The sequence below is a fragment of the Coriobacteriia bacterium genome (genome assembly GCA_014859305.1).
GTDB lineage: Bacteria > Actinomycetota > Coriobacteriia > Anaerosomatales > Kmv31 > Kmv31.
On record JACUUM010000019.1, the window covers coordinates 1 to 40,512 of the forward strand.

Genomic DNA, 40,512 nt, shown 5'->3' on the forward strand with positions numbered 1-40,512 from the left:
GGGGGGAGTCGAACCATACGATCCGGCTCCCCTCGGCTCGTGCGCCTTCCGAGGTGCGGACGCCGTTCCCGGCCAGAGGCTCCTCGAGCAGGATGCCTCCGTGCTCCGACGCATCGAGGATCCGCGCGTGCCGCGCGAGTTCGGCGGTCTCACCGGTCGTGCGCGACCAGAACCGGACGCTGCCGTGCTCCTCGCCTCCCTGCTCGCTCACGACGAAGAGCACTCCTGCGGGGAGGGAGAAGGCAGGGCCGAACCCGTGGCGCGCAGGCGCGGAGGCGATCTTCACGGGTCGTCCTCCCTCGATGATATACAGGTCCTGGTCGACCGGGTCGACCCGAGGATCGGAGCGGGCGACGGAGAAGAGCGGCGGTCCGCTGGCCTCCGCGGACCCCAGCCCGGACACCGCGCCCTTGGTGGGAACGGGGCGTGCCTCGCCGGAACGCAGGTCCCGCTCCCATAGCGCGTCCTCGTCACCGTCCCCGGAAGCGATGTAGTACGCCCGGCCGTCGGTCACGGCGACCACGTCGCCGATGTCGCAGGCCAGTGACGTGACCTCGCCGGTCTCGGCGGAGAACGACATCAGTTCCAGGCGGCCGTCGCGGATGCGCTCGTACAGGACCTCGGAGAGCTCCCCGACGGGGCGCAACAGCAGCGACCAGTCGATCTCACCCCCCGCTGCGAACAGCCGTCTGGGTCCGCTGCCGTCCAGCCTGGCGGAGAACACCTCGTTGTCGCCGGTCGAGTACACCACCGTCCAGTCGGCGTAGCGTTCCGGCACCTCGCCCGCGCCGGTCCCCCGTCCGCTCCCGTCGCCTCCGGCACCCCCTCGCGTCGCGCAGGACGCCTGCAGCAACAGCGCCGAGGCCGCGACGGCCAGCAGGAGCCCGGCGCGGAACACGCTTCTCCCTCTCATCGTCCACCCCTCATCCCAGGGCCCTTCACCAGTTACGGTAGCGCCGCGTCTCGTAGCCGTAGTCGCTCAGCCACTTGGCGGTACGCGTCCATGCGACCACCCGGTCCTTGCTGCTGGACGTGGTCGACTCCCACACGGCTGAGTCCTTCGTGCTCGTGAAGTAGCGGAAGGCGATCGCGTGGCTGCCCGGCCGCAGGTAGAGGTCCGCGCACTTCATGCTGGTCCTGGAGATGGGGTAGGAGAAGTTCTTGAGCGTGGTGGTGCTCTGCTTCGTCCCGAGCCCCCATAGCCGGGAGACGAAGCCCGAGCAGTCCACGCCGGCGGTGCAGGAGCGCTTGCTCGTGCCCGAGGTGTTCACGTCGCCGGCGTCCTTGCCGTCCTTCATCGCCCGGTTGAACGTGGTCGGCAGGTCGAAGCCGCCCCAGCAGTACGGGACCGAGGAGTATGTCTTGCCCGGCGCCGTGATGTAGGCCGGCCGGTGGTCGCCGCAGGAGCGCGTGTAGTTCGCGGAGCTGCAGTACCATCTGTCGCCGACGTAGGCCCACGCACGGTCGTTAGCGTCGAGGCGCGTCCAGATGGCGAACGCCGGTTCGGGCAGCAGTCTCTCCCCGGCCGTGCGCCACGCCCTGCTCAACCACCCGGCGGCGTACACCCGCGACGCGTCCGCGTGCTCCGAGCCCGCGTCCGCGCCGGCCCGGTCCACGTCGACGGCGCACCGGTCCGCCGGAGCCGCCGCCTCCGTGCCGGCGTCGGGCGCCGGCTCCTCGGCAAGCCGCTCGATCGTGACGCGCTCCGCGCCAGGCACCAGGCAGAACACCTCACCCGCCGCGCTGACGCGCACCCCGTGGACCGGGTGCGTCGCGAAGCGCTCGGCGGGGAGCCGGAAGACGCCGCATGGAGCGTCGCCGTCGAACGCCTGGACGTACGAAGCCGACCACGAGCCGTCCTCGGCGATCTCGTCGACGAGCACGTACTCCACGCCGTCGGCGTCGGTGTCCAGCGGCTTCAGTCTGCCGAGGACCCCCTCGGTCCTCACCTGCAGACGGCGCGTCCTGCGCCCGCGCTCGAACACGCGCACGACGCCGGCGTGGTCGCCTTCCCAGTCGACGGAGACGAGCCGTGCGCCCGCCCGGCGGGTGCGGAGGCCGAACGCCGGGGCGTCCGACGCTGCGACGTCCACGCGGCTGCCGCTGCGCACGAGCGGCGGTCTGCGGGCAGGGACCGCGCGTCCGCGCTCCAGGAGCGGGACGTGCCAGCTGCCGTCGAGCTCGAGGTAGACGTCGTCGCCGACGCCGGGGTGGTCCTGTACGGCGATCCCGGTGACCGCCTGGGCGGAGTACTCGTCCGGCACCTCCCAGGACTCCTCCGGCTCGCCGTCGAGGCCGAGCCTGACGACGAGGGCGGGCTGCGCGGCGACGTCCATCAGGTACAGCGCCTCCTCCGTCACCGCGATGTCCTCGGGCGCGACGAGCGGCGACGGCACGGGAAGCTCGCCCGTGAGAGCGCCGTCGGCACCCAGCGTCACGACCTTGCCGTTGACCCCGTCCACGATCCAGAAGGCGCCGTCGGGCGCGACCGCGAACGCGGACACCCCCCAGGCCTCCTCCGGACCCTCCTCGACGCCGAGCCGCCCCGGGCCCGACCCCACCGGCAGTCCCGCGACCACCCGCGGCGCGGGCCCCTCCGCTCGGGGGCCGTTCTCCGCGGCGGCCGCCGGTGCGAGCGCCTGCGCGGCGACGTACACGCCGAGCAGCGCCACCGCCCATCGCATCCTGCGTGTCGGGCTCCCATCCATGCGCGTGCCCCTCTCTCTCCGGTTCGTCCGACCGCTCCCGCAGGCGGGCGGCGTGGCTCGCCCGCTCGGACGGCCGCGACCCGGGGAGGCGCGCGGCCGGAGAGCATACGGCGGCAGCGTAGGGTAGAGGTCTGACCGTCGTCTTAACGGGATCTGACCACGCGGAACAGCCGCGCGCGTCCGCGCCGGTCCTCGGCATACAATGGGCGCATGAGCACACGACCCCCTCTCACGCTGGACCTGCCGGCCGACACGCCCGCCGGGACGCGCGAGCACCTCGCCAACGTCGCGCGCAACCTGCAGCTGCTGGCCGACCTCGGTTACGGCACGGTCTCGCTCGCGCTGGCCGAGGATGAGGCCGGAGCACGGGGTGGAGGCGAAGGCGGCGTGGAGGCGGGCGGCGCGCTTCGCGTGCTGGCCGAGGCGCGCCCGATGACGGCCGTCCCGGCGGTGGCGACCAGCCGAGTGGGCCGCCGGCTGACGGCCGACGACGAGCCGGAGGCGTTCGAGGCGCTGGCCGCGGCCGGGCCGGTGATCGGCGTCCGCCGCCGCACCACGCGCGGCATGAGGTACGCGACCGAGGCCTACCCCGTCGGCGACCCGCCCTACGCCGTCGTCCTGCGCGACCTCACCGAGCAGGTCGTCGAGGCGCCGGGCAAGATGGAGCGCGTGTTCATGGACGCGGCCGAGGTGCTCCTCGGCGTGCTGCGGGACGGGCCGCTGCGCGACCTCGCCAACGGCGAGCCGTTCATCACCCACCGGGTGGCGGGGGACGGCGTGCTCACGCTCGACGAGCGGGGGCAGGTGCGCTACGCGAGCCCGAACGCGGTCAACATCATGCGCCTCGCGGGGGTGGACGGACCGGTGACGGGGCTGTCCGCCGAGGGGCTGCCGGGCGGCGCGCAGGCCGTCGCCCCCGTCCTCGGCTCCGGGGGCGCGCTCGCCACCGAGGTCGCAACGGCCGCCCGCGTGCTCAGTTACCGCACCCTGGCGCTGCCGCGTGGCGCGCTCGTGCTGGTCGAGGACGTCACGGAGGCCAAGCGGCGCGAGGCCGAGATCAAGGTCAAGGAGGCGACCATCCGCGAGGTGCACCACCGCGTGAAGAACAACCTGCAGACGATCGCGTCGCTCCTGCGCATCCAGGCGCGCCGCTCCGGCAGCGACGAGGCGTCGCGGGCCTTGCGAGAGGCGGTCGAGCGCGTGAGCTCGATGGCGGTGGTGCACGAGATGCTCGCGGGGTCCACCGAGGAGCGCGTGGACTTCGCGGACGCGGCGCGCACCGTGGTCGACATGGTCGGGCGAGGCCTCTCAGGCACGGCGGAGGACGTCCGCGTCGCCGTGGAGGGCTCCTCGGGCAAGGTGCCGGCGGCCGTGGCGACCTCGCTCGCGCTGGTCACGGCCGAGCTCGTGCACAACGCGATCGAGCACGGCCTGGCGGGCACGAGCGGCGAGGTGACGGTTTCGATGCGTCGCCTGCCCGCCGAGTTGCACCTCGTGGTGCGCGACACCGGCCGCGGCCTTCCCGAGGGCTTCGACATCGCCTCGGCGTCCAACCTCGGGCTGGCGATCGTGCGCACCGTGGTGGAGGACGACCTGCGCGGCACGCTGTCCTTCGGTCGCGGCCGCGGCACGACCGTCACCATCCGCGTCCCCGTCGACGAGGGCGAGAGGGAGGGCGCGTGAGGATACTGATCGCCGAGGACGAGGCGCTCATCCGCATGGACCTGCGCGAGATGCTAGAGGAGGAGGGCCACGAGGTGGTCGGCGAGGCGCGCGACGGCGCCGAGGCCGTCGCGCTGGCCTGCGATCTCGCCCCCGACGCCGTGTTCATGGACGTGAAGATGCCCGGCACCGACGGCCTCGACGCGGCCCGGGCGATCGGGGAGCGCTGTCCGGCAGCGGTGGTGATGGTCACAGCCTTCTCGCAGGCGGAGGTGGTGCGCTCGGCCGCGGAGGCCGGTGCCATGGCCTACGTCGTCAAGCCTTTCGAGAAGAAGGACGTCATCCCGGCGCTGCACGTCGCCGTCTCGCGCTTCGCCGAGGCACGCGAGCTCGAGGAGCAGGTCTCCGACCTGGCCGAGCGGCTCGAGACGCGCAAGGCGCTCGACCGGGCCAAGGGCGTGCTGATGGAGCGCGGTCTGAGCGAGCCCGAGGCGTTCCGGCGCCTCCGGCGGCTGGCGATGGACAAGCGACTCACGCTGCGGCAGGTCGCCGAGGCGGTCCTGCTCGCCTCGGAGGCCGAGGAGGGATAGCGGCCGGTCCCCGGCGGCTCTCGATCAGGCCGCCGCACGGCCTTCGCCGGCCGCTCTTCGGCCGCTCGTCGGCGATAACGGCGACTCGCGCGGTGGTAAGTACTCCCTACCGTTCGCGACCCCCGTTCGCCGAGAGGAGACGCGCTTGCCCGTGCTGCGGGGTTACGACCGTTTCGGCGGAAGGCACGGCGAGTCCGCCTCCGTCGCCAACGTGCTGCGGTATCTCGGGGTGACCGCGCCGCACACCGGCGAGCCCTACACCGAGGAGATGCTCTTCGGCCTGGGCGGCGGGTTGGGCTTCGCGTACTGGGTGTTCGACTACGAGCACTTGCCCAACCCCATGCTCGGCGTGGGCTTCCGCCGCTTCGGCTGGGAAGGGTTCGACACGGCGTTCGTCGAGGACATGTGCTCGCGCGCCGGAGCGGCTGCCGAGACGCGCGAGACCTCCAGCCGCGCCAAGGCCGACCGCGAGCTCGGCCAGGCGCTCGAGGAGGGGAGGCCGCCGGTCGTGACGGCGGACTGGGGGATGCTGCCGTGCAGCCCGGTGCCGATGGACCTCGAGTACGTTCCGCACGTGGTGGCCGTCGTCGGGGTCGACGACGCCGACGTCGTGCTGGACGACCTGGGGCCGACCCCGTGCCGGGTGCCGCGCCGGGAGTTCGCCGCGGCGCGGGCGGCGGTGCGCTCGACGCACCACCGCGTCAGGCTGATCTCGCGGGGCGAGCCCCCGCACAACCCCGCGGAGGCGATCCAGGACGCGCTCGCCGACTGCGCGGCGAGCCTGCTGGAACCGCTGCGGCCCAATGCCGGTCTGCCCGCCCTGCTCAAGTGGTCGCGCATGATGTCCAGCCGGGTGGAGACCAAGGCCTGGCGGAAGGTGTTCGACACCCCCGCCCGACTGTCGGCCGCCCTGTGTTGGACGCACCGATGGATCGAGCTGGGCACCGGTGGCGGAGCTTTCCGGCCGATGTACGCGGACTTCCTCGAGGAGGCATCCGCCGTGATGGGCGAGCGGGCCGTGCTCGAGCTCGCGGCCACCTACCGGGGCCTCGGCCAGCGCTGGAGCGCCCTGGGTATCGACGCGCTCGCGCTCTCCGGCGAGCCGGAGGAGGCCCTGGGTGAGCTCGACGCGTTCGCCGACCGGCTCGCCCAGATGCACGCCGACGAATCGGCCGCGGCCCACGCCGTGCGCGAGGCGGCGGGTGAGCGCGCCGTCGTGCGCGGGGCATAGGCGGGCGACGGACGCACAGTCACGGGACCGGAGGTCGCGGGACCGGGAGGTCCGCCCCTCAGAAGTCGACCCCCACGCCGGGGTGGCACAGCAGGCAGATGTGGTCCATGCCGAAGCCGCGCTCGAAGTACGGGACGCGGAGCATGTGGTTGTTGCGGCTGCCGTGGGGATTGTGGCAGGTCGAGCTGCAGGTGAGGGGCTTGTTGGAGTACTCGTCCCACGCTGAGGGGCGGGTGGGGTGGCTCACCAGACCGTCCACCGGCGCCTCGTAGGTGGCGCCGTTCCGGGGATGGCAGCGGATGCAGAGCTCGGGGTTGAAGTCGGTCAGCAGCGGCGACGCGTCCGAGCCGTGAGGCACGTGGCACCCCGCGCAGCGCTGGTCCCGGTGCGAGGACTCTCGGAACACCGTCGCATCCACCTCGTCGTGGCACCGGAGGCAGAAGTCGTCGCCCTCCCCCCGGACCAGCCGCTGGAACCGGCCGGCATGCGCCTGGTGACACCGTGTACAGGGGAAGCGGGCGCTCACCGGATGCCGGCTGGTCCGCTGGAACTCGGCGCGCACCCCGCCGTGGCACCGGTAGCACAGCGGCGGTTGGGCGGCGCGAAGCAGCGGCCCGGCGTCCGAGCCGTGCGGCGTGTGGCAGCGTGAGGCGCACGAGTCGTCGGCGAAGGGGGTGTGGCGCACGGGGAGCGTAAGCTCGCCGAGCGTGCCGGGGTGGCAGCGGAAGCACAGGCTGCGCTGCGCGACGGGCAGCAGCGCGGGCTCGGTCGCGGCATGAGCACGGTGGCAGTTCGCGCAGGTCATCCTGTTCCCGACGGGGTGCCTGCTCTGCAGCGCGAACTCCTCCGAGACGCCGGGGTGACAGCGGTAGCACAGCGGCGGCGGCGCGTCGGCCAGGAGCGGGACGGCGTCCGAGCCGTGCGGCACGTGGCAGGACCTCGCGCAGTCGTCGGTCACGAACGCCCGGTGCCGGACCGGCAGCCCCAGCTCCGCCAGGGTCGAGGGGTGGCAGCCGAAGCACAGGGCGCGGTGCGCCCTCGGGAGGAGGCCGCTGAAGCGGCTCGCGTGCGGGTCGTGGCAGTCGGCACAGCTGACCGCGACGCCGAGGGGGTGCCGGCTCGTCGAGGCGAACTCGAGCCGCACCCCGTCGTGGCACCGGTAGCAGAGAGCCGGGGCGCGCTCCGCGAGCAGCCGTCTCACCTCGGCCGCATGCGGGCGGTGGCACCGGGTGCATCGCACCGCGAAGGGTTCGTGCCGGACCGGGGCCGCGTCCTCGGCGGCGATGCCGGTGTGGCAGCGGAAGCACAGCGAGCGCTCCTCGGCGGTCAGCATGCCGGCGTGCACGGAGGCATGCGGCTCGTGGCAGCTGCGGGTGCACGGGTCGGAGCCGAAGGGGCGATGGCGCACCCGCAGGCCCGTCTCCGCTCGCGTCTCCCCGTGACAGCGGAAGCAGAACTCCGGTTGCGCCACGGGCAGCAGTCCGCTCGCCGGCGCGGCGTGGGCCCTGTGACAGTCGGGGCAGGAGATCCGCTCGCCGACCGGATGGCGTACCGGCAGCTCGAAGTCCTCGGAGACGCCGGGGTGACAGCGGTAGCACAGCGGGGGGGGCGCCTCGGCGAGCAGGGGCCCGGCGTCCGAGCCGTGCGGCACGTGGCAGGAGGTCGCGCAGTCGTCGGTCACGAACACGTCGTGCAGCACCGGCGATCCGAGCTCGGCGAACGTCGCCGGATGACAGCCGAAGCACAGCGAGCGGTGCTGGACCGGCAGCAGGCCGTCGAAGCCGCTCGCGTGGGGCTCGTGGCAATCCGGGCAGGTCACGCTCGTGCCCAACGGGTGCCGGCTCTCCGAGGCGAACTCCAGCCGCACCCCGTCGTGGCATCCGTAGCACAGCTGCGGGGTGCGATCCACGAGCAGGGGACGGAAGTCGGCCGCGTGCGGGCGATGGCAACCGGCGCAGCCCGAGACGAAGGGGTCGTGCCGCACCGCCGAGCCGTCGAGGCGGGCCACCTCCTCGTGGCACCCCAGGCACAGCCGGCGCTGCTCGGTGGCGAGCATGCCGGCGAAGGCCGAGGCGTGGGGCTCGTGGCAGCGGGTGCAGGGGCCCTCCCCGAAGGGCTGGTGCACCTGCCGCGAGGCCAGGTCGGCCGCGACGTGATGGCACGACACGCACAGGGTGCGCTCGTCGGCCCTGAGCAGCACCCGGTTCGGGGAGGAGTGCGGGCGGTGGCACGAGGTGCAACCGCCCTCCTCGAACGGCGGGTGCTTGACGGACAGCGCGAGCCGAGGGGCCTGGTCGGGGTGGCACGACCAGCACAGCAGTTCGGAGGAGACGCGGAGGCCACCCTCTCGGTAGGTCACTGTCGACGTCGACTCCGAGGGCGGCGGCGCGGCCTCGTCGGGGACCAGCGGCGGACCGGAGAGCACGTACCACACGATCTGCAGCCGCACGCGCTGCAGCCAGGACCGCAGACGCTCCCACGCGCCGAAGTCGCCGGGTGTCGAGCGCAGTACCCCCATGGCCGCGTGCGGGCGGTGGCACGAGCCGCAATGCTCCTCGGCGAAGGGCGCGTGCAGCACGTCGTCGGAGAAGTCGGCGAGAACCTCCGGGTGACAGCGCAGGCACTCGATGTTCCGGCGCAGGAAGGCGCTCTCCTGGGGGGACCGCACGATGAGGACGTAGAGCACGAGCACCGCGAGGACGACGAGGCCGACGAGGGCGCCTAGGGCCCTGCGACGCCGGCGTGCGCTGTCCTCCCCGTTCACAGGACCCCCCCTCGTCCCTCCCGCGTCGAGAAGGGTCTTTACCCAATCACCGGAAGGGTCCGGGCTCGAGCGCCCCCCGCGCCGGACGGGAGGTCACCGAAGGGCGCCGATGTAGCCCGGGTCGGGCTTCTCGCTCTGGGTGAGCACGTGCCCGATGCGCTGCTCGGGCGTGCGCGCGAAGACCTGGCGGACGCGCCGCTCGTCGGCCGTGTGGCGCACCTCCACCTCCACGCTGTCCTCGCGGATGCGGATGAGGTTGTAGGACGGCTGGGTCACGCCGCGCGTGCGCCAGGAGGTGGCCGTGCCGCTGGTGACGGCCAGCATCCCCGCAATCGGCCACACGTGCGGCACGTGCTTGTGCCCCGCGAGCACGAGGTCCACCCCCGCCTCCATCAGGATCTCCAGGATGTCGCCCGCGTCCCACGCGATGTTGCGCTCGCGCCCCGTCCCGGGCACGGGCACGAGGTGATGGTGTACGACGAAGACCTTGTACGCGTCGTCGCCCGCGAACTGCTCCCGGAGCCATCCGTAACGGTCTCGGCCGATCTCGCCTTCGTTCAGGTCCGGCTTGCTCGAGTCCGCGCAGACCACGCGCATGCGCGTCGGGCCGGGGTCACCGCCGGCCGGGAAGGGGAAGTCGCGGGAGTAGAACTTCTGGCCGAAGATGCGGTCGAAGAACACGTAGCCGACGTTGCGGCTGTCGTGGTTGCCGGGGATGACCACCTTCTCGGTGCATTCGACGCGGTCGATGTAGCTCTTGGCGAGCTCGAACTGGTCGGGGTAGCCCTTCTCGGTGAGGTCGCCGGGGCAGGCGACCAGGTCGGGGCAGTCGCGGTTCAGGTCGTGGATGAGCCGCTCCATGAGGCCCGCGTCGAACCGGCCGTCCCCGCAGTGGATGTCCGAGAACTGCCCGATGGTGCACACGCCGTCGGTCGTCACGGCCGTCACCTCCGAGGGTCGCCGCCGACCCCGCCTAGGTTCCCTGTAAGGGCGTTCCTCCAACACCCGGCGGAACGACGACCGCCTCGCCGCGCGTTTCGGGCGTGTCTCCCGCGCGTGAACCCGCCCCTTCCCGGGTACGTTCTCCCGTGCTAAACTCGGTATCCGAGCGGCACGCCGTCGTGCCGCGACACACGTGAGCAACGGCGCTCGCATCCGGACCCGACAGGGGCCGGCGGCGGGCGTTTCCGTTCGGTCGCCCGCCGGACGCACCGATCCCGGAGGCGACATGAACGATCTCGCGGTCTTCTGGGGCTGCACCATACCGGCGCGCTTCCCCTTCATCGAGAAGTCGACGCGGCTCGTCCTCGGCGACATGGGCGTACGCGTGCGCGAGCTCGAGGGCCATACCTGCTGCCCCGAGGGCGTGCTGGTCAAGCCGAGCAGCGAGCGCGCGTTCTACACGGCCGCGGCCCGGAACCTCGCGATCGTCGAGAAGGCGGGCCTGGACGTGGTGACGCCGTGCAACGGGTGCTACTCCACCTTCAAGGAGGTCTCCAGCCACCTCATCACCCACTGGCGCGAGCGTGACGCGATCAACGACCGCTTGTCGGCGGAGGACCTTCGCTACGACGGGCGCCTGAAGGTGACCCACTTCGCCGAGTGGCTGACCGACGGGATCGGGACCGGCGTGGTCGCCTCGAGGATCACCCGCCCGCTGTGGGGCCTGCGCATCGCGGTACACCACGGCTGCCACCTGCTGCGCCCCCAGCCCGCCGTGCGCTGGGACGACCCGCTGCACCCCCGGAAGGTCGAGGAGCTCGTCACCGCGCTGGGCGCCCGGGTGGTGGACTACCCGACCAGGATGCAGTGCTGCGGCGGCGCGCTGGACCGCATGGGCGAGCGGGAGAGCTCGCTGGCTTTCGCCCGCCGCAAGCTCACCGACGTCCAGCGCGAGGAGGCCGACGCGCTGGTGGTCGTCTGCCCGAGCTGCTTCCAGCAGTTCGACCTGAACCAGGCGGCCCTGCAGCGCGCCAAGGAGGACGTGAACGTCCCGGTCCTCTACCTCTCCGAGCTCGTCGCGCTCTCGATGGGGCACGAGCCCGAGGAGCTGGGGCTGGACATGCATCGCGTGTCGGTTGAGCCCTTCCTCGAGAAGTGGGGTGACCGCCAGGCCGACAGGGTGCGCCTCGAGGCCTTCTTCGACGTGTCGCTGCTCGGCAGGTGCTACGCCTGCCAGGCGTGCAAGGACGACTGCCCGGTCTGCAAGGTCGACCCCTCCTTCCAGCCTACCGAGATCGTCGGAGACCTCGTGCGGGGTCACCTCGACGACGTGATCGCCGGCGGCGGGCTCTGGAAGTGCCTCGAGTGCTACACGTGCCAGGAGCTGTGCCACTCCAGGATCGGCATGGCCGGGACGTTCCGCAAGCTCAAGGAGCTCGCGATGAGCGCGGGCAGCGGACCCGACCCGGTCTCGGCGGCCTACAGGCAGTTCCTCGAGGCCGGCGTGCTGGGCAAGCCCAAGGAGTCCGCCCGAAGGAAGCTCGGGCTCGACCCGCTCCCGCCGACCGGCGGCGACGCGGTGGCCCGCCTGCTGTCGAACGAGCCGGAGGAAGAGCGATGAGCGAGACGACCGGGCCGTTGCTGAACGAGGAGGGCCGGCCGCGCTACCGCGAGGAGGCGTCCTTCAAGATCCATGGCGGTTGCGGGCTGATGGGCATCTGCGACACCTCGGGTGAGCTGATGGGCGGTGAGGTCGCACTGCGCTCCATCGCGGTGCAGCACGACCGGGGCAACGGCCTGGGCGGCGGGTTCGCCGGTTACGGCATCTACCCCGAGTTCCCCGAGCACTTCTGCTTCCACATGATGTACCACGACGTCCGGGGCAAGGAGGACGCCGAGGCCGCCTTCGACCGGTACTTCCTCGTCGACCTCGCCGAACCGATGCCCACGCGCGCGACGAAGGGCGTCACGGACGCGCCGCTGCTGTGGCGCTACTTCCTGACCCCCGACCCGCACAAGCTCGAGGCCTCCGAGATGAGCCCGGAGGACTTCGTCGTGCACACCGTCATGCTCATCAACTCGTCGGTGGACGGGGCGTTCGTAGCCTCCTCGGGCAAGAACATGGGCGCGTTCAAGGGCGTGGGCTTCCCCGAGGAGATCGGGCACTTCTTCCGTCTCGACGAGTACGCCGGCCACACCTGGGTCGGCCACAACCGGTTCCCGACGAACACGCCGGGCTGGTGGGGCGGCGCGCACCCCTTCACGCTGCTGGACTGGTCGATCGTCCACAACGGGGAGATCTCCAGCTACGGCATCAACAGCCGCTACCTCGAGCAGTTCGGCTACAAGTGCACGCTCGGCACCGACACCGAGGTCGCGGCGTACCTCTTCGACCTCATGCTGCGCCGCCACAAGCTGCCGCTCGGCCTGGCCTGCAAGGCGCTGGCCAGCCCGTTGTGGAGCGAGATCGACAGGATGCCGGCCGAGGAACGCGAGGTCATGCGCTCGCTGCGCGCAGTGTACGGCTCGGGCATGCTGAACGGACCCTTCGCGATCGTGCTGGGCTTCAACGGCGGCATGGTCGCCCTCAACGACCGCATCAAGCTCCGTCCGCTCGTCGCGGCCAAGGCCGGCCCCGTGGTGATGGTGGCCTCCGAGGAGAGCGCGATCCGCGCCGTGCTGGACGGTCCCGACGAGGTCTGGGCGCCGAAGGCCGGCGAGCCGGTCGTCGCCCGCGTAGCGGGGATGGACTGGCCGATCCACGGCGACCTGCACCTCTCCGCCGACGAGATCTCCTGCGCCGTGACCGGCATGGAGGGATCGTGCGAGACCGTGGAGGTGGTCTAGGTGCCGAGCACCTTCATCCAGCCGGAGTTCAAGGTCAAGATCGACTACGACAAGTGCCACAAGTGCGGGCGCTGCGTGCAGCAGTGCGGCTGGGGCGTCTACTCGTTCAACGAGCGCCCGATCCCCGACGACTCCAAGTGCCGGGCGTGCCACCGCTGCGTGACGTACTGCCCGGCGCACTGCATCACCGTCGCCAAGAGCGAGCTGGCCTTCCGTGACAGCGACAACTGGTCGCCGGCTCTTCGGAAGTCCGTGTGGCGCCAGGCCGAGACGGGCGGCGTCCTGCTGACCGGCATGGGCAACGACAAGCCCTACACGAAGATCTTCGACCACCTCGTGCTGGACGCGTGCCAGGTGACGAACCCGTCCATCGACCCGCTCCGCGAACCCATGGAGCTGAGGACGTACCTCGGCCGCAAGCCGGACTCCGTGCGGGTCGAGACCGACGGCGAGGGCGGGCTCAAGCTCGCCGAGGGCGGCGGGATGTGCAACAACATCGAGCTCGCCGTCCCGATCGTCTTCTCGCCGATGAGCTACGGTTCGGTCTCGCTCAACGTGCACAAGTCGCTGGCGATGGCGGCTGGCAGACTCGGCATCCTGATGAACACCGGCGAGGGCGGGCTGCACGCCGACCTGTATCCGTACGCGGAGAACGTCATCGTGCAGGTGGCGTCGGGGCGGTTCGGCGTCGACCCCGAGTACCTGGATCGCGGGGCGGCCATGGAGATCAAGATCGGCCAGGGCGCCAAGCCCGGCATCGGCGGGCACCTGCCCGGCGAGAAGATCGACAGGGAGGTCTCCTCCACGCGCATGATCCCGCAGGGCTCCGACGCGATCTCGCCCGCGCCGCACCACGACATCTACTCCATCGAGGACCTTCGGCAGCTCATCTACGCCCTCAAGGAGGCGACCGGATACAAGCCCGTGGGCGTGAAGATCGCGGCCGTGCACAACGTGGCGGCCATCGCCAGCGGCATCGTGCACGCCGGCGCCGACTACGTCTACCTCGACGGTTTCCGTGGCGGCACCGGCGCGGCGCCGGCCGTCATCCGGGACCACATCGGCATCCCCGTCGAGGTCGCCGTCGCGGTCGTCGACCAGCGCCTGCGCGACGAGGGGATCCGCAATCACGCCTCGATCGTGGCGGCCGGCTCCATCCGGTCCTCGGCGGACATGGCCAAGGCGATCGCGCTGGGCGCGGATGTCGTGGCGATCGGCAGCGCCACGCTGATGGCGCTGGGCTGCCACCTGTGCCAGGGGTGCCACACCGGGTCGTGCTCCTGGGGCCTGACCACGCAGAAGCCCGAGCTGACGCGCCGCCTGGACCCCGAGTGGGGCGCGGAGCGGCTGACGAACCTCGTGAACGCCTGGAGCCACGAGCTGCAGGAGATCCTCGGCGCGCTGGGCGTGAACGCCGTGGAGTCGCTCCGCGGGAGCCGCGAGCGGCTGCGCTCCATCGGGCTCGACGAGCAGATGAACAAGGTCCTCGGCGTCAGACCGGTCGGGATGTGAGGAGGACGCGAGATGCCTGAGTCAGCGGTGAGCGCCGGTCTCTTCCAGGGTTACCGGGAGGTCGTCCCGAGCGTGAGGGTCGAGGGCGGGCGCGCGGCGATCGACGCGTCGGGCGTGTACTACAAGCAGCTCAACGAGGCGGTGCGCGCCGCAGTCGCCGAGGGCGCCGGACACGTCGTCGTCGAGAACGTCAACGGCCAGCGCTACATCGGCGCGGGCATCGGCGCCAAGGGCGTGCGGATCGAGGTGCGCGGCACGGCGGGGAACGACACGGCGATGTTCATGAACGGGCCGACGGTGGAGGTCTTCGGGAACGCTCAGGACGGTATCGGCAACACCATGAACGCGGGCACCGTGATCGTGCACGGCGACGCGGGCGACGTGCTGGGCTACGGCATGCGCGGAGGTTCGGTGTTCGTCGGCGGCGACGTGGGCTACCGGGTCGGCATCCATATGAAGGCGTATGAGGGCCTGAGGCCGGTCGTGGTCTGCGGTGGCAAGGCGCGCGACTTCTTCGGCGAGTACATGGCCGGCGGCATGCTGGTGCTGCTGGGGATGCGCTCGCGGTTCGCGGGCCCCCCGGTCGGCTGCTACGTCGGGACCGGCATGCACGGCGGCGTGATCTACCTGCGAGGCGAGGTCGAGGCGTGGCAGTGCGGCAAGGAGGTCGGCGTGTTCGCCGCCGACGACGGGGACATGTCCGAACTCGGGCCGGTGCTCGAGGAGTACTGCGCGGCGCTGGGCGAGGACGTCGCCGAGGTGCTGGACGCGCCGTTCACCAAGCTGGTCCCCGTGAGCCACCGGCCCTACGGCAAGCTGTACGCGTACTGAGGACGGGCCGCCGTGACGAGCCCGTCAGCGCGCCTCGACGAGGGCCGCCTCCTCCAGCGCCTCGGCCACGCGGCCGTACTTCTCGTGGATGTGCCGAGGGTAGAACTGCGCCAGCGCCCGCAGCCCGCGGGCGATGTCGCCGAGCACCCCGGTGTCGCCGTCGGCGTAGCGCTCGCCCGCCTCGTGCAGCCGCGTGGTCGCGCCACGCGCCCATTCGTGCTCCCGTACGAGCCGGTCCATCGCCTTGGCGTGATCCGGCTCGAGCGCCCTGCCCGAGAGGCTCTCGAACAGGATGTCCTCCTCCTTGCCGTGGTGGCAGGCGTCGGCGTAGGTACGCATGAAGTCGGCCACGGTCGACACGTAGGCGGGCGAGAGCTCGCGCGCCGTCCGGATCCTCTCCTCGGTGCGGCTCATGTCGCGCACCACGCGCTCGATCAGCCGGTGCTCCATCATCAGCATCCCCGCCGGGTCCCTCGTCGCTCGCATGCAGACCTCCGACCAGCCGACGGCCGTCGGGCCGTACGTACCCGGAAAGGGAGGCGAATCGGGCTCCGACGATGCGAAACGCAGGCGAAACAATCGGCCGGTATCCTCACCTCGAGAGTCTTCGCCCGCAGGTACGACCAGGCCCCGTGGAGGGCCGTGGCGCAGCTGAAGGAGGATCGTGATGACGCCCAAGTTCGACAAGGACTACGTGCTCAAGACGGTGGAGGAGCGCGGGGTCCGCTTCATCCGCTTCTGGTTCACCGACGTGCTCGGCTTCCTGAAGAGCTTCGCGGTGACCGACACCGAGCTCGAAGGCGCGTTCGAGGAGGGCATGGGCTTCGACGGCTCGTCGATCGACGGCCTCACGCGCATCCAGGAATCCGACATGGTCGCCTTCCCGAACCCCGAGACCTTCCAGGTCCTGCCGTGGAGGCCCACGGAGGACGGCGTGGCCCGCATGTTCTGCGACATCACGAATCCCGACGGCGCACCGTTCGAGGGGGACCCGCGCTACGCGCTGAAGCGCGTGCTGGCCAAGGCCGGCGACATGGGCTACACGATGTACGTCGGCCCCGAGCTGGAGTTCTTCTACTTCGCGGACTCGTGCGGCACCGACGTGCTCGACCAGGGCGGCTACTTCGACCTCACGCCGCTCGACGTCGCGAGCGACCTTCGGCGCGAAACGGTGCTCACGCTCGAGAAGCTCGGCATCCCGGTGGAGTACAGCCACCACGAGGTCGCGCCCAGCCAGCACGAGATCGACCTGCGCTACGCCGATGCGCTCAGCATGGCCGACAACGTGATGACGTACCGCCTGACCGTCAAGGAGATCGCCATGGCCAACGGCGTGTACGCCACGTTCATGCCCAAGCCCATCCAGGGCCGGAACGGCTCGGGGATGCACACGCACCAGTCGCTCTTCAGCGAGGCCGGCAACGCGTTCTTCGACCCGGACGATCCCGAGGGCTACAACCTCTCGACCGTCGGCAAGCACTACATCGCCGGTCTTCTCGAGTACGCCCCGGAGTTCTGCGCGGTGACCAACCAGTTCGTGAACTCGTACAAGCGCCTGGTGCCCGGCTACGAGGCCCCCACCTACGTCACCTGGGCGCGCCGCAACCGCTCGGCGATGGTGCGCGTCCCGATGTACAAGCCCGGCAAGGAGGCCGCGACCCGCGTCGAGTTGCGCTCACCCGACCCCTCGGCCAACCCGTACCTCGCCTTCGCCGCGATGCTCGGAGCCGGGCTCAAGGGCATCGAAGAGGGCTTGGAGCTCATGCCCGAGGCCACGAACAACGTCTTCAGGATGACCGAGGACGAGCTGGACGCCGCCGGCATCAAGACGCTGCCGAAGAACCTCGGCGAGGCCATCGAGCTGTTCGAGCACAGCGAGCTGATGAAGGAGGTCCTGGGCGAGCACATCCACGAGTTCTTCGTGCGCAACAAGAAGGCCGAGTGGGCCGAGTACGTGTCCTACGTCTCGCCTTGGGAGCAGGACAAGTACCTCTCCGTCCTGTAGAGCGGACGGCGGGTGCGGGGCTCCGCAGGAGTCGCGTTGCGCGACACCGGGCGGGAGTCGGACCGCCCGGTGTCCGCTCTTCACACCGACCCGGGGAGGCGCGAGGATCGTGCACATGAGACGCGTGCTCGTCGCCTCCGACGACGCCCACACCAGGGCCTGGGTCGCCCGGTCCCTCGACGCGCTGGACGTGCAGCTCGGTCAGGTCCCCCTGGTCGGCCTCGCCTCCGCGCTGGCCGCGGGCGAGACGGACCTCGCGGTCGTGGACGGGACACCTCGCCGGAGCCGCTGTTGCAGGTCGTCGAGCACGCGGCGGCGTCGGGCGGCGACCTGAGGCTGCTGATCCTGGTCGAGCGGAACGCGTTGGGGACCTTGCGGCTGCCCGTGCGCATGGCGGGCGACTTCATGGTGAGAGGCGGCTCCTCGGACGAGCTCGCTGCCCGGGTGCGAGCGCTGATGTGGCCCGGCGAGGAGGCGACCGACCAGGAGCTCGTGCGCGTGGACGAGCTGACGCTGAACCTGGCCACCTACCAGGCGTACCTGGGTACCGGGCCCATCGACTTCACGTACCTGGAGTACGCCTTGTTCTCGTTCCTCGTGACGCACCCGAACCGGGCGTACAGCCGGGAGATGCTGTTGCGCCGCGTGTGGGGCTCGGAGTACTACGGCGGCTCGCGCACGGTCGACGTCCACGTGCGGCGCGTCCGCTCGAAGATAGGCGGCGAGCTGTCGCGCCGGCTGGAGACGGTCCGCAACGTCGGGTACCTCTGGCGCGGCTGACGGCCTCGCCGCGCTCGTGCCGCCGCCCTACGCGCGCGACACCCCTTGCATCACCGTCCCCACGAAGCGGTAGGTGATGCGGCTCTCCTCGGCGCATTCGCCGCGCACGCCGTGACGCCGCCAGAAGTCGCACATCTCAACGGCATGTCCTCCGCGATGCCCCTCACACCGGTCACGTCGGGGCGGTCGGGGAGGTAGGCGAGCATCTCGGGTGTGGGATCGAGAACGACCACGGGACGCCTGAACGCGTCGGCGAGCTTCGCGGCCAGGGCGCCGGTGCCGCCGCCGAGGTCGAGGATCCGCCCGTCGGGGCCGACGTAGGGCGCCAGCCAGCGGACGACCCGCGCGATGTCCTCGGCGTCCCATCTGTCCGCGAACCGCCCGAACAGCGGCGCCGCCCGGTTGAAGAAGCCCACGGCGCTCCCCTCGGGTAGAATCGGATGGTCCTTCCCACGGTACCCGAAAGGCCCTCAGGATGCCGAAGCGAACGGTGGCGGTCGTCGACGGCAACAGCCTCGTGCACCGCGCGTTCCACGCTCTGCCGCCGACGATGACGGCGCCGGACGGCCGTCCCACCAACGCCGTGTTCGGCTTCGTCTCGATGCTGGTCAAGATGGTGGGCGACCTGAAGCCCGACGGCGTGGTGGTCGCGTTCGACCGCGGGAAGCCCGCGTTCCGCACGGAGGTGATGGAGCGCTACAAGGTCCACCGCAAGCCGATGGCCGACGAGCTGCGCGTGCAGTTCCCGATGGTGCGCGAGGTCCTCGACGCGCTCGGCGTCCCCGTCCTGGAGGTCGAGGGGTGGGAGGGCGACGACATACTCGGCACGCTCGCGGAGCGCGCGAAGGCCGAGGACGTGAATGCGCTGCTGGTGACCGGCGACCGCGACGCCCTGCAACTCGTGGACGACGACGTGAGCGTCGTGAGCACGCGCAAGGGGATCACCGACATCGTCGTGTACGACCGCGAGGGCGTGATCGAGCGCTGCGGGGTGCCGCCTGAGCGCATCCCCGACTACCTCGGACTCAAGGGCGACACCTCCGACAACATCCCCGGCGTGCCGGGCGTGGGGGAGAAGACCGCGGCGAGGCTCGTGAGCGAGCACGGTTCGCTGGAAGCGGTGCTCGAGGCGGCGTCGGGGATCAAGGGCAAGCTCGGCGAGAACCTGCGCGAGCACGCAGAGGAGGCCCTCGCGAGCCGCGAGGTCGCCACGATCCGGCGGGACCTTCCGCTCGAGGTCGACCTGAACGCCGTGCGCTGGGGGGACTGGGACCCGCGCGCAGTCCTAGAGACGTTCAACCGCTTCGCCTTCACGACGCTCGTGGACCGCGTGTTCGCCAGCGCGGAGGCGGCCGCCGGAGCACCTCCCTCGCCGGCTCCGGCGGCTGCGGAGCCTTCGGTCGGCCCGCCGCCGGTCTCCGTCCTCGGGGGCCCCGAGGCTCTGCGGCGGCTGCGGGAGCGGCTCGCGGCCGAGCCCGGTTCCTGGGTCGGGGCGGCGCTGGACGACGGAGCGGGCGAGACGCTCTTCCCAGGCGAGCGGACGCTGGCGGCGGCGTACGCCGAGGAGACGCTGGTGTGCGCCGGGGGCGACGCGCGGGCGGCGGCGGTCGCGCTCGTGCGGTCGGGGCGCGCCGCGAGCGGCGACGTCAAGGGGCTGCTGCGCGTCGCCTGCGCACCCGGAGACGACGACCACGACTGCGTCGCGGCCGCGGAGGTGGACGCGCCGCGCCTGTTCGACTGCGGGGTCGCCGCCTACCTGCTGCAGTCGAACCGGCCCTCCTACGACCTGCCGCGCCTGACCGAGGAGCACCTCGGGAGGCGTCTGCCCGAGCCCGGCGACCCGGGCGGCCGCGCGGCGGCGCGGGCGCGCTCCGCGGCCGAGCTGCGTCCGGTGCTGCGCGAGAAGCTCGAGCGTGACGGTTCGGCCGAGGTGTTCGACCGCATCGAGATGCCGCTGGCGCCCGTGCTCGTGCGCATGGAGGACGTCGGCGTGGGCATCGACTGCGAGGTGCTCGACGCGCTGACGTCCGAGCTCGCCGGGCGCATCGGGGCCTTGCGCGACGAGATCGTCTCGCTCGCGGGGGTCGAGTTCAACCCCGACTCGCCCAAGCAGCTCGCCGAGGTGCTCTTCGAGAAGCTTCAGCTACCGGTCGGGAAGCGCACCAAGACGGGGTACTCCACCGACTCGAGCGTGCTGCAGGCGCTGGCGCCGTCCTACCCCGTCTGCGCGCGCGTGCTGGAGTATCGCGAGCTCACGAAGCTCAAGTCGACCTACATCGACGCTCTTCCGAGACTGCTGGGCGGCGACGGCCGGCTCCACACGACCTTCAACCAGACGGTCGCCGCCACGGGCCGCCTCTCCTCGTCCAACCCGAACCTGCAGAACATCCCCATCCGCACCGAGCTGGGGCGCCGGATCCGCGCGGCGTTCGTCCCCGCCGTGCCGGGCGACCTGATGGTGACAGCCGACTACTCGCAGATCGAGTTGCGCATCCTCGCGCACCTCTCCGAGGATCAGGGGCTGATCGAGGCGTTCACGTCCGGCGCGGACTTCCACGCCGCCACCGCCGCTCGCGTCTTCGGCGTCGCACCGGAGGACGTCGACGCCGAAGGACGCCGTCGCGCCAAGGCCGTGAACTTCGGGATCGTCTACGGCATCTCGGCGCACGGCCTCTCGGAGTCGCTCGGCGTCGGGCGGGCCGAGGCGCAGGAGATGATCGACCGCTACTTCGCGGCATACCCGAGGGTGCGCGAGTACCTGGACCGGGTGGTGGCCGAGGCGCATCGCGACGGATACGCGACCACCGTCTTCGGCAGGAAGCGCCACATCCCCGAACTCGCCTCGTCCAACTGGAACCTGCGCTCGTTCGGCGAGCGCACGGCCATGAACCACCCTATGCAGGGGACCGCCGCCGACGTCATGAAGCTCGCGATGATCGAGGTCGACCGCCGGCTGCGCGAAGAGGGGTTCGCGTCCCGGATGGTGCTCCAGGTCCACGACGAGCTCGTCTTCGAGTCGCCCGCCGGCGAGGTCGAGCGCTTGGGGGCGCTCGCCCGCGACACGATGTCGGGCGTGGCGAGCCTGGCGGTCCCTCTGGTCGTCGACGTGTCCTCGGGACCGGATTGGGCGAGCGCGAAGTAGCGCGCCCACGCCCTGCCTCGTCCCTGGCTCGGGAACTACTTCTTGACGACCAGCAGGACGCTCACGTCGGTGCGCCCGCTGTCCGCCTCCCGGGTGACGTACACCGCGCCGTTCTCGTCCGTGCCGCGCCTGAGGTTGAAGGCGGTGTTCCGGGTGCCGTCGCTCTCGCCGTCGAAGGAGCTGTCGAGCGTCCAGTCCGTCTTGGCCAGCTCGGCCTTGTACCACTCGACGACCTTCGCGTGGTCGTCGGCGGTCCTGATCCAGAACGTGAACTGCCGAGCCTCGCCGACCTCGATGGTGCTGCTGTCGCCTATCTCGCCGTCGTAGACCGGGAAGCCGGCCGGGAAGTCCTTCGGGAGGCCCCCGCCGGCGGAGTACGAGACGGACTCCCCGTCCTTACCCGTGTACGTGACCGCATCGCCGTCCTGCTCCACCTTCACGCCGGTCGCCTTCTCGACCGCTTTCTCCGCGGCCTTCTCGCCGAGCTTCGCGCACCCCGCCGAGGACAGGACCAGCAGCGTCGCCAGCGATAGCACGAGGATCCGGTTCCGGTGACGCATGTCCACCCACCCCTCTCCGTCGTCCGCCGGCGCCGCCGGCACGTCCTCCGGCATCGTAGCATCCCGGGACCTGGCCTTCAGTGCGCCTACATCCCGGCGGCACGGTGCTTGCGGGACGTAGTGCACGTGGCGGAGAACGTCGTGCTGCGGTAAGATACTCGTTCAACTGTCCGCGACGGCGGGCGGCCAGGCATGCAGGCCCCCAGACACATGTATGGAAAGCCATCGACCGAGCGAAGTACATGCGGAAGGGGCCCCGATACGGAAGGGGCCGAAGACCCAGTGGAGTTTCCCGACAGCATCATCGAGCAGGAGCGCGAGTACACCGACGAGGAGATGCACGCGCTCATCGACGGCACCATCACCGACTTCGACGACGGGGATCTGGTCACCGGCGAGATCGTCAAGGTGGAGCGGGACGAGGTCCTGCTCGACATCGGCTACAAGTCCGAGGGCGTGATCCCCGCCCGCGAGCTCTCGATCCGCAAGGACGTGGACCCCGGCGACGTCGTCGTGGTCGGCGACCGGATCGAGGCGCTCGTCCTCCAGAAGGAGGACAAGGACGGCCGCCTCATCCTCTCCAAGAAGCGCGCCGAGTACGAGCGCGCGTGGGTGGACATCGAGACCAAGTTCAACTCCGGCGAGACCGTCGAGGGCGAGGTCATCGAGGTCGTCAAGGGCGGTCTCATCATCGACATCGGCCTGCGCGGCTTCCTGCCCGCCTCGCTCGTCGACCTTCGCCGCGTGAAGGACCTCTCGGTCTACACCGGCACGCGACTCGAGGCCCGGGTCATCGAGATGGACCGGAACCGCAACAACGTGGTGCTGTCGCGCCGCGTCGTGTTGGAGGAGGGCCGCAAGCACGAGCGCCAGGAGATCCTCGGCAAGCTGCAGAAGGGCATGATCCTGCCGGGCACGGTCTCTTCGATCGTGGACTTCGGCGCGTTCGTGGACCTCGGCGGCATCGACGGGCTCGTGCACATCTCGGAACTGTCGTGGAGCCACGTCAACCATCCCAGCGAGGTCGTGGCGGTGGGAGACAAGGTCGACGTGCAGGTGCTGGACGTGGACCTCGAGCGCGAGCGCATCTCCCTGGGCCTGAAGCAGACGACCGAGGACCCGTGGAAGCAGCTCGTCAAGAAGTTCCCGATCGGGTCGCTCATCAAGGGCCGCGTCACCAAGCTCGTCCCGTTCGGCGCGTTCGTGGAGCTCGGCGACGGCGTCGAGGGGCTGGTGCACATCTCCGAGATGGCCAAGGGCCACGTCGAGACCCCCGAGCAGGTCACGTCCGTGGGCGCCGAGGTGATGGTGAAGGTGCAGGACGTGGACCTGGACCGCCGCCGTATCTCGCTTTCGATGCGCGCGGCCGCCGAGGCGATGGGCCTCGCCGAGGAGGATCTCGGTGAACCTGCCGAGGAGGAGCCCGCCGCCGAGGAGCCCGCCGCCGAGGAGGAGCCGACCGCCGCCGAGGAGCCCGCCGCCGAGGAGGAGCCCGCCGCCGAGGAGCCCGCCGAGGAATGAGCGGCGCCGCGTCGGCGGCTGCGGGGGATCGTCAACTAGCGGGGCCGGGTGCGCTGAGAGGCGGGCCCGGCCCCGAGCATCGTCAGCTACGGGAGTAGACGTGTTCGTATTGGTGCTCACAGGCGGGGCGGGAGCGGGCAAGTCAGAAGCCGGCCGCTTCTTCTCGCAACGCGGCGCTGTCGTCGTCGACCTCGACGACGTCGCCAAGGACATGATCGAGCCCAAGGGCCCGGCGTACGAAGCCGTGGTCGCCGAGTTCGGGCGGGGGATCCTCGACCGGGACGGCCGCGTGCGCACCGCGGCTCTCGCCGCCGCCGCGTTCGCCGACGCCGAGGCGACCCGTCGCCTGAACGCCGCCGTGCATCCTCACGTCACCGCCGAGGTCCGGCGGCTGCTCGGCGCACTGGCGGCGCTCCCCGAGCCACCGGCGGTGGTCGTCCTGGAGGTCCCGCTGGTCACCGAGGTGCCGGAGATCGCGGAGTCGGCGGACCACGTGCTGACGCTGGAGGCCGACCCCCGCGTACGGGTCGCGCGCCTGACGGCGCGGGGCATGGAGGAGTCGGACGCCCTGCGCCGCCTGGCACGTCAGGGTACCGAGGAGGAGCGCGTCGCTCTCGCCGACAGCGTCATCCGCAACGACGGAGGCTCCGACGAGCTGCACGGGCAGCTCGCCGCCTTCTGGGCGAGGGAGGTGGTGCCCCATGTCGCGTGAGCGGCCGCTCGCGCCGCACCGCGTCGCTCTCGTCGCGGTGGCCATCCTCCTCGGAGCGCTGGCGCTTCTCGCGCTGAACGGGCCGGAGTGGGTCCAGCGCGCGTACAGGCCCCTGCGACACGAGAGCAGGATCGCCGACGCGGCGGACTCGTACCGGCTGGACCCCTACCTCGTCGCGGCGGTGATCAACGTGGAGTCCGGTTTCGACCCCGGACGGGTCTCCAAGCGCGGTGCCGTGGGGCTCATGCAGGTGATGCCGGCCACCGCGGAGGAGCTGCGCGACCCGGGGACCTCCCCCGAGGAGGTCACGCCCGAGCGCCTGAAGGACCCCGAGACGAACATCGAGTACGGCACGGGCTATCTGAGCCGGCTCGTCGAACGGTACGGTGGCGACGTGGAGGCCGCCCTGGCCGCCTACAACGCCGGGCCGTCCAACGCCGACCGTTGGCGCAGCGAGGCGGCGAGGGCCTCGGCCGAGGAGACCCGCATCGTGGACGCGATCGGGTTCCCGGAGACTCGGCGCTACGTCCGGGAGGTCCTTCGCCAGCGCGACGACTACGAGCGGCTGTACCCCCAGGCGTTCACGACAGCCGGCAAGGGGGGCCCCGAGTGAGCGGTGGGGGCGGGCGCAGGCATCTGGAGGGGCCCGGCGACGCGCCGGCCGAGGCGCGCGCCCTGCGCGTCGTCTCCGCGTTCGAGCCCGCCGGCGACCAGCCCGGGGCGATCGAGTCCCTCGCCCGCGGCGTGCGCGAGGGGATGCGGTACCAGACGCTCCTGGGCGTGACGGGCTCAGGCAAGACCTACACGATGGCCAAGACGATCGAGGCCGTTCAGAAGCCCACGCTCGTCATGGCCCCGAACAAGACCCTCGCCGCTCAGCTCGCGGCGGAGTTGCGCGAGTTCATGCCGGACAACGCGGTGGTCTACTTCGTCAGCTACTACGACTACTACCAGCCCGAGGCCTACGTGCCCGCGACCGACACCTTCATCGAGAAGGACGCTTCGATCAACGAGGAGGTCGAGAAGCTCCGTCACGCGGCGACCGCCTCCCTGCTGTCGCGGCGCGACGTCGTCGTGGTGGCCAGCGTGTCCGCCATCTACGGGATCGGTTCACCCGAGGACTACGCGGGTACCGCCGTGTTCCTCGAGCACGGTGCCACGCTCGACCGCGACGACCTCATCCACCGCCTGATCGGCATCCAGTACGACCGCAACGACTACGAGCTCGCGCGCGGGACGTTCCGGGTCCGCGGCGACGTCGTCGACGTCTTCCCGCCGTACGCCGACCACCCCGTGCGCGTCGGGTTCTTCGGCGACGAGGTCGATTCCGTCGCAGAGGTGGACCAGCTCACGGGCGAGGTCCTCGGTGCGTACGAGTCGATCCCGGTGTGGCCGGCGACCCACTACGTCACGATGCCGGACAAGCTGACCAGCGCGCTCGCGTCGATCCGGCAAGAGCTCGGGGAACGCCTCGCGCGACTCGAAGCCGAGGGCAAGCTGCTGGAGGCGCAACGCCTCGAGATGCGCACGAACTACGACCTCGAGATGCTCGAGACGCTGGGATTCTGCTCGGGCATCGAGAACTACTCGCGCCACCTCGACGGACGGGCTGCGGGCGAGCCGCCGTTCTGCCTCATCGACTACTTCCCTCGCGACTTCCTGTGCATCATCGACGAGAGCCACGTGACGGTGCCGCAGCTGCACGGCATGTACGAGGGAGACCGCTCGCGCAAGCTCACGCTGGTCGAGCACGGCTTCCGGCTGCCCTCGGCCCTGGACAACCGGCCGCTGCGCTTCGACGAGTTCGAGGCGCGAGTGCCGCAGTCCGTCTACGTCTCCGCCACGCCCGCCGATCACGAGCTGCGCGTCTCCGACCAGGTGGTCGAGCAGATCATCAGGCCGACGGGGCTGGTCGACCCGAAGGTGGTCGTCCGCCCGACGAAGGGTCAGGTAGACGACCTGATGCACGAGGTCCGGGAGCGCGCTGCCCGCGAGGAGCGCGTCCTCGTCACCACGCTCACCAAGAAGATGGCCGAGGACCTCACCGACTACCTCTTCGAGCAGGGGGTGAGGGCGCGCTACATCCACGCCGACGTCGGTACGCTGGAGCGGGTCGAGATCCTGCGCGACCTGCGCAAGGGCGTCTTCGACTGCCTCGTCGGCATCAACCTGCTGCGCGAGGGCCTCGATCTCCCCGAGGTGTCGCTGGTGGCCATCCTTGACGCCGACAAGGAAGGGTTCCTGCGCAACGCCCGCAGCCTCATCCAGACGATCGGGCGCGCCGCGCGCAACGTGTCGGGGGAGGTCATCATGTACGCCGATGACGTGACCGACTCCATGAGGTCGGCCATAGGCGAGACCGACCGCCGCCGGGAGCTCCAGACGGCGCACAACCTCGAGCACGGCATCGAGCCGCAGACGATCCGCAAGGCCGTCGCCGACATCGTCCAGTACGTGAGGGAGGCCGACGCGGGCTACACCACCGCCGAGGAGGCCGCGCGCGAGCTCGCGCGGCTGTCGCGCGAGGAGGTCATGCGGCTGCTCTCCACGCTCGAGGACGAGATGGCCGCCGCCGCGGGCGCCTTGGACTTCGAGTCCGCCGCACGGCTACGGGACCAGGTCGTGAGGTTGCGGGCGCAGGTGGAGCGCTCGACAGAGGACCAGGTGCTCGACCGCCTGAGGAGCGGCGCCCGGAAGGGCTCCAGGTACGGCGCGCGTAAGCGGCGCTGAGGGGACGGGCGCTACGGCCGCGCGCGCGAGCGGGGACGCGAGCGGGCGCTCTCGTCCTGGGTAGGCGGGCGGTTCTGCTCGCGGCCCGTGGGGAAGGAAGCGCATCGGCAGCGTCGAAATAGGGGATGGCGAGCCGAAGCGGGGGCTGTGTGCCGGCGCGCGCGGCGGACCTGGAGAGCATCCGCCGGACCGGGCGCGGGGACTCGAGACGTGGGGGTGAGGGGCCGGATGGACCTGCTTCAGATCAACGTGACGCTCGACATCCTCTTCGTGGTGGTCTACATCGCGGTCTGGCTGTTCCTCGGGTGGCACTTCACCTGGGACATCAAGACCGGCAGGTTCCACAAGAAGTGGGTGGAGGGCAAGTGGCCGGAGCATGACCACGGACCGCCCCCCGCGATGCCCAAGATCCTGCACGCCACGCACATGTTCTCGATTATCTTCCTCGGCATAAGCGGCATGTACATCCGCTTCCCGTTCTTCTCCGGCGGGCGCGTGTTCATGCGTTACACGCACTACTTCTTCATGATCGTCGTGACGATCAACCTCGTGTGGCGGGTCTGGTACGCCTTCTGGTCGAAGAACCGGGACTGGCGAGAGTTCGCCATCACGAAGAAGGATGCGAGCACGGCCCTGGGGGTGCTGAAGTACTACGGGTACCTGAGCAACGAGAAGCCCCATGTGGCCAAGTACAACGTGATGCAGAAGATGAGCTACCTGCTGTTCCTCGGCATGATGGTGCTCCAGGCGTATACCGGCTTCGCGCTCGTGACGCAGAAGTTCATCTTCGGCTTCAGCCCGCGCGACCTGCTCGTGGGCTGGTGGCTCGGCGGCCTGTTGGGCAGCGTGGACCTCGCGGGCTGGTACGCCAGGACGCTGCACTATGTCCTGAACTGGGCGTTCATCATCATGACGACGATCCACGTGTACCTGTCGGCCACCGTCGACATCCCGGTGACGCTGAACTTCTTCGGCCTGAAGGACCTCGAGCCGCACCCCCACGGCGAGCCGTTGCCCGAGCCCGCTCCGGTCGCGACCGCGATGCGCTCGCCGTTCGAATGACGCGGTCATACATCAGGGACGGCAGCGGCCCCGCTCCGGCGGGGCCGCGCTTCTCTCGGGACGAGGCGGCAGGCCGACGGCGCGCTAGGGGATGAACTGCTCCTCGATCCGGACGACCGCACCGGCGGACACGGTGAACCAGTAGGGCATGGAGTGCAGCCGCTGCTCGGGGGCGGCCCCTCCGGGCATCGCGTCGGCGAACCGCCCCAGCGGGATCTCCTTCGCGGCGATCTCCTCGGTCTCGGAGAACCAGCTCCACACCACCGTCTTGGCGTCCTTCGCCACGGGCAGGGTGCGCAGCTTGGTGTTCCGGTTGCGGATGTAGTACTGCTCGCCGTCGAGCGGGCCCAGGCCGTCCGCCTCGTGGGCGGACGCCGCGGCCTCGCCCGTCAGGAGCTCCGCGTAGTCCACGACGAGGGAGAGGTCGTCCCCCGCCCAGACGACCTTCTTGACGTAGCCGATGTTCTTCTCGGTCTTGGCCGGCGCCCCGTCCTCGGGGGTGTCGTCCGCCGGCTTCTCGGTCGCCCGGTCGGCGGCCGCTCGCCGAAGCGCCGTCGTCGCCGAGGCGAGCTCCGCCTCGAGCTCGAGCGTCCGGCGCTCGAACTCGGCCGCCCTGCGCTCCGTTTCGGCCCAGCGGCTCTCCGCGGCCTTGGTCGCGCGCCCCTGCAGGTACCACACACCCGCTCCGGAGACCATCGCTCCGGCTATCACGAGCGCACCGGCCACCAGTACGCTCAGGCCCGCGATCGGCTTGTTCGCGTCCACGGTTCCCACCTTCGCATCGTGTGAGGAACCTGTCCTCCGACGACCGCCGGCCGCCGTCGGGCCGCGTCCTCCACGGCGCAACTGTACCCCGCGGAGGCCGGGGAAGGAAAGCGGGGTACGTACTGCTCGAAGCCGGGGACGCGGAGGTCCGGATGGACAAGGTGATCCGAACGGACGACGAGTGGCGGGCGCTCCTGCCGCCGGAGCGGTTCCGTGTGCTGAGGCGGGCCGGAACGGAGCGGCCGTTCGACAACGAGTACTGGGACCTGGACGCCGACGGCGTGTATCACTGCTTCGCCTGCGGCCTGCCCCTGTTCGACTCCCGAACCAAGTTCGAGTCGGGGACGGGCTGGCCGAGCTTCCGGGAGCCGGTCGCGCCGGAGAACGTCCTCGAGAGGGCCGACGTCACCCTGGGTGTGCGGCGGACGGAGGCCGTGTGCGCCAGGTGCGAGTCGCACCTGGGGCACGTGTTCGAGGACGGACCGCCGCCGACGGGTCTGCGGTACTGCATGAACTCGCTGGCGTTGCGCTTCGTGCCGCGCGGGCAGGCGGGTGCGGGCGAAGGCGCGGGATCGCCCGAGGAGGAGGCCGGCCCGTGAGTCTCTTCGGCAGGGGAGGACGGACCCGGGCACGTCCCCCCATCGACGCCTCGGCTCCGGAGCGTACCCGCTCCGCCACCTTCGCCCTGGGTTGATTCTGGGGCCCGGACGCCAGGTTCGGCGTCATCGAGGGGGTGGTGCGGACGCGGGTGGGCTACTGCGGCGGGACCTCGCCGGACCCCACGTACCGCGCGATCGGCGACCATGCCGAGACGCTGCAGGTGGATCACGACCCGGACCGCGTGGCGTACGAGGACCTCCTCGAGGTCTTCTGGTGCGCGCACCGGCCCACCTCCCCGCCGTGGTCGCGGCAGTACATGTCCGCGGTCTTCTACGACGGGGACGAGCAGCGGGCGCTCGCCGAGGCGAGCCGCGACCGGGTGGAGGAGGCGACCTCGCAGCGGGTGTACACGGAGATCGCCCCGCTGCGACGCTTCTACGTGGCCGAGGACTACCACCAGAAGTACCGGCTGCGCCGCGACCGGGAGCTGATGCGGGAGTTCGCCGAGATGCTCCGCGACGAGGGCGCGTTCCGCGACTCCACGGCCGCGGCCCGCGTCAACGGCTTCCTGGACGGCTTCGGCGACCTGGCCCTTCTCCGGGCCGAACTGGACGGCTACGGACTGAGCGAGAACGGGAGGGAACGGCTCCTGTCCTTGTCCGGCGGGCTCGGCGTGCTGTCGCCGGGATGTCCGCTCTGAACCGCCCTTGAGACCGCGCGCCGCTCCTGGTATACAGGTCATATGAGCAGCCATTCAGATGACCGGGACCGGACGCTCCTCGAGGAGTGCGACGTGCGCGTCGTGGACGAGCCCGCCGTGCGCCGTGTCCGTGCGCTTCTCCGCCCCCGACGCCTCGGTGACGAGGCGGAGCTCTTCGCCGCGCTGGGGGACGCCACGCGGCTCACCATACTCGCCGCCCTGGCGCAGCAGCCCCTGTGCGTGTGCGACCTCGCCTCGCTCACCGGCGTGAGCCAATCGGCCGTCTCCCACCAGCTGAGGATGTTGCGCGAGCGGCGGCTGGTGTCCTTCTCGCGCGACGGCAAGCGCGCCGTGTACCGCCTGGCCGACCGGCACGTAGCCACGCTGCTGGAACAGGCCCGGGAACACGCCGACGAAGGTCGGGAGGCGGCTCCGCGATGAGCGTGCAGCGGACGGCCCGCATCCCGCTGGAGTTGCCCTCGTCCGAGCATTGCGCGGGCTGCGTGCACGCGCTGCGGGAGGCCGTGGAGGCGCTGCCCGGGGTCCGCACCGTCGAGCTCGACGCGCGCGGTCCGGCCGTGACCGTGACGTACGACCCCGGGACCGTCTCGGAGGAGTCGCTGCGTCGCGAGACCGAGCTCCTCGGCATGAGGATCGGGTCGGAGCGCGGCCACGTCGTCTTCAAGCTCACGGGCCTGGACTGCCCGGACTGCGCGCGCACGGTCGACAAGTCCGTCTCCCGCGTCGACGGAGTGCTCTCCGCCGACCTGGTCTTCGCCAGCGGGCTGATGGTCGTCGAGTACGAGTCCGGGTCCGACCCGACGGACGAGGTCGTCTCGATGGTCCTCAGCATGGGCTACGGCATCGAGCTCGTGGAGCAGGCCGCCGGCCGCCGCACCGCCGAGTTCCGGCTGCTGGGGCTGGACTGTCCCGATTGCGCGGCGAAGCTCCAGGCGAGCCTGGGCGCCGCTCCGGGGGTGCACGACGCCGTCGCGGACTTCGGCGCCGCCCGCCTGCGGGTCGTGTACGACCCGGCACGGACGGGTCCGGAGCCCCTGGCGGAGGCGGTGCGCGCAGCCGGCTACGACGTCGAGGCGGAGGCCCCCTCCGAGGAGGAGCGTCCCGGCTGGCCGGCCTCGCACCGCCAGGAGATCACCGTTGCCGTCGGCGCCGCGCTCGTCGCCGCCGGCTGGCTGCTCTCCTGGTCGGGGGCGCCGGAGGGCGCGGTCGTCGCCGCGTACGCGGGCGCGATCGCCGTCGCCGGCGCGCGGATCGCGCGCAGGGCTCTGGCTTCCGTGCGGGCCCGCTCGCTCGACATGAACGTGCTCATGACCGTGGCCGTGGCCGGCGCGGCCGCGATCGGCGAGTGGAACGAAGGCGCCGCGGTGGTCGTGCTGTTCGCGGTCGGCAGCCTGCTCGAGTCCCGCGCGCTCGCCCGTACGCGCGCGTCGATCCGGGCGCTCATGGACCTGGCGCCGCCGAAGGCCCGCGTCCGGCGGGACGGCGGCGAGTTCGAGGTCGCCCCCGCGGAAGCGGCGGTCGGGGACGTCCTGCTCGTGCGCCCCGGGGAGCGTATCGCGCTGGACGGCCGGGTGGCCGGGGGGTTCTCGGCCGTCGACGAGTCGCCCATCACCGGCGAGTCGGTCCCGGTGGACAAGGCGATCGGCGACGAGGTGTTCGCCGGTACGCTCAACACGTCCGGGCGCTTGGAGGTGCTGGTGACCGCCGAGGCCGCGGACTCGACGATCGCGCGCGTCGTCTACATGGTCGAGGAGGCCCAGGCGCAGCGCGCGCCGTCCCAGCGGCTGGTCGACCGCTTCACCCGCTACTACACCCCGGCCGTGGTCGGCCTCGCCGTCGCGATCGCGGCCGTGCCTCCGCTGGCAGGGCCGGCGCTGGGTTTCCCCGCCCCGTTCTCCGAGTGGTTCCGCCGCGCGCTGGTCATGCTCGTGGTCTCCTGCCCGTGCGCGCTCGTGATCTCGACCCCCGTCGCCATCGTGTCCGCGATCACACGGGCCACCCGTGACGGCGTCCTGGTCAAGGGCGGCCTGTTCCTGGAGACGGCGCCGCGGGTGCGGGCGGTGGCCATCGACAAGACGGGCACGCTCACCCGCGGAGCCCCGCAGGTCTCCGACGTCGTGCCGCTTGACGGTCCGCCCCCGTCCGAGATCCTCGGGACCGCCGCCGCCCTCGAGGCGCACTCCACCCACCCGCTCGCGGCCGCCGTGGTCCGGGCGGCCGGAGGCGGCGACGGCGAGGGCGTGACCGAGTTCGCCGACGTGCCCGGCCGCGGAGTGAGGGCGGTCCTCGGCGGGAAGCGGTACGCGCTGGGCAACCGCGCGCTGGCCGAGGAGGAGGGGGCGCTGGACGGGGCCGCCGCCGAAGCGGTCGGACGCCTGGAGGACGAGGGCAGGACGGTTCTGGTGCTCGCGTCGGAGGGCCGCGCCCTCGGGCTCATCGGGCTCGCCGACGAGGTGCGCCCGGAGGCGCCCGACGTGGTCGCCAGGCTTCGTGCGGGAGGCGTGGAGCACGTGGTGATGCTCACGGGCGACAACGAGCGCACGGCCGGCGGCGTGGCACGTCACGCGGGGGTGGCCGAGTTCCGGGCGCGATTGCTGCCCGAGGACAAGGTGACCGCGGTGCGCGAGCTCAAGGAGCGGTACGGTACGGTGGCGATGGTCGGCGACGGCGTCAACGACGCGCCGGCGCTGGCCGTCTCGGACATCGGGGTGGCGATGGGCGCCAAGGGCAGCGACACCGCCCTGGAGACGGCCGACGTGGCCCTCATGCGCGAAGGGCTGGGCCCGCTGCCGGGCTTCCTGGCGCTCGGCCGCCGCACCGTCGCGAACATCGCCCAGAACGTCGCGGTGTCGATCGCAGTGAAGCTCGCGGTGCTCGTGCTGGCGGTCCTCGGCATAGCCACACTGTGGATGGCGGTCTTCGCCGACACGGGCGTGTCGCTGCTGGTGACGCTGAACGGGCTCAGGCTCCTGCGAGCCCGGCCTCGAGGTACCTAGCGGCAGGACGCGCGCCCGGGCGCGTCGAAGGTGACGGGTGGGAGGTGCATCTCCGGTGACCGACGAGTTCATGCGCTTCATGGCCGCTTGGGCGCTCGTGCACGAGACGGCCGACGAGGGATGGAAGGCCGCCGTCGCACGCGGGGAGACGCAGGAGACCGGTGAGATGGAGCAGGGGCCGGAGGCCTTCGTCGACGGGCTCTCCGCGGCGATCGCCGCGGAGAAGGAGCGCCTGAAGGCCGCGCTCGCAGCGGGCGGGGTCGAGCCGCCCGGCAGCCGGGCGGACGTCTCGGCGAGGCTCGACGAGCTGCGCTTCGAGGTCGGGGAGCTGCGGGGTCGGATCGAGTCGCTCGCCGCGCAGCTCGAGGGCATGCTCGCCTCCGAGGAGCCCGAGGAGTAGCGGGTGCGGTCCCGCGTGCGCCGCGTCGCAGCGGTGCTCGGGCGCCGGTGGGCCGGCGCGGCCGTCCGCTCCCGCTTCGGGCTGTCGCCCGCGGCGCGGCGCCGCGCCACGTTCGCCCGGGCGACGCGCGAGGCGTTCGAAGAGCTCGGACCGACGTTCGTGAAGCTCGGGCAGCTCGTGAGCGTGCGTCCCGACGTCTTCGCGCCGGAGCTCGTCTTCGAGATGGAGCGGCTTCAGGATCGCGTGGCCCCGCTGCCGGCGGCGCGCGTGCGCGAGACGATCCGCCGGGAGTTCGGCCGCGAGCCGGAGGCCCTCTTCGCTACCTTCTCCGACGAGCCGCTCGCCTCGGCCTCGATCGCGCAGGTGCATCCGGCCACTCTGCGCGAGGCGTACCGGCCGGTCTTCGGCGAGGAGCTGCCGGCCGGCGCGGAAGTGGCCGTGAAGGTCGTGCGCCCGGGGGCGGCGGAATGCATCGAGGACGACCTGCGGAACCTGCGGCGCCTGACGGCGGCGCTGGCGCGCTCGCCCGTGGGCAGGCGTGTGGACGTCGAGGGTCTGCTCGAGGAGTTCGCCGCGTCGCTGGGGCGCGAGGTCGACCTGCGCAACGAGGCCCGGGTCGCCGACCGCTTCGCGTTCGACTTCCGCGACGACCCGGTGGCCTTCTGCCCGCGCGTGGTGTGGACGCGCACCACACGGCGTGTCCTGACGATGGAGTACGTGCGCGGGTGGCGCCTCTCCGAGCTCGACGACGCCGTGCGTGCGGGCGTGGAGGGGTACCGGCTCGCGCTGCACGGCGCGGAGGTCTTCATGAGGCAGGTCCTCGTGCAGGGGCGCTTCCACGCCGACCTGCACCCCGCGAATCTGCTGCTGACCCCCGACGAGAGGATCGCGTACCTCGACTTCGGCATCGTCGGGGAGCTGGCGCCGGTCCAGCGCGCGCACGTCGCGCAGGTGCTGCTCGCCACCGTCTACGGCGACGCGGAGCGCGCGCTGCGGTACTCGGCGGAGCTCGGGCTCGTGGTGCCCGAGGAGATCGGGGCCCGGGTGCGCGAACGGGTCGCGGCGCTGATGGCGCGTACCCTCAAGCGCGAGCCCGCGGACGTGAAGGGGTTCGCCACCGGCTTCCTGTCGATCATGTCCCGCCACGGGGTCCGCATACCGCGCGGGTTCGGGCTGCTCGTCAAGGCGTTGGTGACGGTCGAAGGGTGCAGCCGCCTCTTCTACCCCGACATCGACATCCTGCGCGCGGCCAAGCCCTTCGCCACGCGCCTGGTCGCGGAGGCGCTGCTCGACCCTGCCCGGCTCGCGGAGCGCACGCCGCACGCCCTGCGCGCCGCGGTGCGCGAGCTGCTGTCCTAGGCTACGCGCCCTCGCGGGCCGTCTTCCGCTCCTCGGGGGCGAGCACGTCGTTCATGCTGCCGCTGCGGTAGCCCTCCAGGTCCAGGGCGACGTACGGGAAGCCGCCGGCCCTCACCGCCTCGAGGACCTGCGCGCGGGACTCCCAGGCGCGCTGCATCTCGTCGGCGCCCACCTCGACGCGCGCCACCTCGCCGTGCGCGCGCACGCGGGACTGCCGCAGCCCCAGCGCCCGCAGCCCGTCCTCGGCCAGCATCACCCGCTCCAGGTCCTCGGAGGTGATCTCGCAGCCGTAGGGGAAGCGCGAGGCGAGGCACGCCATGGAGGGCTTGTCCCAGTTCGGCAAGTCGAGCATGCGTGCCACGTCGCGGACGTGGGCCTTGGTCATGCCGACGTCGCGCAAGGGCGTGAGGATGTCCAGCTCGGCCGCCGCCCGTGCCCCCGGGCGGTGGTCGGCGTCGTCGTCGGCGTTGCTGCCGTCGGCCACGTGCTCCAGCCCGCGGACCTCCGCAACGGTCTTGAGCAGGCCGAAGAGCTCGCTCTTACAGTGGTAGCAGCGGTCCGGTCCGTTCGCGCGGAAGCGGGGGTCGGCCAACTCGTTGGTCTCGACCTCCATCACGCGCAGGCCCAGCGCGGCGGCGGTGGAGCGCGCGGAATCGGCCTCGCTCGGGGGGTAGGTGTCGGAGAGCGCGAGCACGGCGAGGCAGGATGAGCCCATCACGGCGTGCGCCGCGACCGCCAGCAGAGTGGAGTCGACGCCCCCCGAGTACGCCACCAGCACGCTGCGAAGCGACGAGAGGCGCTCGAGCAGCAGTTCGTAGCGGTCGCCCGGCGTCCGGGCCGCGCTCGACCCGGACGAGTCACCGGTGTTCCCGCTCGGCAAGAAGGCCCCCCTCACGCGGTCAGCGAGTCTCGGATTATATCAGTCATGTCCCCGAGTCGCGGGCTCGCTACACTGTCGGAAGGAGTCCGTCGGCGCCTCCTGGGGGGCCGGAGGGGAAGGATACCAGGGGACGCCGTTCCCGAGCTGAAGGGGAGGTGGCCGGGGTGGTCCGAGAGCGCACGGAGGCGGGCATAGAGCGGCTCGCGGCGGAGGGGCGCGCGTACGAACCGCCCGAGGAGCTGGCCGCGAGCGCGGTCGTGGGCGGGATGGAAGCCTACACCGACATGTACCGCCGCTCGGTGGAGGATCCCGAGGGGTTCTGGCGGGACGTCGCCCTGGCCGAGGTGGAGTGGACGGAGCCGTTCCGCACCGCTGCGGCGGGCGGCTTCGAGGAGCTCGACTACGCGTTCTTCGCCGGCGGGAAGCTCAACGTCTCGGCGAACTGCGTCGACCGGCACCTGCACACGTGGCGGCGCAACAAGGCCGCGATCATCTGGGAGGGCGACGACGGCTCGTCGCGCACCTACACCTACCAGCAGCTGCACAACGAGGTCTCGCGCTTCGCCAACGTGCTGCGCAAGAAGGGCGTCGGGCGCGGCGACCGCGTGGCGGTCTACCTGCCGATGATCCCGGAGCTTCCCGTGGCGATGCTCGCGTGCGCGCGGATCGGCGCGATCCACTCGGTGGTCTTCGGCGGGTTCTCCTCGGCCGCGCTCAAGGAGCGCATCCAGGACTGCCAGGCCAAGCTGCTCATCACCGCGGACGAGGGCATGCGTGGCGGCCGTCGCGTCGCGTTGAAGGTCTCCGCCGACGAGGCCATGTTCGAGTGCCCGTCTGTCGAGGCGTGCGTGGTGGTCAAGCGAGGGGCGGGCGAGGTGGACATGGAGCCCGGCCGGGACACCTGGTGGCACCAGGAGGTGACGGCGCCTGAGGTGCGCAAGCCGAGCGAACCTGAGGTCATGGACGCCGAGGACCCTCTGTTCATCCTGTACACGAGCGGGTCCACCGGCAAGCCCAAGGGCGTGCTGCACACCACCGGCGGCTATCTCGTCTTCGCCGTGCACAGCTTCGAGACCGTCTTCGACCACCGCGACGAGGACGTCTACTGGTGCACGGCCGACATAGGCTGGGTCACGGGGCACAGCTACATCGTCTACGGCCCGCTGGCCGCCGGCGCGACCGTGCTGATGTTCGAGGGCGTGCCCACCTATCCCGACCCCGGGCGCTTCTGGCAGGTCGTCGAGAAGTATGGTGTCACGCTGTTCTACACCGCGCCCACCGCGCTGAGAGCGCTGATGCGGCACGGCGACGGGTGGCCCGAGCGCTACGACCTGAGCAGCCTGCGGGTGCTCGGGACGGTGGGCGAGCCGATCAACCCCGAGGTCTGGGAGTGGTACCGGCGCACGATCGGGCGGGACGAGCTGCCCGTGATCGATACGTACTGGCAGACCGAGACCGGCGGGGTCGTCATCACGCCGTTCCCCGGGGCCACCCCTCTCAAGCCCGGTTCGGCGACGGTGCCGTACTTCGGCGTGGTGCCCAAGGTGCTGCGTGAGGACGGCGGCGAGGCCGCGCCCGACGAGGGCGGCTACCTCGTCATCGACCGCCCGTGGCCGGGTATGCTGCGCGGGACCTGGGGCGACCCGGAGAAGAAGCGGCTGCGCGAGGTGTACTTCGAGCGCTTCCCGGGGCGCTACTTCACCGGCGACGGCGCGCGCGTCGACGCGGACGGCTACTTCTGGCTGCTCGGCAGGGTTGACGACGTGATAAACGTCTCCGGGCACCGCATCGGGACGGCCGAGGTCGAGAGCGCGCTGGTGAGCCACGAGGCGGTCAGCGAGGCCGCGGTCGTGGGCTTCCCGCACCCGGTCAAGGGCGAGGCCATCCACGCGTACGTCGTCCTGCGCGACGGCGTCGTGCCCTCCGAGGACCTCGCGAAGATCCTGACCGGGCACGTGCGCAAGGCCATCGGCCCGATCGTCAAGCCGGACCGCGTCCAGTTCGTGTCCGACCTCCCCAAGACGCGTTCGGGCAAGATCCTGCGCCGGATCCTGCGCAAGACCGCCGCGGGCGAGCGCGAGCTCGACGCGTTCGGCGACCTGTCGACGCTGGCGGACCCGAAGGTCGTGAAGGAGCTGCTGGCCGGCGCCGAGACGTACTGGTAGTCCGGAGCGGCCCCATCCTGGGAGGAGGTCGAGCGCGTGTTCGAACTCGGCGCGTTGGAGCTGCTGCTCATCGTGCTCGCGGCGGTGCTGCTGTTCGGCCCGGCGGTCGTCGTGACCTGGCTCGTGCTGACGTTCGCGCGCGGGTCCGAGCGGCCGGGGACGCCGGGCGGGATCGACGAGCGCACCGACCCGGCGATGGTCGTGGCGCGCGAGCGGTTCGCCGCCGGCGAGATCACAGCCGAGGAGTTTGAGAGCATCAAGCGAACCCTGGGGTATTGAGGGGTAGGTACGCGTCAGGAGGTGGGGCGGATGCAGGGCAAGGGGTTGCTGGTCGCCGCTGCCGCGCTGATCGTCGTCGGGCTCCTGGGAACGGCGGCCGCGGGGGCGTACCTGGCGAGCGAGGAGGCTCGCCGGGCGACGCGGGCCCCGCGGGCCGACGAGGGCCGTCGCCCCGGTGAGGAGGCGACGCGGACCCCGGCCCCGCGACGGGCTCCGCGCCGGCGCTTCCCGCGCGGCGGGGACTTCTCCTCGGCGGGCGAACGCATCTGGTACACGGGCGTGGGCGAGGAGGGTCCCATACCGAGGGAGCCCTCGTTCGGCCCGGCCATGATGGGCGGCTGCGCCGTGTGTCACGGCGAGGACGGACGCGGGAGCCGCTTCTACATGATGGGGCGGACTTTCGACGCTCCCGACATCCGCTACTCCACGTTGACCTCCGAGCACACCGAGGACGGCGAGACCGAGGAGGCCTGGACCGACGAGGACATCGCCCGCGCCGTGCGGGAGGGCGTGGACCCGGGCGGCGAGGACCTCGAGGACACCATGCCGCGCTGGGACATCACCGGCGCGGATCTCGACGCGCTGCTCGAGCACATGAGAGCGCTGGACGGGGGGTAGCGCCGCCGCCGGCGGGGGTCGGGCGTCGCCGCCCGGCCTGCCGGCTAGCGGCCTGCGAGCCGCTCGCGCACCCGCATGGAGACGTGGCCGAGCACGCCGGGCTCGCGGTGCGAGCCGTCCGCTGAGGAGACCCTGAAGACGTCCTGCGCCACGCCGTCCTGGACGAGGGCGTTCGCCCAGGCGACATCGAGGCCGGCGTCCGACAGCGCCGCCGCGAGGTCGTGGAGGAGCCCGACGCGGTCGCCGGCCTCGATCTCGACGAGCGTGTGGGCCGGGTCCGAGGCGTCGAAGCGCACCGAGGGCGCGGGCGAGGCGGACGGCGGGGAAGGATAGTGGCGCCGCCGCTCCTCGAGACGGGCGTCGAGCGAGAGCCGGTCGCGCGTCACGGCGCCGAGCAGCCGCTCGACCTTGGCCCAGGTGTCGGGGCCGGGGGTGGCGAGCGTGGCCGAGCGCACGGTGAACGAGTCGATCGCCACACCTCCCCACCCGTGGGCCGCGGCGGACAGCACGTCGAGTCCGGCGAGCGCGAACACACCGGCGACGTCGGCGAAGAGGCCGTGGCGGTCGTGCGCGGCCACGTCGACGTTCCAGCTCCCCTTCACCGGGCCGGGATGCACGCCGAGGACGGGCGGCGCCCCGCTGCCGGCGGCCAGGAGCCCCGCCACCAGGCGGGCGTCGGCGGCCGCCGCCTCGGGGGACCGGGACGCGAGGTAGCGCGGCGTGGCCGCTGCGAGCCAGGAGCCGCCGCGCCCGGGGGGCTCCTCGCCCAGGGCGTCGCGCGGCACCTCCCCGGGCTCGCGCGGCGCGTGCTCGGCGAGGGAGGCTCGCACGGCCGCGACCAGCCCGGCGAGCAGCACCGCGTGCCAGGCCGTCCACGCCCCCGGGCCGGTGGCGGCCGCGTCGGCGGCCGCGAGCAGGTGCAGGGCCGCCAGGGTGCGCTCGCCGGGGATCCGGGCCGCCAGGGCCGCGACGGCGCGGGCGTCGCCGGGGTCGGTGCGAAGGGCGGCCTCGGGCAGCAGCAGGTGCTCGCGGACGAGCCGCGCGGCGAAGGCCGCCTCGTGCGCCGTCAGCCCGCAAGCACGCGCGGCCCGCTCCGCCGCCGGGGCGCCGCGAGCGGGGTGGCCGGGACCGCTCTGGGCCTTGCCCGCGTCGTGCGTGAGCGCGGCGAGGAGCGCGGGCGCGAGGTCTCCGGCCTCGCAGGCCGAACGTGCCAGCAAGCGGTCGGCGCCGGCCAGGGCGGGCAGCGCGCAAGCGGCAGCCACGCAGTGGGCGCCCACGGTGAGCGTGTGCGAGAGGCCGGGCCGGCGCAGCGTCATGAGCGGCCGCAAGCCGGGGACGAGGATGTCCAGGTGCCCGCGCCGCGCCCAGCACTCGACCTCCTCGGCTCGGCCTGCCTGCACCGCGGCGAGGAGCGCCTGGGCGTCCGGCGCGGGCTGAAGCCTCGAAGCCGGCGGCAGGGCCCGCAGTGCGCTTCCGGCCGCTGCGGAGCGGACCGCGCGCAGCGCATCGTCGGCGACGGGCAGCGCCGCTTGCACGCGATCGGCGGCCTGGCCGAGCCCCTCGGCCTCCTCGGCGGTCATCACGGCGCCTCCGCCGAGCCGCTGCAGCCGCCAGCGCGCGGCACAGATCGCCGCGCCGGCCTCTCGCAGCTCCGCTACGTCCTCTGCGCTCGCCAACCCTGCCTCCACCAGGGCCTCGAGCCCCTCACTCGGGCGGCCGAGGAGGATCGCCGCCGTCCACGCCATCTCGTCGAGGTCGCGCTGGCCGCCCGGACCCTCCTTGAGGTCGGGCTCGAGCAGGTACGGCGAGCCGGCGCGCGGACGGGAGGCCAGCTCGCGCAGGAGGCTGGAGCGCCGACGGCGCGCCTCGGCGGCGACGGAGGCGAGCACGGCGGAGGCGTACCCCGCGTCCCCCGCCGCCGCGCGCCCGGTGAGAGAGGCGGTGAGCGTCTCGAGGTCGTGGCGGCACGCGCGCAGGTGCTCCCTGCGCGTGCGCACCTGGTGACCCACCTTCAAACCCGCGTCCCAGAGAGGGTAGAGGAGCTCCCTGGCAGCCTTCCGCACGGCCTCGCCGCGGTCCTCGGTCAACAGGAGCAGGTCGAGGTCGGAGCACGGGAGGAGCCGCCGCCGG

General features: G+C 71.8%; 35 protein-coding genes. 25 read left to right on the top strand and 10 right to left on the bottom strand.

Going from position 1 to position 40,512, the window contains the following annotated elements; genetic code table 11:
- Together IBX62_04700 and IBX62_04705 are read right to left on the bottom strand one after the other, a co-directional pair.
- Positions 1-913, bottom strand: a 913-nt coding sequence (locus IBX62_04700; protein MBE0476382.1) for a hypothetical protein, incomplete at its 3' end; no start/stop codon positions are given.
- 25 nt (positions 914-938) lie between these two features.
- Complete coding sequence (locus tag IBX62_04705) at positions 939-2,708, bottom strand: hypothetical protein (protein ID MBE0476383.1); 1,770 nt, start codon at positions 2,706-2,708, stop codon at positions 939-941.
- Between the two features lie 210 nt (positions 2,709-2,918).
- Here IBX62_04705 and IBX62_04710 point away from each other — a divergent pair, with 210 nt between their 5' ends.
- From IBX62_04710 to IBX62_04720, 3 genes are all read left to right on the top strand, one after another.
- Positions 2,919-4,391 (top strand): histidine kinase N-terminal domain-containing protein, encoded by a 1,473-nt coding sequence (locus IBX62_04710; protein MBE0476384.1) that lies wholly within the window; start codon positions 2,919-2,921, stop codon positions 4,389-4,391.
- A gap of 35 nt (positions 4,392-4,426) precedes the next feature.
- A complete protein-coding gene (locus tag IBX62_04715) occupies positions 4,427-4,960 on the top strand; it encodes a response regulator (protein MBE0476385.1) in 534 nt (177 codons plus the stop codon).
- A 145-nt stretch (positions 4,961-5,105) separates the two neighbouring features.
- Positions 5,106-6,191, top strand: a complete 1,086-nt coding sequence (locus IBX62_04720; protein ID MBE0476386.1) for a DUF4872 domain-containing protein — start codon at positions 5,106-5,108, stop codon at positions 6,189-6,191.
- Positions 6,192-6,249: 58 nt separating this feature from the next.
- On the opposite strand, the gene IBX62_04725 is transcribed toward IBX62_04720, so the two are convergent.
- Both IBX62_04725 and IBX62_04730 read right to left on the bottom strand, forming a co-directional pair.
- Positions 6,250-8,955 (bottom strand): hypothetical protein, encoded by a 2,706-nt coding sequence (locus IBX62_04725; protein MBE0476387.1) that lies wholly within the window; start codon positions 8,953-8,955, stop codon positions 6,250-6,252.
- 93 nt (positions 8,956-9,048) lie between these two features.
- Entirely contained in the window at positions 9,049-9,894 is an 846-nt protein-coding gene (locus IBX62_04730; GenBank protein ID MBE0476388.1) for a metallophosphoesterase, read from the bottom strand.
- 289 nt (positions 9,895-10,183) lie between these two features.
- On the opposite strand from IBX62_04730, the gene IBX62_04735 reads away from it, so the two are divergent.
- The 4 genes from IBX62_04735 to IBX62_04750 all read left to right on the top strand — a co-directional run bounded on the left by IBX62_04735 (position 10,184) and on the right by IBX62_04750 (position 15,087).
- Positions 10,184-11,518 carry a hypothetical protein gene (locus IBX62_04735; protein MBE0476389.1) on the top strand — a complete coding sequence of 445 codons (1,335 nt, stop codon included), beginning with the start codon at positions 10,184-10,186 and terminating at the stop codon, positions 11,516-11,518.
- Positions 11,519-11,607: 89 nt separating this feature from the next.
- Positions 11,608-12,744: a glutamine amidotransferase family protein gene (locus tag IBX62_04740; GenBank protein ID MBE0476390.1), complete on the top strand. Its 1,137-nt coding sequence runs from the start codon at positions 11,608-11,610 to the stop codon at positions 12,742-12,744.
- Positions 12,745-14,256, top strand: a complete 1,512-nt coding sequence (locus IBX62_04745) for an alpha-hydroxy-acid oxidizing protein (protein MBE0476391.1) — start codon at positions 12,745-12,747, stop codon at positions 14,254-14,256.
- 12 nt (positions 14,257-14,268) lie between these two features.
- Positions 14,269-15,087 carry a hypothetical protein gene (locus tag IBX62_04750; protein MBE0476392.1) on the top strand — a complete coding sequence of 273 codons (819 nt, stop codon included), beginning with the start codon at positions 14,269-14,271 and terminating at the stop codon, positions 15,085-15,087.
- 24 nt (positions 15,088-15,111) lie between these two features.
- On the opposite strand, the gene IBX62_04755 is transcribed toward IBX62_04750, so the two are convergent.
- Entirely contained in the window at positions 15,112-15,573 is a 462-nt protein-coding gene (locus tag IBX62_04755; protein MBE0476393.1) for a hemerythrin domain-containing protein, read from the bottom strand.
- 181 nt (positions 15,574-15,754) lie between these two features.
- Here IBX62_04755 and IBX62_04760 point away from each other — a divergent pair, with 181 nt between their 5' ends.
- The 3 genes from IBX62_04760 to IBX62_04770 all read left to right on the top strand — a co-directional run bounded on the left by IBX62_04760 (position 15,755) and on the right by IBX62_04770 (position 17,872).
- Positions 15,755-17,092 carry a glutamine synthetase gene (locus IBX62_04760; GenBank protein MBE0476394.1) on the top strand — a complete coding sequence of 446 codons (1,338 nt, stop codon included), beginning with the start codon at positions 15,755-15,757 and terminating at the stop codon, positions 17,090-17,092.
- A 109-nt stretch (positions 17,093-17,201) separates the two neighbouring features.
- Complete coding sequence (locus IBX62_04765; protein ID MBE0476395.1) at positions 17,202-17,426, top strand: hypothetical protein; 225 nt, start codon at positions 17,202-17,204, stop codon at positions 17,424-17,426.
- A 56-nt stretch (positions 17,427-17,482) separates the two neighbouring features.
- The gene (locus IBX62_04770) at positions 17,483-17,872 is read left to right on the top strand and encodes a response regulator transcription factor (protein MBE0476396.1); all 390 of its coding nucleotides are present in this window, start codon (positions 17,483-17,485) and stop codon (positions 17,870-17,872) included.
- Positions 17,873-17,922: 50 nt separating this feature from the next.
- Here IBX62_04770 and IBX62_04775 read toward each other — a convergent pair whose 3' ends face one another.
- Positions 17,923-18,288: a methyltransferase domain-containing protein gene (locus tag IBX62_04775; protein ID MBE0476397.1), complete on the bottom strand. Its 366-nt coding sequence runs from the start codon at positions 18,286-18,288 to the stop codon at positions 17,923-17,925.
- A 59-nt stretch (positions 18,289-18,347) separates the two neighbouring features.
- Here IBX62_04775 and polA point away from each other — a divergent pair, with 59 nt between their 5' ends.
- Complete coding sequence (polA, locus tag IBX62_04780) at positions 18,348-21,014, top strand: DNA polymerase I (GenBank protein MBE0476398.1); 2,667 nt, start codon at positions 18,348-18,350, stop codon at positions 21,012-21,014.
- Positions 21,015-21,049: 35 nt separating this feature from the next.
- Here polA and IBX62_04785 read toward each other — a convergent pair whose 3' ends face one another.
- Entirely contained in the window at positions 21,050-21,628 is a 579-nt protein-coding gene (locus IBX62_04785) for a hypothetical protein (protein MBE0476399.1), read from the bottom strand.
- A 156-nt stretch (positions 21,629-21,784) separates the two neighbouring features.
- Between IBX62_04785 and rpsA the strand changes: the two genes are divergently transcribed.
- From rpsA to IBX62_04810, 5 genes are all read left to right on the top strand, one after another.
- A complete protein-coding gene (gene rpsA, locus IBX62_04790; protein MBE0476400.1) occupies positions 21,785-23,095 on the top strand; it encodes a 30S ribosomal protein S1 in 1,311 nt (436 codons plus the stop codon).
- A 100-nt stretch (positions 23,096-23,195) separates the two neighbouring features.
- Positions 23,196-23,807, top strand: coding sequence for a dephospho-CoA kinase (locus IBX62_04795; protein MBE0476401.1), 612 nt, complete (start codon positions 23,196-23,198; stop codon positions 23,805-23,807).
- Positions 23,797-24,420, top strand: coding sequence for a lytic transglycosylase domain-containing protein (locus IBX62_04800; protein ID MBE0476402.1), 624 nt, complete (start codon positions 23,797-23,799; stop codon positions 24,418-24,420). The genes IBX62_04795 and IBX62_04800 overlap by 11 nt, the downstream gene beginning before the upstream one ends.
- Positions 24,421-24,482: 62 nt before the next feature.
- Positions 24,483-26,537 (top strand): excinuclease ABC subunit UvrB, encoded by a 2,055-nt coding sequence (uvrB, locus tag IBX62_04805; protein ID MBE0476403.1) that lies wholly within the window; start codon positions 24,483-24,485, stop codon positions 26,535-26,537.
- A gap of 228 nt (positions 26,538-26,765) precedes the next feature.
- Positions 26,766-27,599: a cytochrome b/b6 domain-containing protein gene (locus IBX62_04810; GenBank protein MBE0476404.1), complete on the top strand. Its 834-nt coding sequence runs from the start codon at positions 26,766-26,768 to the stop codon at positions 27,597-27,599.
- Positions 27,600-27,683: 84 nt separating this feature from the next.
- Here the strand turns inward: IBX62_04810 and IBX62_04815 are convergent, their stop codons facing one another.
- A complete protein-coding gene (locus IBX62_04815; protein ID MBE0476405.1) occupies positions 27,684-28,373 on the bottom strand; it encodes a hypothetical protein in 690 nt (229 codons plus the stop codon).
- Between the two features lie 143 nt (positions 28,374-28,516).
- On the opposite strand from IBX62_04815, the gene msrB reads away from it, so the two are divergent.
- From msrB to IBX62_04845, 6 genes are all read left to right on the top strand, one after another.
- Complete coding sequence (gene msrB / locus IBX62_04820; GenBank protein MBE0476406.1) at positions 28,517-28,963, top strand: peptide-methionine (R)-S-oxide reductase MsrB; 447 nt, start codon at positions 28,517-28,519, stop codon at positions 28,961-28,963.
- Positions 28,964-29,100: 137 nt separating this feature from the next.
- The gene (locus IBX62_04825; protein MBE0476407.1) at positions 29,101-29,664 is read left to right on the top strand and encodes a peptide-methionine (S)-S-oxide reductase; all 564 of its coding nucleotides are present in this window, start codon (positions 29,101-29,103) and stop codon (positions 29,662-29,664) included.
- A 42-nt stretch (positions 29,665-29,706) separates the two neighbouring features.
- Positions 29,707-30,105, top strand: coding sequence for a helix-turn-helix transcriptional regulator (locus IBX62_04830; GenBank protein ID MBE0476408.1), 399 nt, complete (start codon positions 29,707-29,709; stop codon positions 30,103-30,105).
- Complete coding sequence (gene cadA, locus IBX62_04835; protein MBE0476409.1) at positions 30,102-32,681, top strand: cadmium-translocating P-type ATPase; 2,580 nt, start codon at positions 30,102-30,104, stop codon at positions 32,679-32,681. Before IBX62_04830 ends, cadA begins: the two co-directional genes overlap by 4 nt.
- Positions 32,682-32,736: 55 nt before the next feature.
- The gene (locus tag IBX62_04840) at positions 32,737-33,081 is read left to right on the top strand and encodes a hypothetical protein (GenBank protein MBE0476410.1); all 345 of its coding nucleotides are present in this window, start codon (positions 32,737-32,739) and stop codon (positions 33,079-33,081) included.
- Between the two features lie 3 nt (positions 33,082-33,084).
- Positions 33,085-34,440, top strand: coding sequence for an AarF/ABC1/UbiB kinase family protein (locus IBX62_04845; GenBank protein MBE0476411.1), 1,356 nt, complete (start codon positions 33,085-33,087; stop codon positions 34,438-34,440).
- A gap of 1 nt (position 34,441) precedes the next feature.
- On the opposite strand, the gene larE is transcribed toward IBX62_04845, so the two are convergent.
- Positions 34,442-35,251 carry an ATP-dependent sacrificial sulfur transferase LarE gene (larE, locus tag IBX62_04850; GenBank protein ID MBE0476412.1) on the bottom strand — a complete coding sequence of 270 codons (810 nt, stop codon included), beginning with the start codon at positions 35,249-35,251 and terminating at the stop codon, positions 34,442-34,444.
- On the opposite strand from larE, the gene acs reads away from it, so the two are divergent.
- The 3 genes from acs to IBX62_04865 all read left to right on the top strand — a co-directional run bounded on the left by acs (position 35,146) and on the right by IBX62_04865 (position 38,382).
- Complete coding sequence (gene acs, locus IBX62_04855) at positions 35,146-37,485, top strand: acetate--CoA ligase (protein ID MBE0476413.1); 2,340 nt, start codon at positions 35,146-35,148, stop codon at positions 37,483-37,485. The genes larE and acs overlap by 106 nt on opposite strands.
- Before the next feature lie 195 nt (positions 37,486-37,680).
- Positions 37,681-37,764: an SHOCT domain-containing protein gene (locus IBX62_04860; protein MBE0476414.1), complete on the top strand. Its 84-nt coding sequence runs from the start codon at positions 37,681-37,683 to the stop codon at positions 37,762-37,764.
- 30 nt (positions 37,765-37,794) lie between these two features.
- Positions 37,795-38,382 carry a c-type cytochrome gene (locus IBX62_04865; GenBank protein ID MBE0476415.1) on the top strand — a complete coding sequence of 196 codons (588 nt, stop codon included), beginning with the start codon at positions 37,795-37,797 and terminating at the stop codon, positions 38,380-38,382.
- Between the two features lie 44 nt (positions 38,383-38,426).
- Here IBX62_04865 and IBX62_04870 read toward each other — a convergent pair.
- A partial coding sequence (locus IBX62_04870) for a hypothetical protein (GenBank protein MBE0476416.1) occupies positions 38,427-40,512 on the bottom strand: 2,086 nt, incomplete at its 5' end.

Excerpts from the sequence above, each read along its gene's own strand:
- IBX62_04705 (MBE0476383.1), bottom strand. The coding sequence starts at position 2,708 with ATGGATGGGAGCCCGACACGCAGGATGCGATGGGCGGTGGCGCTGCTC.
- IBX62_04710 (MBE0476384.1), top strand. The coding sequence starts at position 2,919 with ATGAGCACACGACCCCCTCTCACGCTGGACCTGCCGGCCGACACGCCC.
- IBX62_04715 (MBE0476385.1), top strand. The coding sequence starts at position 4,427 with ATGGACCTGCGCGAGATGCTAGAGGAGGAGGGCCACGAGGTGGTCGGC.
- IBX62_04735 (MBE0476389.1), top strand. The coding sequence starts at position 10,184 with ATGAACGATCTCGCGGTCTTCTGGGGCTGCACCATACCGGCGCGCTTC.
- IBX62_04740 (MBE0476390.1), top strand. The coding sequence starts at position 11,608 with ATGGGCATCTGCGACACCTCGGGTGAGCTGATGGGCGGTGAGGTCGCA.
- IBX62_04750 (MBE0476392.1), top strand. The coding sequence starts at position 14,269 with ATGCCTGAGTCAGCGGTGAGCGCCGGTCTCTTCCAGGGTTACCGGGAG.
- IBX62_04755 (MBE0476393.1), bottom strand. The coding sequence starts at position 15,573 with ATGCGAGCGACGAGGGACCCGGCGGGGATGCTGATGATGGAGCACCGG.
- IBX62_04760 (MBE0476394.1), top strand. The coding sequence starts at position 15,755 with ATGACGCCCAAGTTCGACAAGGACTACGTGCTCAAGACGGTGGAGGAG.
- IBX62_04770 (MBE0476396.1), top strand. The coding sequence starts at position 17,483 with ATGGCGGGCGACTTCATGGTGAGAGGCGGCTCCTCGGACGAGCTCGCT.
- polA (MBE0476398.1), top strand. The coding sequence starts at position 18,348 with ATGCCGAAGCGAACGGTGGCGGTCGTCGACGGCAACAGCCTCGTGCAC.
- IBX62_04785 (MBE0476399.1), bottom strand. The coding sequence starts at position 21,628 with ATGCCGGAGGACGTGCCGGCGGCGCCGGCGGACGACGGAGAGGGGTGG.
- rpsA (MBE0476400.1), top strand. The coding sequence starts at position 21,785 with ATGTATGGAAAGCCATCGACCGAGCGAAGTACATGCGGAAGGGGCCCC.
- IBX62_04800 (MBE0476402.1), top strand. The coding sequence starts at position 23,797 with ATGTCGCGTGAGCGGCCGCTCGCGCCGCACCGCGTCGCTCTCGTCGCG.
- IBX62_04810 (MBE0476404.1), top strand. The coding sequence starts at position 26,766 with ATGGACCTGCTTCAGATCAACGTGACGCTCGACATCCTCTTCGTGGTG.
- msrB (MBE0476406.1), top strand. The coding sequence starts at position 28,517 with ATGGACAAGGTGATCCGAACGGACGACGAGTGGCGGGCGCTCCTGCCG.
- IBX62_04830 (MBE0476408.1), top strand. The coding sequence starts at position 29,707 with ATGAGCAGCCATTCAGATGACCGGGACCGGACGCTCCTCGAGGAGTGC.
- cadA (MBE0476409.1), top strand. The coding sequence starts at position 30,102 with ATGAGCGTGCAGCGGACGGCCCGCATCCCGCTGGAGTTGCCCTCGTCC.
- acs (MBE0476413.1), top strand. The coding sequence starts at position 35,146 with ATGAGCCCATCACGGCGTGCGCCGCGACCGCCAGCAGAGTGGAGTCGA.
- IBX62_04860 (MBE0476414.1), top strand. The coding sequence starts at position 37,681 with ATGGTCGTGGCGCGCGAGCGGTTCGCCGCCGGCGAGATCACAGCCGAG.
- IBX62_04865 (MBE0476415.1), top strand. The coding sequence starts at position 37,795 with ATGCAGGGCAAGGGGTTGCTGGTCGCCGCTGCCGCGCTGATCGTCGTC.